Raw genomic sequence first — 56051 nt, 5'->3', positions numbered from 1 at the left:
AGCACCATGCGACCGGTGCGCTGGCTCGCGCTGCGGGCGCCGGCGCTCTACCGCGACCGCGAGTGGCTCGCGCCCAAGGGCCAGCTGAGCAGGCCCGACCTCGTGGCCTACCGCCGCACCCTGGTGGGCCCGCGCGACAACCGGGCGCTCGCGGCCTGCGAGGCCTTCACGGGCGACGTGCTGATCGTGGAGTCGGAGCACGACCAGATCGTGCCGCACCCGGTCATCGAGAACTACCTGGGTGCCTTCAAGCGCGTGCGCTCCGCGACCTACCGGGTCATTTCCGGTGCCGACCATGCGCTGTCGAAGCAGGCGCACCGCCAGGCCTATGGACAACTCCTCGTCTCCTGGATGACGGAAATGACGCTGGGCGCCCGGGCGACCGGCACCATGACGCGGCCCGTCTCCGCGAGTCCCGCATAGAAAGACAGGTTTCCCATGCAAACCCTCGCCCGCACTCTGACCGAAAGACAACGCTCGACGCTGCGGACCGGCCTCGTCGCGGGAACCCTCGCAAGCATTGCCTCCACCGCCGCGCTGATGCTGTGCGGCCGCCGCGAGGCCGGCAGCATGGTGGCGCCGACCAACGCCACCAGCCACTGGCTCTGGGGCGACCAGGCCTTCGATGTGCGCCGGTCCACGCTGAAGCACACCGCGCTGGGCTACGCCACGCACCATGCGAGCGCCATCTTCTGGGCGCTGATCTATGGCTGGCTGCATGCCAGCCGGCATCCCGCGCAGTCGGCTCCCGCGGCGCTCGCGAGCGCAGGCGCCGCCACCGCGCTGGCCTGCGCTGTCGACTACACGATCATCCCGCACCGGCTCAGGCCAGGCTTCGAGCACCATCTTTCGAAGCGCTCCCTGGCCGTTGTCTATGGTCTCTTTGCCGTAGGTCTGGCGGCCGGATGCCTGCTGGCCCAGCGCCGCACCGCGCACGAGTAGTGCGCCTTGCTACGCGCACTCAGGGAGCTTTCCTACGCCGCGGCGCCGGCAGCCCTTTCATCGTTCAGCTTCCTTCAACCAGACCGGAGCCCACGATGCCCAATTCCACCAAGCGCGCAGCACCCGATGCATGCAGCCTTCTCGATTCGGATCACCGCAACGTCAAGAAGATGTTCAAGGCGTACGAGGAACTGACCCACTCGCGCGCTGCCGACGTGCAGCAGAAGAAGCGCGAACTCGCCACCCAGATCTGTACCGAGCTGACGGTTCATGCCCAGATCGAGGAAGAGATCTTCTACCCAGCCATGCGCGAGGCGATCAGCGAAACCGATCTTCTCGACGAAGCCGAGGTCGAGCACGCCAGCGCCAAGGAATTGATCGCGCAGATCGAAGCCGCCAGCGAGGTGGACGACAAGTTCGATGCCAAGGTCATCGTGCTGGGCGAATACATCGACCACCACGTGAAGGAAGAGCGCAACGAGATCTTCGTCAAGGCACGCGCCGCCAGGGGGCTCGACCTGGTGGCCATGCGCGAGCAGCTCGCCGCGCGCAAGGAAGAGCTCATGGAAGAGCTCACCGCAGCCGCCTGACCGACCGCACCCAACCCGCGACGCACCCAACCCGCGACGTGCCCCGCCCAGCGCACCCGTGGAACCGGCTTTGCCGGTCCGCCGGGTGCGCCCCCCCAGTGGGGGAGGCGCCGCAGGCGCTTCGGGGGGCGTCCATCCCGGAGGTCCACATGACAAGCATCGTCTCCCGGCTCTTTCCCACGGCGACCAACATGATTCGCCTGGACCACACGCACGTGCTCTCCACCTTCCACCAGTACAAGGCCGGCGCGCCGGCACGGGTGAAGAAAGGGCTGGTCAACACCATCTGCACCGCGCTCGAGATCCATGCGCAGCTCGAGGAAGAAATCTTCTATCCCGAAGTGCGCAAGGTCTGCGAGGGCGACGAGCGCATCACCCAGGCGCTCGAGGAGCATTCCGAGATGCGCCGCCTCATCGGCCTGCTCCGCGCCATGGCGCCCGAAGCGCGCGACTACGACGAAACCCTGTCGGCGCTGATGCGCGACGTGATGCACCACGTGGCCGACGAAGAGACCATTCTTCTGCCGGCCGCCGAGAAGCTGCTGGCCGACAGACTCGGCGAGTTGGGTGCGCAGATGACCAAGCGCCGGCTGCAGCTTGCCGGACCGCGCACCGGCGAGATCGCGCTCGACATGGGCCGTGCGGCATCCGGCAACACGGCCGCCATTGCGATGGTCGGCCTGGCCGCGGCCGGGCTGCTGCTCGCGCGCCGTTCCGGCCACCTGCGCTGGCACCACGCGCATCACGCGCGCACCTGAGGCGGCAGGAGAAACCGCCCATGCCCGCCGCGCCCGAGTCTGCGCCCGCGGCGCGCTGAATCCCGCCAGCCTTGCCGGCGATGCACCCGACAACTTCATCGGGCCGATGGCTCGCGCCATCGCTTTCCCTTCATCCCACCGAACGGAGTATTCATGTCGCCTTCCAGAACGCCTCCTCCCGATTCCGGCAGCGCCGCCACCAGCGCGGCGGCGGCCGCCCGCAACACCGACAGCGGCGCCGCGCATCTGCCGGGCGGCCCGCCGCCCGATCCGCCCTCGCAGAAAGCCGCGCATGCGCAGGCGCTGGCGGCTGCAATGCCCTTCAATGCGAACAAGCCGCTGGAGCACGGCCACGACAACGCGCTTCGCCCGCAGGCGGGGCAGGCCGTGCAGCCGCTGTCGTCCGCGGCAACGGCCAGCACCTTGTCGGAAGAGATCAATTCGCAGAAGGCCGGCGGCATGGCCATGCCGGGCCTGAATGCCACCATCGAATCGCTGGACCGGGTGCGCGTCGATTCGGGCGGTCAGCGGCTCACCACCAACCAGGGCGTGCCCATCGCGGACAACCAGAATTCGCTGAAGGCCGGCCTGCGCGGCCCCGCGCTGCTCGAAGACTTCATCCTGCGCGAGAAGATCACCCATTTCGACCACGAACGCATTCCCGAGCGCATCGTGCATGCGCGCGGTTCGGGCGCCCACGGCTACTTCGAGTGCTACGAAGGCATCCCGCAGTTCACCAAGGCGGCGCCGCTGCGCGAAGGCGGGAAGATCACGCCGGTGTTCGTGCGCTTTTCCACCGTGGCCGGCGAGCGCGGCTCCAAGGACACCGCGCGCGACGTGCGCGGCTTCGCCGTCAAGTTCTACACGGACGAGGGCAACTGGGACCTGGTGGGCAACAACATGCCCGTGTTCTTCATCCAGGACGCCATGAAGTTTCCCGATCTGGTCCACGCCGTGAAGCCCGAGCCGCATCACCAGATGCCGCAGGCCGCCAGTGCGCACGACACCTTCTGGGACTTCGTCTCGCTCATGCCCGAGTCGACCCACATGCTGATGTGGCAGATGTCCGATCGCGCCATTCCGCGCAGCTACCGGATGATGCAGGGCTTTGGCGTGCACACCTTCCGGCTCGTGAACGAGGCCGGCGATTCGGTGTTCTGCAAGTTCCACTGGTCGCCCGTGCTCGGAACGCATTCACTGGTGTGGGACGAGGCCGTGAAGATCTCGGGCGCCGACCCCGACTTCCACCGCCGCGACCTGTGGGAGGCCATCGAGGCCGGCGAGTTTCCGGAATGGGAGCTCGGCCTGCAGATCTTCACCGAGGAAGAGGCCGAGGCCTTCAGCTTCGACGTGCTCGACGCCACCAAGATCGTGCCCGAGGAGCTGGTGCCGCTCACGCCCGTGGGGCGCCTGGTGCTCGACCGCAATCCCGACAATTTCTTTGCCGAGACCGAGCAGGTGGCCTTCTGCGCCGCGCACGTGGTGCCGGGCATCGACTTCACCAACGACCCGCTGCTGGCCGGGCGCATCCACTCGTACGTCGACACGCAGATCACGCGCCTGGGCGGGCCGAACTTCCATGAGCTGCCGATCAACGCGCCGATGGCGCCGGTGCACAACAACCAGCGCGACGGCATGCACCGCCAGGCCATCCACCGCGGCCGCGCGGCCTACGAGCCCAATTCGCTGGGCGGCGGCTGTCCGTTCCAGGCCGGGGCTTCGGCCGGCTTCATGACTTTTCCGCAGCGCGTGGAGCAGGACAAGGTGCGCGGCAAGCCCGAGAAATTTGCCGACCACTACACCCAGGCCACGCTCTTCTTCGAAAGCCAGACGCCCACCGAGCAGGCCCACATCGCAGCGGCGTTCCGCTTCGAGCTTTCCAAGTGCACCGTGCCTGCCGTGCGCGAGCGCATGGTGGCGAGTCTCGTCAATGCGTCGCCGCTGCTCGCGCAGCAGGTGGCCGACGGGCTGGGTATCCCGGTGCCGCCTGCGCTGCCCCGGGCGCTCGCGCAGCCTGCAAAGCCGGAGGTCATGCATTCGCATGCACTGTCGCTGACGGCGCGGCCCGGCGACGGTTCCGTGCGCACGCGCAAGGTGGCGCTGCTGGTGGCGGACGGCGTGCAGGGCGAGCAGATCGCGGCCATCCAGGCGGCGCTGCTGGCCGAAGGCGCCGTCGGCCGCCTGGTGGGACCGCGCATCGGACCGTTCCGCACGGCCGAAGGCGAGACGATGGAGGCCGACGCCTCCATGGAAAACGAACCCGGCTTCCTGTTCGATGCGCTCGTGCTGCCCGATGGCGCCGAAGGCGTGGAACTTCTCTCCGCCGATGCGCATACCGAGCAGTTCATCAAGGACCAGTACCAGCACGGCAAGACCATCCTCGCGCTCGGAGCCTCGGCAAGGCTGCTGGCCGAAGCGAGGATTCCCGAAACCCTGCCGTCGGGCGACGCCGACCCGGGCGTGCTGCGCGGCGTGGCGGAGAATTTCGAATCCACCATCGAGGCCTTCGTCGCGGCGCTCGCCAGGCACCGGCATCCGGCGCGGGAGATCGGGGCGCTGGTGGCGGACGCCGCCCCTGCCTAGAGGAAGTCCCGCAGCCGGTAGTACATCATCCCCAGCACCAGCGCGGGCGTGCGCAGCAAGGTGCCGCCGGGAAAGGCGTGATGCCCGATGCGCGCGAAGAGGTCGAAGCGTTCCGCCTGGCCCGCGATGGCCTCGGCCGCCAGCCTGCCCGCCATGCCCGTGAGCGCCAGGCCGTGGCCGGAGAAGCCCTGCAGGTAGTAGATGTTGGCTCCTATGCGCCCGAAGTCGGGCGCCTGGTTCATCGTGATGTCGACGAAGCCGCCCCACGCGTGGTCGATGCGCAGGTCCGCAAGCTGCGGAAACACCGCGAGCATGCTCTTGCGGATCTTCTCGATGAGGTTGCGCGGCGTCCGCGCGCTGTAGCTGTCGCCCGAACCGAACAGCAGCCGGTGGTCGGCGCTCAGCCGGAAGTAGTCGAGCACGAAGTTCGTGTCCGACGCGGCCGGCCTGCCGTGCATGAGCGCATCGGCGCGCGCCGGCTCCATCGGCTCGGTCGCGATCATGTAGGTGCCCACGGGCATGATGCGCGACGAGACCTCGGGCGCCACGTCGTCCCCGTACTCGGCCAGGTAGACGTTGCCCGCCAGCAGCACGAAGCTGCAGCGCACCTCGCCCTGCGCGGTCTTGACGACGGGCCGCGCGCCGCGCTCGATCAGCTGCGCCGCCGAGTTCTCGTGCAACTGCGCGCCGGCGGTGCGCGCCGCGGACGCCAGGCCCAGCGAATACTTCAGCGGGTGCAGATGGCCCGAGCGCGCATCGAAGGTGCCGCCGTCGAAGCGCTTGCTGTCCACCCATTGCGCAACCTCGCCGGGCCCGAGCCACTGGAGCGGATAGCCGTGGACCCGGCCGACGTGGTCCATCCATTCGCGCAGTGCGCGCGACTTCGCAGGCTTGACCGACAGGTTCAGGTAGCCGGCCTGCCAGTCGCAGTCGATCGCATGGCTCGCGATGCGCTCCTGCAGCAGGTCCAGGCCCTCGACAGAGATGTCCCAGGCGCGGCGCGCGTCTTCGGGCGATAACTGCTTTTCGATGGTCTCTTCGCCGTCGGCGCCGAAACCCACGATCACCTGTCCGCCGTTGCGGCCCGAGGCGCCCCAGCCCACGCGCTGCGCCTCGAGCAGCACCACCGCGTAGCCGCGCGAGGCGAGTTCGAGCGCTGCCGACAGCCCCGCAAGCCCGCCGCCCACCACGCACACATCGGCGGTGGCGATGCCTTCGAGCGGATGCGCGGGTTCGAAGCGCGCCGCCCGCTGCACGCTGGCTTCGTAGTAGGAGTTCTCGACGACGCCGAGTTCTTTGCGCAGCAGCAATCAGGCCACCCGGAAGTTGAGGAACTGCCAGGGGTCGTCCTCGTCCTTCTCCTCGTCGAAGAGCGGGCTGCGTTCCTTCAGCGGCGTCCAGTCGCCATACACGCCCGCCACTTCTCCGAGATAGGGCATGGCGGCTTCCAGCATCACGCGGTGATCGAGGTCGTCCGGTTCCACCAGGCCGGCATCGGGATGGCACAGCGCCCACGACATCCCGCCCAGGATGCCGGCCACCACCTGCAGGCTGGTGGCGCTGTTGGCAGGCGCCAGCTCGCGCGCCTGCTCGATGGTGAGCCGCGAGCCGTACCAGTAGGCACCCTTGGGGTTTCCCATCAGCAGAACGCCGAGTTCGTCCATGCCTTCGGCGATCTCGTCGCGCACGATCCTCTGGCGGTGCTGCAGCTGCCAGTTCTTTCCTGCCATCTCGTGCAGCGAGAGCACGGCATCGTCCGAGGGGTGGTAGGCGTAGTGCACCGTGGGGCGGTACACCACCTGGCCGTCCTTGCGCAGCGTCAGGTGGTCGGCGATGGAAATCGATTCGGCATGCGTCACCAGGAAGCCGTGGTACGGGCCCTCCAGCGGCGTCCAGCTGCGCACCCGCGTGCCGATGCCGGGACGCTTCAGGTAGATGGCCGCATCGCTGCCGAAGCCGTGCCGCGCGGCATCGGCCGGCCAGTGCCGCTCGTGCGTTCCCCAGCCCAGCTCGGCGGGCTGCAGGCCCTCGTCGACGAAGCCCCGCACCGACCAGGTGTTGACGAATTCGCCGCGCTGCTTGCGCGCTTTCGCAACCTGCGTGTCGCGCTCGGCGATGTGCACCACCTTGATGCCCAGCTGCTGCGCGAGCGCCGCCCAGTCCTCGTAGCTCGCGGGCATGGCTTCGAGCTCGGCATGCGTGTCGGCCGCGATGTTCAGCAAGGCCTGCTTGAGCAGCGCCGAGACCAGTCCCGGGTTCGCGCCCTGCGTGATCACTGCCGTGGGCCCGCTGCGCTTGTCCAGGCGCCAGGCCAGCACCTCTTCGCGCAGGCTGTAGTTCGAGCGGCGCGAAGGGGGAAGGCCGGGATCGTCGTAGCGGCCACCCCAGGGTTCGTTGCAGGTGTCCAGATAGAGCGCGCCGCGTTCGCGGCAGAGCTTGACGAGCGCCAGGCTCGACACGTCGACCGAGAGGTTGATCAGGAAGTCGCCCTTGTCCACCAGCGGCTCCAGCACGGCGGCGAAGTTGCCCTCCTCGAGCCGAACGGGAATGACTTCGACGCCCAGTTCCCTCGCCAGGCCGCTGCGGTCCTCGCCCGGCTTCACGATCTTGACGTCGGCTGGCTTGAGTCCGAAATGGCGGAACAGCAAAGGCAGCAGCGCCTGCCCGATGGAGCCGAAGCCGATCATCGTGAGCTTGCCGTCCAGGCGAGCCAGCGGTTCATTCTTCTTCGTCATCCGTCACCTCTCTGAGTCGCGCCGGACGGGCCGGCCTCCGTCGGTTCCTCGCGAGAATGTGGCGCGCCTGCGCCGGCGGATGCGTCAGCTTGCCTTTGCCGATGGTGTAGGAGGACTCCATGAGCGGGGTTTTCGCCCGGGGCCGTGGTAGAAACCGGCCAGCCTGCGCACGTCGCGCATTGCATCGCACCGATGGCCGAAGACCTCTCCTTCAATCCACGACATTCCGTCCCGCCAACAGGCGTCGGCCTCCGCCTGGCGCGCGCGCCCTGGCTGCTGCTGCTCGGCCTGGCCCTGCTGTTCATGGGCGGCTGCGCGGGGCTGCCGGCCGGCGTGGAGCGCAAGCCTTCGGTGGCCATTGCCGACGGCGCCGACACCATGCTGGGCCGCCTGGTGGCGGCGGCCTCGCCGCCGGGGCAGGGGCTGAGCGGTTTCCGGCTGCTGCCGATGCCGCAGTATTCGCTGCATGCGCGCGTCGAGCTCGCGCGCCGCGCCCAGCGCTCGATCGATGTGCAGTACTACCTGGTGCAGAACGACGAAACCGGCCGCTACCTGCTGCGCACGCTGCGCGACGCGGCAGACCGCGGCGTGCGCGTGCGCCTGCTGGTGGACGATCTCTACACCGCGGGCGCCGATCCGCTGTTCGCGGGCTTCGCGGCGCATCCGAACGTGGAGGTGCGGTTCTTCAATCCGTTCCCGGCCGGCCGCGATTTTCTGGGCACGCGCTGGGCGGCGTCGCTGCTCGACTTCGACCGCGTGCACCGCCGCATGCACAACAAGCTCTTCGTGGTGGACAACACGATGGCGGTCATGGGCGGGCGCAACATCGCCAACGAATACTTCCTGCGCGATGGCGGCTCGAACTTCATCGACATCGACACGCTGGTGGCCGGCACGGTGGTGCCGCGGCTGTCGTCGCTGTTCGACATGTACTGGAACAGCCCGTACGTCTATCCGATCGAGTCGCTGGTCTCCAGCGGCGGGGCCACGCCGCAGCAGCTGCGCGAACGCTTCGAGCAATTGACCGCCGGGCCGGACACGCTGCATCCCGAGCCGCCGACTTCCACCGATCTGCTGGGCAACAACGCGCTCGGCAAGGACCTGGGCGAGGGTGCGCTGTCGCTCGTCTGGGCGCGCGCCGAAGCCTATGCCGACGCGCCCGCCAAGGCACTGGGCCCCACGGAGGCCCGCGGACTGCCGGCCGACGAGTCGACCGACAGCGTCCTCTACAACGTGCGGCGCTACCTGCGCGGCGCGCAACAGGAGATCCTGCAGACCACCCCCTACCTGATTCCGGGGCGCGGCGGCATGGAGACGATCCGCATCGTGCGGCAGCGGGGCGTGAGCTACACCATCGTGACCAATTCGCTGGCCGCCACGGACGAATCGCTGGTGCACATCGGCTATCGCCGCTACCGGCCCGAGATGCTCGGCCTGGGCGTGGAGCTCTACGAGCTGAGCCCCAAGCGCGTGGAGCAGACCCGGCGCTTCGGCATGTATGGTTCGGCCAGCGGCCGGCTGCACGGAAAGTCGGCGGTGGTCGATCGCAGCATGGTGTTCATCGGCTCGATGAATTTCGATCCGCGCTCGATGCTGCACAACACCGAGATCGGCATATTCATCTTCAGCCCGCAGATTGCCCAGCAGCTCACCAGCCTGATCGGCTTCATCCGGCTCGACGGCGCCTACCAGCTGCAACTGGGGCCGCGCGGCGGCATCGAATGGGTGAGCCCGGCCTCGGGCGACGGCGCCGACACCATCCTGCACGTGGAGCCGGAAACGGATTTCTGGTCGCGCTGGAAGCTCGAGCTGTTCGCGCCGCTGGTGCCCGAGAGCCTGCTGTAGCCAGGGCCGCGCGTCGGCGGCCCATGCGGGCGCTATTGCTGCAGGCGTCCGCTCAGGTAGGGCTCCGGATCGACGGCGGTGCCGTTCTTGCGGATTTCGAAGTGCAGCTTCACGCGGTCGGTTTCGCTCTTGCCCATTTCGGCGATCTTCTGGCCTTGCCGGACCACCGCGTTTTCCTTCACGAGGATGGTCTGCGCATGGGCGTAGGCGGTGAGAAAAGTCTCGTTGTGCTTGATGATGACCATGTTGCCGTAGCTACGCAGTTCGCCGCCCACGTACACCACGCGGCCATCGGCCGAAGCCACGATGGGATCGCCCAGGTTGCCGGCAATGTCGAGCCCCTTGTTGCGCACGCCGTCGAAGCGGGCAATGGTGGTGCCGGCGGCGGGCCGGATGAACATGGCCTGGGGCTGCTGCACGGGCGGCGGAATGGTCACGCCGGGTCGCGCGGGCGGCTGCGGCGTGGTGCAGGCGGCCAGGCCGGCAGCCACCAGGAGCGCGGCGCCGGTACGAAAGGCAAAGGTCTGAAGGTGCATGGCTCTTTTGGAACGAATTCGTTGCTGATGGTTCCCGCGGTCGGCGCGCCGGGCGAGCCACCTCGTCCATGCTAGCAAACTCCGCCGGGGCCGGGTCTACTTGAGCGGAATGGGCGTGCCGCGGTCGATCGGCACCGCCGTCACGCTGTTCTTCGGCGAACCTTCGATCAGCAGGTCGGAGTAGGTGAGATAGACCAGCGTGTTGCGCCTGGCGTCGACCATGCGCACCACGCGCAGCCGCTTGAACAGGATCGACAGCCGCTCGCTGTAGACCTCTTCCCGCTTGGGCAGCGGCTGCGTGATGCTGACCGGCCCGACCTGGCGGCAGGCAATGGAGGCTTCGGACTTGTCTTCCGCCACGCCGAAGGCGCCGGCCAGCCCGCCGGTCTTGGCGCGCGAGACATAGCAGGTCACGCCGTTCACCTTGGGGTCGTCGTAGGCCTCCACCACGATCTTGTGGTCGGGGCCGATGAGCTTGAAGGCGGTGTCCACGTCGCCCACCGTTTCCGCATGCGCGGCGAAGGCCAGCGCAAGGCCGAGTGCCATGCCGGATGCGAAGGCGCCGCGAAGGAGGAGGGGAGCGCGGGGGGCCTGGGTCATGGGGTGTTGTTTCAAACGATGCTGAGCTCGTGCACGCGGTCGAAGCTGCCGCGACGCCGGTCCTCGAAGAAGTGTTCCAGCGCCTCGCGCACGGTGCGAAAGGCGATCTCTTCCCAGGGAATCTCTTCCTCGGTGAAGAGCCGGGCCTCGATGGTCTCGTGGCCGGGGTCGAAGCGGTCGTCGAGCAGGCGGGCGCGGTAGAACAGGTGCACCTGGCCCACGCGCACCACGCTGATCACGGCGAACAGGCCCTGCATCTCGTAGTGGGCGCCGGCCTCTTCGTCGGTCTCGCGGGCCGCGCCTTGCGCGGCGGTTTCGCCCAGTTCCATGAAGCCCGCGGGCAGCGTCCACTTGCCCCAGCGCGGCTCGATGTTGCGCTTGCACAGCAGCACCTTGTCGCCGAGCACGGGAATGGTGCCCACCACGTTCAGCGGGTTCTCGTAGTGGATGGTGCTGCAGGCTGGGCAGACCGCGCGCTCCTTGGTGTCGCCGTCGTCGGGAACGCGGTAGACCACTGCGGTGCCGCAGTTCTTGCAGTGCTTGATGGGTACGCGCAGGATCATGGAGCGGGGAGCGGAGACGTCAGACGATCTTGACCGTCAACTTGGGCAGGCCCGCCACCTCGCCCACCAGCGTGTCGCCCGCCACCACCGCCGCCACGCCTTCGGGCGTGCCGCTGTAGATCAGGTCGCCGGGCTGCAGCTCCCACGCCGCCGACAGGTGCTCGATGGTTTCGGCCACGTTCCAGATCAGCTTGCTCACGGTGCTGCGCTGGCGGTCGGTGCCGTTGACCTGCAGCGAGATCTCTGCGTTCTCGGCGTCGCCGGCCTCGGCCACCGGCACGATCGGGCCGATGGGCGCGCTCTGCTCGAAGCCCTTGCCGATGTCCCAGGGGCGGCCCTGCTTCTTCATGTCGTTCTGCAGGTCGCGCCGCGTCATGTCCAGGCCCACGGCATAGCCGTAGATGTGCTTGTGCGCATCGGCCGCTGCAATGTTCTTGCCGCCGGTGCCGATCGCCACCACGAGCTCGATCTCGTGGTGCAGGTTCTTGGTGAGCGTGGGGTAGGCCATGGTGCCGGTCTGGCCCGCATCGACCACCACCAGCGCGTCGGCCGGCTTCATGAAGAAGAAGGGCGGCTCGCGGCCGGTGAAGCCCATTTCCTTGGCGTGGTCCTCGTAGTTGCGGCCCACGCAGTAGATGCGGTGCACCGGAAAACGGGCCGGCTGGCCGACCACGGGGATCGAAACGGTCGCGGGCGGGGCGAAAACAAACTCGGAAGCCATTGCGTCTGTCCTTTTTCAGCGGAACGGAGAAAAGCGGCAGTGTGCCAGAGGCCGGCCCGGGCTGCCGGTGCGGCGCTATGCTTGCGGGATGATGAAGCTGCACAACTACTTCCGATCCTCCTCGTCGTTCCGCGTGCGCATTGCGCTCCACCTGAAGGGCCTGGAGTTCGACTACGTCCCGGTGCACATCGCCCGCGGCGAGCACCGCACGGGGCCGTACTCGGCCATTTCGGCCGACATGCTGGTGCCGCTGCTCGAAGACGAGGGCGAGCGCTTTTCGCAGTCGATGGCCATCATCGAATACCTGGACGAAACCTATCCCGAGCCGGCGCTGCTGCCGCACGATCCCGTGGGCCGCGCCCACGTGCGCGCGTTGGCGCAGTCCATCGCCTGCGAGATCCATCCGCTCAACAACCTGCGCGTGCTCAAGTACCTGGTGAAGGAACTCAAGCTCGACGACGAGGCCAAGAACACCTGGTACCGCCACTGGGTGCGCGACGGCATGCTGGCCTTCGAGCGCCAGCTCGCCCAGCATCCCGGCGGCCGGTTCTGCTACGGCGACACGCCCACGCTGGCCGACTGCTGCCTGGTGCCGCAGATCTTCAACGGCCGCCGCTTCGACTGCGACTTCAGCGGGCTGCCGCGCACCATGGCCGCGTTCGAAGCCTGCATGGAACTCGACGCCTTCCAGCGCGCCCAGCCTTCGCAGTGCCCCGACGCGGAAGCCTGATCGGGCCCGCCGCCATGGACGACGCGCACTGGCTCGTGCCCGACTGGCCGGCGCCGCCCAACGTGCAGGCCGTGTGCACCACGCGCCAGGGCGGTGTTTCGCAGGGCTGCTACCAAAGCCTCAACCTCGGCGACCACGTGGGCGATCTGGCCGCCCACGTCGCCGAAAACCGCCATCGCCTGGCGCAGGCCATCGGCGGCGCGCGGCCGGTCTTCCTGCAGCAGGTGCACGGCACCGGCCTCGTGGCGCTCGGCGCCGAAGCCGGCAGGGCGGGCGATGGCACGCCGGCCGATGCCTGCACCGCCACGGCCACCGGCGTGGCCTGCACGATCATGGTGGCCGATTGCCTGCCCGTGCTCTTCACCGTCGAATCGGGCCAGAGGGTGGCGGCCGCGCACGCCGGCTGGCGCGGCCTGGCTGGCGGCGTGCTCGAGGCGGCGGCCCGGTGCTTCGAGCCCGCGCAGGGCGGCGGCAGGGTCATGGCCTGGCTCGGCCCCTGCATCGGCCCCAGGGCCTTCGAGGTCGGGTCCGAGGTCAAGGCTGCCTTCGAGGCGCATGCGCCCGAGGCTGCGCGCTGCTTCCAGCCCGCGCCGGCGCCCGGCAAGTGGCTGGCCGACCTTCCCGCGCTCGCGCGCCAGCGCCTCCGCGCAGCCGGCGTGGAGTCGGTGCATGGCAACGATGGCAGCGACGCCTGGTGCACCGTCGCCAACCCGTCACGGTTCTTTTCGCACCGGCGGGACGGCGTCAGCGGTCGTTTCGCCGCGCTGGTCTGGAAGGTCTGAATCCGTGCCTGCCGCCGCGGCCGCCTCGTGCGCGGCGCGGCGTGCTTCTTCCTGCGCCTTTTCCTCGCGCTGCCTGATCGCGCGGCGCCGCCCCGGGGTGCCCATCAGGTAAACCACCAGTGCGACAGGCGCCAATCCGTACAAAAGAAATGTGAAGATGGCACCCAATACGGTGCCGGTGGTGTTGGTGGCTTCGGCCACGGCCATCATCAGGGCGACGTAGAGCCAGCCAATCACGATCAGGTGGATGAACACAAGAAGTTTCAGTCGGTAAGTGAGCGGGGAGCGTTGTGGGCGCCTTGTGAAATGCAGGATACTCAAAATACGCAAGCCATCCGTACCGATTCAGGCGAGGACCAGGAGACATGATGAAGCAACAAGCCACGGGGGCCGATGCGTTCGCGCCCTTCCAGCAGGCTCTTTCAGAGGGATGGACCAAGGCGCTGGAATCGCTCCAGCAGTCCGCCGTACAGGGGGCCTCGGCCTTCAACGGCGGTGGCATGCCGCTGTGGCAATCGCCGCCGGCGGCGAAGCTGCCTGAATTGCCGAAAGTCTCCATCGCACCCGAGAAGCTGCAATCCATCCAGCAGCAGTACATGGCCGAAGCCACCGAGCTCTGGCGCCGCGGCCTGGAAGCCAGGCCCGAGGGCGACAAGCGCTTTGCGGGCGAAGCCTGGGGCAGCAACCCGCTCGCGGCCTTCTCCGCGGCCGTCTACCTGCTCAATGGCCGCACCCTGCTCAGCATGGCCGAGGCCATCGATGCCGACGAAAAGACCAAGGCGCGCATGCGCTTTGCGGTCGAGCAGTGGATGGCGGCGGCGTCGCCCAGCAATTCGCTCGCCTTCAACGCCGAGGCGCAGAAGAAGGCCATCGACACGCAGGGCGAGAGCATTGCCAAGGGCATCCAGAACCTGCTGCACGACATGAAGCAGGGCCACCTCAGCATGACCGACGAAAGCGCCTTCGAAGTGGGGCGCAACGTGGCCACCACCGAGGGCGCCGTGGTGTTCGAGAACGAGCTGTTCCAGCTGCTCGAATACAAGCCGCTCACGGCCAAGGTCTACGAACGGCCGTTCCTGCTGGTGCCACCGTGCATCAACAAGTTCTACATCCTCGACCTGCAGCCCGAAAACTCGCTGATCCGCTATGCCAACGAGCAGGGCCACCGCGTGTTCGTGGTGAGCTGGCGCAACCCCGACGAATCGCTGGCCAACGCCACCTGGGACGACTACATCGAGAACGCCGCCATCAAGGCGATCCACCTCGTGCAGGAGATCGACGGGAGCAAGCAGATCAACGCGCTGGGTTTCTGCGTGGGCGGCACCATCCTGAGCACCGCGCTGGCCGTGCTTGCGGCGCGCGGCGAAAAGCCGGCCGCCTCGGTCACGCTGCTCACCACATTTCTCGACTTCAGCGACACCGGCATCCTCGACATCTTCGTGGACGAGGCGATGGTGGCGTACCGCGAGATGCAGCTGGGCAAGGGCGGCCTGCTGCCGGGCATGGACCTGGCATCGACCTTCAGCTTCCTGCGCCCCAACGACCTGGTCTGGAACTACGTGGTCGGCAACTACCTGAAGGGCGAGACCCCGCCGCCCTTCGACCTGCTCTACTGGAACAGCGACGCCACCAACCTGCCGGGCCCGTTCTACACCTGGTACCTGCGCAACACCTACCACGAGAACAAGCTCGCCAAGCCCAATGCGCTCACGGTCTGTGGCGAGAAGATCGACCTGGGCAAGATCGACATCCCGGCCTACATCTACGGCTCGCGCGAAGACCACATCGTGCCGATCGGCGGCGCCTATGCGTCCACGCAGCTGCTGCCGGGCAAGAAGCGCTTCGTCATGGGCGCTTCGGGCCACATCGCGGGCGTGATCAATCCGCCCGCCAAGAAAAAGCGCAGCCACTGGATACGCGAAGACGGCAAGTTCCCCAAGACCCAGGCCGAATGGCTGGCCGGCGCGACCGAGCACCCCGGCAGCTGGTGGACCGACTGGGCCCAATGGCTCAAGGGCCATGCGGGCAAGCAGGTGCCGGCGCCCAAGGCCTATGGCAACGGCAAGGCCTACAAGGCCATCGAACCGGCGCCCGGACGCTACGTCAAGGCAAGAGCCTGACCCTTCACAACCACGACTTCAAATCACTTCATCACTTCAACGGAGAACCTCATGGAAGACATCGTCATCGTTTCGGCTGCACGCACGGCGGTCGGCAAGTTCGGCGGCTCGCTCGCCGGCATTGCAGCCACCGAGCTGGGCGCCCTCGTGATCAAGGAAGTGATTGCGCGCGCCAATCTCACGGCCGACCAGGTCGGCGAAGCCATCATGGGCCAGGTGCTGGCCGCCGGTGCGGGCCAGAACCCCGCGCGCCAGGCATGGCTCAAGAGCGGCGGCACCAAGGAAACGCCGGCGCTCACCATCAACGCCGTGTGCGGCTCGGGCCTGAAGGCCGTCATGCTCGCGGCGCAGGCCGTGGCCACGGGCGACAGCGAGATCGTCATTGCCGGCGGCCAGGAGAACATGAGCGCTGCCCCGCATGTGCTGCCCAATTCGCGCAACGGCCAGCGCATGGGCGACTGGAAGCTGGTCGACACCATGATCGTGGACGGCCTGTGGGACGTCTATAACCAGTACCACATGGGCATCACGGCCGAGAACGTGGCCAAGAAGTACGGCATCGACCGCTCCGCGCAGGACGAGCTCGCGCTCGGCAGCCAGACCAAGGCCGCGGCCGCGCAGGATGCCGGCAAGTTCAAGGACGAGATCGTGCCCGTGAGCATCGCGCAGAAGAAGGGCGATCCGATCGTCTTCGACAAGGACGAGTTCATCAACCGCAAGACCAGCGCCGAAGGCCTGGCGGGCCTGCGCCCTGCCTTCGACAAGGCCGGCGGCGTGACCGCGGGCAATGCCTCGGGCCTGAACGACGGTGCCGCCGCCGTGATGGTGATGACGGCCAAGAAGGCGGCCGCGCTCGGTCTCAAGCCGCTGGGCCGCATCGCGAGCTACGCCACGGCCGGCCTCGACCCGGCGATCATGGGCATGGGCCCGGTGCCCGCGTCGACCAAGGCGCTGCAGCGCGCCGGCTGGAAGGCCGCCGATCTCGACCTGCTCGAGATCAACGAAGCCTTCGCCGCGCAGGCTTGCGCCGTGAACAAGGAAATGGGCTGGGACGTGAACAAGGTCAACGTGAACGGCGGCGCCATTGCCATCGGCCACCCGATCGGCGCGTCGGGCTGCCGCATCCTGGTGACGCTGCTGCACGAGATGCAGCGCCAGAACGCGAAGAAGGGCATTGCGTCGCTGTGCATCGGCGGCGGCATGGGCGTGGCGCTGACGATCGAGCGATAGGCTCCCTTGGCCTTTCACGCGCATCTCTGTTCGGGGTGCGCGTGGAGTGTCCTGATCCGGGGCGCTGCTGTTCAGGGTGCGCTCCCGTCGATGGGGTGCCTTGCGCAGCGAAATCAAGGAGGAGGCCGCAGGCCGGGGGACATTCGCGCAGGGGAGTACTGGGCACCCACCCTGAACAAAAGACGACAGCTCGCTGCCAGCCCCGAGGAGGCGCGGCTCACTTTGTTCACCGCCCAAATTTTGAGCAAACTGATTATTCCCCTTGTAAAACAACGAGTTAGATCGGCTTTACAAGGAAGAGCATCAGTTATCCCCAAAGTTGTCCACGGAAAATGGGGATGGCATAGGCTTCTTCACAATTCGCCCGCAAGTCCTTGTTTTTGGGCACTCAATCGACGGCGGCCTGCTCCCCCGCGTAGTGCTGGCACAGCGTCTCGACCAGCGCCTGCGCGTAGATCGGCAGGGCCGCCCGGTCACGCACCAGCAGGTAGCGCTCCCGCACGCACCATGCATCGCTGAGATCGATCAGCGCGAGCTGCATGCTTTCCTGATTGCGTCGGGCCGCCGATTCCGGCACCACGCCGATGCCCACGCCGCTGCCGATCATCCGGCACATGGCATCGAAGCTGCCGAGCTGGATGCGCAGCTTCTGCCGCTTGCCGAGGTTGTCGGTGATCTGCGCCAGAAAGGTCTGCAAGGTGCTGCCTTGCTGCATGCCGATGGCGTCTTCGTCGAGCGTTTCCGCGAATGAAATCCTGCGGCGCTTCGCGAAGCGGTGCTTGTGCGAGGTGACGAGCACCAGCCGGTCGGTGCTGAAGTGGATCGCTTCCAGGCCCAGCGTGTCGACGCGGCCCGCGACGATGCCGATGTCGGCGCGGCCATCGAGCACGCCGCGCGGGATCTGAGCATTCGGTTTTTCCTGAAGGTCGACGTTGATGCGCGGGTTGCGCGCAAGAAAGCCTGGCAGGATCTCGGGCAGGAAATCGGTCACCGCCGTGGTGTTGGCGAACACGCGCAGGTGGCCGCGCAGCCCGCCGCCGTATTCGAGCAGGTCGGCGCGCAGTTGCTCGGTCTGGTGCAGCACGAGGCGCGCGTGGTGCAGGAAGGCTTCCCCCGGTGGCAGCAGGCGCACGCCGCGGGCTTCGCGCTGCAGCAGCTGCAGCCCGGCCTGGTTTTCGAGTGCCTTGATGCGCGCGCTGGCCGCCGCGAGCGACAGGTGCTGCCGCTCGGCCGCGCGCGTGAGATTGCCAAGCTCGGCCGTGGCAACGAAAAGGCGCAAGTCGGTCAGGTCGAAAAGCATGGCGCCATCGTAAGGCCCAAGCCTTCGGTATTTCAGAAGGCTGGGTTCCGAAATCGAAGATTGCGCGCGCTGCCACGGCAGAACACCATGCGGCCATGGAGACAAAGACAATGAAATTCCGCGCACTGGCGCTTCTTTCCCTTGCCGCGGCAGCGCTCTGCACTGCGGTTCCGGCTGCCGCGCAGCCATACCCCTCGCGCCCCGTCACGCTCGTCGTGCCGCAGGCCGCGGGCGGCACCAACGACATCGTCGGCCGCCTCGTGGGCCAGAAGATCGGCGAGCTGATGAACGCGAGCGTGGTGGTCGACAACCGGCCGGGCGCGGGCGGCAACATCGGCACGCAGCTGGTCGCCAAGGGGCCGAAGGACGGCTACACGCTGCTCATGACCATCAGCAGCAGCCAGGCCATCAACCCGGCGCTCTACAAGAACCCGGGCTTCGATCCGGTGAAGGATTTCAAGCCCGTGGGCCTGATCGGCGCGGTGCCCAACGTGCTGCTGGTCAACCCCTCGTTTCCCGCCAGGGACTTCAACGAATTCCTGAAGCTCGCGCGGCAGAAGGGCGCCAACTACCAGTACGCCTCGGCCGGCAACGGCACGCTCAACCACCTGCTGGGCGAAATGCTCAACAGCATGGCGGGCATCTCGCTGCAGCACGTGCCGTACAAGGGCGTGGCGCCTGCGCTCAACGACGTGCTCGGCGGGCAGCTGCCGATCGTGTTCGCGAGCCTGCCTTCGGCGCTCTCGCACATCAAGGCCGGCAAGCTGCGCGCGCTGGCCGTGAGCGGCGACAAGCGCTCGCCGGTGCTGCCCGATGTACCCACCATCGCCGAGGCCGTGCCGGGCTACAACGGCACGCTCTGGATCGGCCTGTTCGCGCCCGCGGGCGTGCCGGCCGAGGTGCTGGCCAAGCTGCAGGATGCGACGCGCAAGGCGCTGGCCGCGAAGGACCTGCGCGACAAGCTCGAACAGCAGGGCGTCGAGATCGCGGCGCCCGCCACGCCCGATCAATTTTCGAAACTGCTGCAGGACGACCTCGCCAAGTGGGCGCGCATCGTCAAGGCCTCCGGCGCAGCGGTCGATTGAAAGAACCGATGAGCAACTCCACCCAGGAACAATCCCCCGGCGCGATCGACGCCGGCACGCTCGCAAAGCTCCAGGCCTGGCAAGGCCGCAGCGAAACGCTGGCCGACGACGTCACCGCCGCTCCGGTGCGTGCGCTCTCCGCCACGCTCGACCGTGACGACGCGTTGCCCACTGCTGGCACGCGCCTGCCCGAACTCTGGCACTGGCTCTACTTCCTGCCGCACCATCGCCAGTCCGAGATCGGTGAGGACGGCCACGCGAAGCGCGGCGGCTTCCTGCCGCCCGTGCCGCTGCCGCGCCGCATGTGGGCGGGTGGGCGGCTGGCCTGGGAGCCAGGCAACCCGCTGCGGGTCGGCGACAGGGCCGAGCGCACCTCGACCATCGCCTCGGTCACCCACAAGGCCGGCCGCACGGGCGAGCTGATGTTCGTGCTGGTGCGCCATGAAGTGCGCAACGAGCGCGGCCTTGCGCTGACCGAGGAGCACGACATCGTCTACCGCGCCGCGGCCGCGCCCGGCGAAAAGGCGCCGTCGCCCACGCCGGCGCCGAAGGACGCCGCCTTCAGCCGCGAGATCGTGCCCGACGACGTGCTGCTGTTCCGCTATTCGGCGCTCACCTTCAACGGCCACCGCATCCACTACGACCGCCGCTACGTGACGCAGGTCGAGGGCTATCCGGGCCTGATCGTGCACGGCCCGCTGATCGCGACACTGCTCGTGGACCTGCTGCGCCGCAATGTGCCGGGCGCGCAGCTCGCACGCTTCGAGTTCCGCGCCGTGCGGCCGACCTTCGACATCGCGCCGTTCCGCATGCATGGCAAGCCGGCCGAAGGCAGCACGGACGGCAAGGCCTTCAGCCTCTGGGGCGAAGACGCCGACGGCTGGCTCACGATGCAGGCCACGGCCGTGCTCGCATGAAGAAAACGGAAAACACGTCCATGACAAGACCCCTCGACGGCATCACCGTGGTTTCGCTCGAGCATGCGATTGCCGCGCCTTTCTGCACCCGGCAGCTGGCCGATCTTGGCGCCCGCGTCATCAAGGTGGAGCGCCCCGGCGCCGGCGACTTCGCGCGCGCCTATGACGCCCGCGTGGGCGGCGAGGCCTCGCACTTCGTGTGGGTGAACCGCTCCAAGGAAAGCCTCACGCTCGACCTCAAGCAGCCCGCCGCGCTCGCGGTGCTGCAGGCGCTGGTGGCCGATGCCGACGTGCTGGTGCAGAACCTCGCGCCGGGCGCGGCCGCGCGCATGGGCCTGGGCGCCGAGGCGCTGCAGGCATTGCATCCGCGGCTCATCGTCTGCGACATCTCGGGCTATGGCGACGACGGCCCGTACCGCGACAAGAAGGCCTACGACCTGCTGATCCAGAGCGAGGCGGGTTTTCTCTCGGTCACGGGCACGCCGGACGATCCGTGCAAGTCGGGCAATTCCATCGCCGACATCGCGGCGGGCATGTACGCCTACACCGGCATCCTCGCGGCGCTGCTCCAGCGCGGCAAGACCGGCAAGGGCTCGCACATCGACGTGTCGATGCTCGAATCGCTCGCCGAGTGGATGGGCTACCCGATGTACTACGCCTACGACGGCGCGTCGCCGCCGCCTCGCAGCGCCGCCTCGCACGCCACCATCTATCCCTACGGTCCGTTTCCCGCGGGCGATGGCGGCACCGTGATGCTGGGCCTGCAGAACGAGCGCGAATGGCGCGTGTTCTGCGAGAAGGTGCTGCTGCAGGCGGCGCTCGCCACCGACGCGCGCTTCGACAGCAACGCGCGGCGCAACGAGAACCGCGACGCGCTGCGCGCGATCATCGTGGAGACCTTTGCCGCGCTCGGCACCGCGCAGGTGGTCGAGCGCCTCGATGCGGCGCAGATCGCCAACGCACGCATGAACGACATGGCCGGGCTGTGGGCGCATCCGCAGCTGCAGGCGCGCGAGCGCTGGCGGCAGGTGGGCTCGCCGGCCGGCGACATTCCGGCGCTGCTGCCGGCCGGCCGCCAGAGCGCCTTCGACTACCGCATGGATGCGATACCGGCCGTGGGCCAGCATACCGACGCCATCCTGCGCGGCCTCGGACGCAGCGAGGCGGAGATTGCGGCGCTGCGCGAGGCGGGGGCGGTGTGAGCGCGGCAGCGCTCGCGCTGGCGCGTGCCTTTCTCTTCGTGCCGGCCGACCGGCCCGAGCGCCATGCGCGCGCGCTGGTCACCGGTGCGGGCGCAGTGATCGTCGACCTGGAGGACGCGGTGGCGCCCGAGCGCAAGGCCGCGGCGCGTGAAGGCCTTGCGGCCTCGTTCGCCGCGCTGCCCGGCGCCGACCGGCAGCGCCTGCTGGTGCGCATCAATGCCGCAGGCACGCCGTGGCACGAGGACGACCGCGTGGCCGTGGCCGGGCTGGTCTTGCAAGGGCTGGCCGAGGGCGTGGTGCTGCCCAAGGCGGAGAAGGCCGGCGACCTGCGGCTGCTGGCCGAAGCCATCGGGCCTCGAGGCGTGCTCGTGCCGCTCGTCGAATCGGCGGCCGGCCTTGCGGCGGCCGATGAACTCGCGGCGGCGCCACAGGTGCTGCGGCTCGCCTTCGGCAACCTCGATTTCCAGGCTGACGTCGGGCTGGCCTGCGATGCGGACGAAGCCGAGCTGGTGCCGGTGCGCCTCGTGCTGCTGCTGGCCTCGCGCCGTGCCGGGCTGCCCGCGCCCATCGACGGCGTGACGGCCGACTGGCGCGATACGCAGCGCCTGGCGGCCGACACGGCACGCGCACGCCGCGGCGGCTTCGGCGCCAAGCTGTGCATCCACCCCGACCAGGTCGCGCCGGTGCAGGCCGCGCTGGGCCCGAGCGACGGCGAGCTCGCATGGGCGCGCCGCGTGATCGAGGCCGTGCGTTCGGCCGGCGGCGGCGTGGTCAGCCTCGACGGCCGCATGGTCGACGCGCCGGTCGTTCGCCTGGCCGAACGGCTGGTGGCGCTCGCTGCAGAACAAGACAGGCATCCCACAACCCAGGAGACAAGCAAGTGAATCTGAAGAAGAACTGGAAAGCACGCACCCTGCTGGCCGCATCGCTGGGCGCAGGTCTGCTGGCCGCGCAAACGCCGGCCGCCGCGCAGGCGCCCTGGCCGGAGAAAACCATCACCATGGTCGTGCCGTACTCGGCCGGCGGCCCCACCGACGTGGTCGCGCGCATGCTCGCGATTCCCATGGGCAAGTCGCTCGGGCAGACCGTGATCGTCGAGAACACCGTGGGTGCGGGCGGCACCATCGCGCCTGCGCGCGTGGCCAAGGCGGCGCCCAACGGCTACACCATCCTGATCCACCACATGGGCATGGCCACCGCGCCCGCGCTCTACAGGAAGCTCAACTACGACCCGCTGAAGGACTTCGAATACGTGGGCCAGGTGATGGACGTGCCCATGACCCTGCTCTCGCGCAAGGACTTCCCGGCCAGCAACTTCCAGGAGCTGCTGGCCTACGTGAAGACGAACAAGGACAAGGTGACCCTCGCCAACGCCGGCATCGGCGCGGTGTCGCAGCTGTGCGGCATGCTCTTCGCGCACCAGATCGGGGTGCAGCTCACCACCGTGCCCTACAAGGGCGCCGGCCCGGCGCTCAACGACCTGATGGGCGGGCAGGTCGACCTGCTGTGCGACCAGACCACGCAGACCGCGCCGGTCATCAAGGACGGCAACCGCGTCAAGGTGTTCGGCGTGACCACGCCGAAGCGGCTGTCCAGCATGCCGAACATTCCCACGCTCGACGAGCAGGGCCTGAAGGGTTTCGACGTGAAGGTGTGGCACGGCATCTACGCACCCAGGGGCACGCCGCCGGCCGTGATGGAAAAGCTCAACACGGCGCTGCGCGCCGCACTGCAGGACGACATGGTCAAGCACCGTTTCGCCGAACTGAGCACCGAGGCGGTCCCCATGGACAAGGTGACGCCCGAAGCGCTGCGCACCCACCTGGCGGCCGAGACCGAGAAATGGGGGAAGGTGATCCGGGCGGCGGGGGTGCAGGCGGATTAGGGTCCCGTTCAGCCAGGCGTTCCTGGTTGCGCCAGCAGCGTCTCGTGGAACAGCAGGAGCAGCTGCCGCGCAAAGACGTCCATGTTCGACACGCGGTCCGAGTCGGCGGTTTCGATCGTCCTGCTCGCCGCGGCCTCTCCGGCGATGGCCACGCACACATGCCCCGGCGCGTCGCCATACGGGCTGCCGGAAGGACCGGCCGCGCCGCTCTCGGCGATGCCCCAGGTGGCGCGGTGGCTGCCCCGGATCCTGCCTGCAATGAAGCTGGCATAGGGTTCGGTTTCCGCGCGCATGCCGGCCATGTCTTCGGCCGTCAGCCCCAGCAGCGCTTTTCCGGCCCGGCGCGAATAGACGACCGCGCCGCCGAGGAAAAAGGCCGATGCGCCCGGGATGGCGAGCAGCGCGGCCGACACGAGACCGCCGGCCGAGGATTCGGCCACGGCCACGGTCTGGCGCCGCTCGCGAAGGATGGCGCCGACACGGTCGGCGAGGATGGAAAGCGGCTCGAGGCCGGCCGTGTCAGACATGGGGACGTTGCCTGGCGTTTTCGAAATTCATACTTTCGAACTCCTTGGAAGCAAAAGGGGTGAGCAGGACGGCGGCGGACTTATGCAATATGGTTGCACATGCGGCCGCACCGTGACAGCTGGTTGCAAGCTCGGCTCAGTGTTTTCCTCAGAGTTCGACGGCTTGAAACTCGCTAGAGTGAAGGCGGCCGTTCAGGCTTTTCGCACACATCAAGGAAAATTTCATGAGCAAGAAAGTTGCATATGTCACCGGGGGCATGGGTGGCATCGGAACAGCCATCTGCCAGCGCCTTTACAAGGACGGCTTCACTGTCGTCGCAGGCTGCGGCCCCACGCGCGACCATGCCAAATGGCTGGCCGAGCAGAAGGCCCTGGGCTTCGAGTTCCACGCCTCGGTCGGCAATGTCGGCGACTGGCAATCCACCGTCGAGGCCTTTTCTGCCGCCAAGGCAGCGCATGGCCCCATCGACGTGCTGGTCAACAACGCCGGCATCACGCGGGACCGCATGTTCCTGAAAATGACGCCCGAGGACTGGAGCGCGGTCATCGAGACCAACCTCAACAGCATGTTCAACGTCACCAAGCAGGTGGTGGGCGACATGGTCGAGAAGGGCTGGGGCCGCATCATCAACATCAGCTCGGTCAACGGCGCCAAGGGCCAGGCGGGGCAGACCAACTACTCGGCGGCCAAGGCCGGCATGCACGGCTTCACGATGGCGCTGGCACAGGAACTGGCAAACAAGGGCGTCACGGTCAACACCGTGAGCCCGGGCTACATCGGCACCGACATGGTCAAGGCCATCCGCCAGGAAGTGCTCGACAAGATCGTGGCCACCATCCCGGTCAAGCGCCTGGGCGAGCCGAGCGAAATTGCCTCCATCATCTCGTGGCTCGCCACGGACGAGGGCGGCTACAGCACGGGCGCCGACTTCTCGGTCAACGGCGGCCTGCACATGCACTGATCACGCTGACGGAAAGCTGATCGAAAAGACCCGCCTCGGCGGGTTTTTTCATTGGTGCGCATCGGCAAGATGGCCGATTGATGATGCCCGTGTGAAACCAGAGGGGCGTATCGTTCCTGCAAAATGGAGCAATGCCCCACAGCGTTTCCCTCATCAACACGATCGCCGCCGGCCTGGGGCTGGCGCTCGTGCTGGGTTTTCTGGCGCTGCGGCTGCGGCTGCCGGCGCTGGTGGGCTACCTGCTCGCGGGCGTGATCATCGGTCCCTTCACGCCGGGCTTCGTGGCCGATGCGGGCATTGCCGCGCAACTGGCCGAGATCGGCGTGATGCTGCTGATGTTCGGCGTGGGCCTGCATTTTTCGCTCGACGACCTGCTGGCCGTGCGCAAGATCGCGCTGCCGGGCGCGCTCGCGCAGATCGCGGTGGCCACGCTGCTGGGCGGTGCGCTGGCGCTCTGGTGGGGCTGGTCATGGGGCGAGGCGCTGGTCTTCGGGCTGGCGCTGTCGGTGGCAAGCACGGTCGTGCTGCTGCGGGCGCTCGAGAGCCTGGGGATTCTCGATTCGTTCACCGGGCGTATCGCGGTCGGCTGGCTGGTGGTCGAGGACCTGGCCATGGTGCTGGTCCTGGTGCTGATGCCGCCGCTCGCGGGGGCGTTGGGCGGCCACGCGGGCGATTCGGCCAACTCCGATCCGCTGTGGCAGACGCTCGGCGTCACGCTGCTGCAGGTGGGCGGGTTCGTGGCGCTGATGCTGGTGGTGGGGCGGCGCGCGTTTCCTTGGATTCTGTGGCAGGTCACGCGCACCGGCTCGCGCGAGCTGTTCACGCTGTGCGTGATCGCGGCCGCGGTCAGCATCGCCTTTGCGTCGGCGGCGCTGTTCGGCGTGTCGTTCGCGCTGGGCGCTTTCTTTGCGGGCATGGTGATGCGCGAATCCGAATTCAGCCACCGCGCGGCGCAGGAGTCGCTGCCGCTGCGCGATGCCTTCGCGGTGCTGTTCTTCGTGTCGGTGGGCATGCTCTTCGATCCCTCGGTGCTCATCGAGCGGCCGCTGCAGGTGCTGGCGGTGGTGGGCGTGATCGTGCTGGGCAAGTCGCTGGCCGCCTGCGCGCTGGTGCTGGCGTTCCGCTATCCGCTGGGCACGGCGCTCACCGTGAGCGCGAGCCTCGCGCAGATCGGGGAGTTCTCGTTCATTCTTGCGGGGCTCGGCGTCTCGCTCGGCCTGCTGCCGGTGGAAGGCCAGAGCCTGATCCTGGCCGGTGCGCTGATTTCCATTGCCACCAATCCGCTGTGGTTCAGCATGGTCGCCCCCATCGAGAAATGGCTGCACGGCCGCTTCCCGGCGGCGCGCGGCATCGAGTCGCACGACCATCCGCTGGCCGAACTGCCGACGACCACCGAAGCCCGGTACCTGTCCAGGCAGGTGGTGCTGGTGGGCTATGGCCGCGTCGGGCGCCGCATCGCATCGGAGCTGGAGGCGCACGACATTCCCTTCGTGGTGGCGGAGCAGAACCGCGAACTGGTGGAGAAGCTGCGCGAAGCCGGCGTTGCGGCCGTCTGGGGCGACGCGGCCGATCCGGCCGTGCTGATCCAGGCGCACATCGCGCGTGCCCGCGTGCTGGTGGTGGCCATACCGGACGCCATGAACGTGCGCCAGATGATGGAAACCGCCCGCACGCTCAATCCGGCCATTGAAACCGTGATCCGCAGCCACAACGAAGAGGAGGCCGGGCTGCTGACGCGCGAAATGGCCGCTACGGTCTTCCTGGGCGAACAGGAACTCGCGCAGGCCATGGCGCGCGACGTGGTGCGGCGCGCAGCGGCTGCTGCCTGAGCCGCCAATCGGCAGGGGAATTCAGAGGTCTTCGATGACCAGTGTGCGATAGCGCTGCGCGATCGAATAGGGTACGGTGCGCACCACCTCCATCAGGTGGTTGGCCGCTTCTTCGTTCTTCGTCCTGACCAGCAGGCCCGTGTGGCCTTCGCGCGCCAGCTTGGTGTAGGCGCGCACGGTGGCCGCGTCGGTTCCGGCCGAAGGCAGCGGCTCGTCGGCTTCCCTCACGGTGGGTGTGATCTCCTCCAGGATCGTTGCTGCGGGAAGCAGGTAGATCTCGTCGCCGCTCACGCCGTTCTCGATCAGTTTGTGGCCGATGCGGTTGGCGTCCTCCGCGCTTGGAAACATCACCATCGAATAGCCTGTGGGGTAGAAGGCGCCGCCGATGCTCGAGCGCATGCGGGGCTCTAGGACGAAACTCTTCATGATGCTGCCTCCTGGTGATGCAGTTCTTTGCCCACAACACTAGGCCTGCTGCCGACGCAGCGCTGTAGGCCTGCTCCCCGTATTCCAGCAGGTTTGGCACGGCAATCTCGGCGCCAGCCGGCCGGGCTCTTGTACACTCCCATCTTCATGTCGTGCCATCTCTTCCCCGCCACCGTCTGCGAAGCCTCCATGGCCCGCATGATGCCGCCTGCCTTCGCGCGGGCGGATGGGGCATTGGTTGCACGAATGATTACCACCATTACCACCGCGGCCACCTGAGCACGCGCAGGTGGCCGTTTCGGCAGCCACCTGGTGTATCGCTCTTCTTCTCCGAATGAATGAAACCCAGCTCTGGCAGCTGGGTTTCTTGTTTTCGTCCGGAGAATTCCATGTACCGCGATCCAGTCCAGTCCCTCGAACCCCTGCCCAGCCGCCCCGCGGCCATTCGCGCGCTGCGCGTGGGCATGATCGGTATCGGCACCGTCGGCTCGGGCACCTTCCGGGTGCTGGCGCGCAACCAGGCCGAGATCGCGGGACGGGCGGGCCGGCCCATCGAGCTGGTGATGGTGGCCGCGCGCAACCTGGTGCGCGCCGCCGCCATCGTGGGCGCGGATGCTCCATTGACGGACGACCCGCTGTGCGTGGCTACCCACCCCGACGTGGACGTGGTGGTGGAAGTGGCCGGCGGCACCGGCCCGGCGCGCGAATGGGTGCTGGCCGCCATCGCGCACGGCAAGCATGTGGTCACGGCCAACAAGGCCTTGCTCGCGGTGCATGGCGCCGAGATCTTTGCCGCGGCCCGGCGGCATGGCGTGGCCGTGGCGTACGAGGGCGCGGTGGCGGTGAGCATTCCCATCGTCAAGGCGCTGCGCGAAGGCCTCACGGCCAATCGCATCGAATGGGTGGCGGGCATCATCAACGGCACCACCAACTTCATCCTGAGCAAGATGCGTGACGAAGGCCTGGACTTCGCGGCTGCCCTTGCACAGGCCCAGGCGCTCGGCTATGCCGAGGCCGATCCGGCCTTCGACATCGAGGGCATCGACGCCGCGCACAAGCTCACGCTGCTGGCCGCCAATGCCTTCGGCACGTCCGTGCGGCTTGCCGATGTGCAGGTGCAAGGCATCGCGGCCTTGCAGCGGGTGGACGTGGCCTGCGCCGAGCAACTGGGCTACCGCATCAAGCTGCTGGGCGTGGCGCGGCGCCGGGAGGAAGGCGTGGAACTGCGCGTGCAGCCCGCGCTGGTGCCCGCATCGCACCTGATGGCGCATGTGAGCGGATCGATGAATGCCGTCATGGTCAAGGGCGATGCGGCCGGCGTGACGATGTACTACGGCGCGGGCGCCGGCTCCGAAGAGACCGCATCGGCGGTGATTGCCGACCTGGTCGATGTGGCGCGGCTCGACGGCACCCATGCCGCGCAGCGCGTGCCGCACCTCGGGTTCCATGCGCACGCCATGAGCGAACTCCCGGTGCTGCCCCGCGCGGCCGCGTGCTGTGCGCACTACCTGCGCATACCCGTGCATGCCGCCGGCCAGATCGAGGCGGTGTCGGGCTGGCTGGCCGGGCAGCAGGTGTCGGTGCGGCAGGTGGCACTGGCGGCTGCGCAGCCCGGCATGGGCGCGCAGGTGCTGGTGCTGACGCAGCCGGTGCGGCAGGGTGCGATGGACCTGGCGCTGCAGGCGTTGCAGGCGCATCCCTCGGTCGCAGGCAAAGTGACGGCGCTGCGCGTGGAGGAACTGGCTTGAGACAGAATGCGGCACGGCGGACGTTGGTACCGCCTACAAAACGGGAGCCGCAACAATGGATTTCGCCTGGCATGGTGGCCTTCGAGGGCACGGCGGGGGCTGGGTATGAGACCCTGGCCGTGGATCGTCGCGCTGGCGCTGGCCTCACCCGCGTTCGCACAGCCCGCGGAGCCGGGGGAGGGTGCACCCTCCGCTTCTTCATCTTGCGAAGCGGAGGAAGCTGCACTGGAGCGCGACATGGACCTGGCCCGCTCCAGGGGCCAGATGCTGCGCCGCCGGCAGCTCGCCGAGAACCTGGATGCGTTGCGGGCGCGCTGCCGGGCGAGCGAACCGCCGCAAAGCCGCGCGGCGCGCATCGACAGGCTGGAGCGCGACATCCGGGCGCTGCGGGCTGAACTCGAGCATGCCGAGACGCAACTGCGCGAGCTGAAGAACGAACGGCCCTGACGGTCCGCCGCCGTCAGAGCCTGGGCAGCTGCATGCGCAGTCGCCGCGCCGCTTCTTCCTCACGCGCATCGTCCACCTCGCGCAGCACGTTGCCCAGATCGACGGGGCCGGTGTCGCGCGCATGCGTGCCGCCCAGCACCGATTCGACGCGCAGCAGGCCGCGCTCGTACAGGTGCCAGATCTCGTCGCCGTAGTGCGTGCCCAGGAGATCCGGCGCGAACTGGCCGAAAAAGTTACGCAGGTTCTCCACGTCGCGCAGCAGCATGCGCTTTGCGTGGTTGTTGCCCGCCGCATCGACCGCTTGAGGCAGGTCGATCACCACCGGGCCGTCGGCCGCCAGCAGCACGTTGAATTCCGACAGGTCGCCGTGCACCACGCCCGCGCACAGCATGCGCACCACTTCCTTCAGCAGGCTGGCATGGTGCTGCAAGGCTTCGTCGCGCGTGAACGCCACGTCGTTGAGCCGCGGCGCCGCATCGCCGTTGGCGTCGGTCACCAGCTCCATCAGCAGCACGCCTTCGAGGAAGTTGTAGGGAACGGGCACGCGCACGCCGGCCGCCGCCAGACGATAGAGCGCATCGACTTCGGCGCTTTGCCAGATGGCCTCGGTCACCTGGCGGCCGAAGCGCGTGCCCTTGGCCATGGCCCGCGTCTCGCGCGAGTTGCGCACCCGGCGGTTCTCGGTGTAGTCGACGGCCTGGCGGAAGCTGCGCTTGTCGGCTTCCTTGTAGACCTTGGCGCAGCGCGTCTCCTCGCCGCAGCGCACCACGTAGACCATGGCTTCCTTGCCGCTCATCAGCTGGCGTACCACCGTGTCGATCAGGCCTTCGTCGACCAGCGACTGCAGTCGTGGTGGTGCTTTCATTGGTACCGCTCCATCGGATCCAGCGGGCGGGTCGAGAGGAAGGCCCTCAGGCTTTCCGGGCCGATCTGGTAGACCGCATCATGCCTGTGCGGCGCAAAGCCCAGCCGGTGGTTGATGGGAGAGCATCGGCGCGCTGACCTCACGCCGCGCCGCCGGTGCGGCCGCAACAGGCCGCCCCAGGCCTCGAGATAGGGCGCAAAGGCGGCATGGTCGGGCGAGCCTTCGCGGCGAAAGCTCGGCGTGAGGCTGCCAATGAATTCGCCATCGCAGCTCGCGAGGACCCGATGGAAGGCCTGCAGCGGCAGGTGCTCCCGCAGCGCGCGCCCGGCGTCGGCGTTGGGGGGGCGGCGCTCGCCGGGATGGTCCTCCTCGGTGCGAAGCTGCCAATAGCGATGGAACTTCTCCCAGCTTTCGGCAGAGGCCTCATGGGGATCGAAAACGGAAATCGAAAATGGCCGCGGATGCGCGGCACGGGTTTCAAGCATGGTGAGCCTTGAGGATTCTGAAAACGAGCGGATCGCGGCCGGCACCTGCATGCCGACGGCGGCGTTTGAATCTCGGGCGGTTTGTCTTTTGCGGCCAGGAAGCGCCGCAAGGGTCGAGTTGGCTGTGTCAGCAACTCTTCGAAGAACCGACAAACCGTCCGGAAGCGGGGCAATGAATAGCTGTGTCTTCCATCGCATACCTCCGATCCGGGTTGTTTGTCGAGGCGTCGAATGTAGCGGCCTTGCCGCGCGCTGTGAAGTGCCGTGTGGCGTGTGCGCCCCTGCGCCGGCCGGCCGCTAGCAGCTTTCGCCCATCGCTTCAAAGAGCGGCCGGCTGTTTCCACGTCGCGATTGCCGGGATTCCCTTTTCCAGGGGCTGGTACTCGGATGCCGTCGCAGAATCGATTTCACGGACCACCCCAAAAAAGCAAGAACGGTCCGAAGCCTCCCTCCATCCATTCATTGAATCGAAGGAAATCCGAATGACCGTCTCCAGCTCCAAGCACCTCTGCGCCATCGCGGTGGCCCTCGCGGCCGTCGCCGGTGCCGCCCATGCCGAAACCTATGGCGGCGTCCATCCCCCCACCTCCGCCGAGAGCCGCGCCGACGTGGCTGCCGGGGCCGTGGTGGCCGCGCACACGGGCGATCCCTATGCCACGGGCGCCGATGCAGGCCCGATCTATCCGCCGGTTGCGATGAACAGCCGCGATGCCGTGCGTGCCGAAGCGGTGGCCGCTGCGCGCGCGCCCGACCCGTACGCCGAAGCTGCCTCGTCGGGCGCTGCGCCGATCGCCGCCGGTGCGGTGGATCGCGCGGCGGTGCGGGCCGAAGCCTATGCTGCCGCACGCGGCAACGCGCTGCCGCTGTAATTGCAAGCAACCCGTCCGCAAGGACGGGGGTCCGAGAAAGGAGGCCGGGCCTGCGAAAGCGGGCCCGGTTTTTTTGCGCCGATGTAAGGTTGCGGGCTCAGCAGAGATTGAAAATGAACAAGAGCAAGCTCGCAGCCTTCCTCCTCGCCTGCGCATCGGCGATGGCCGCCTCCGCCCAGGAGTGGCCGACGAAGCCGGTGCGCGTGATCGTTCCCGCGCCCGCCGGCAGTTCGCTCGACCTGATCGCGCGCACGCTGGCCGACCGGCTGCGTCCCATGTGGAAGCAGCCCATCGTCATCGAGACCAAGGCCGGCGCGGGCGGCCTGATCGGCATGGACGCCGTGGCCAAGGCGCCGGGCGACGGCCACACGCTGGGCATCGGCTTCAACGGGCCGATCGCCTTCGGCCCCTACATGTACGGCCGCATGCCGTATGCGCCTGCGCGCGACCTGCTGCCGATCGTGCTCACCACCTCGCAGCCCAACGTGCTGGCGGTGCAGGCCGGCAATCCGGCCAGCACGCTGCCGGAGTTCGTGGCGTGGGCCAGGAAGCAGGGCCACCAGTTCAGCTATGCGTCGGTGGGCGCGGGGAGTTCATCGCATCTGACGATGGAGCTGTTTTGCGGCGTGGCCGGCATCGAGGCGGTGCACGTGCCCTATGCCGGGTCGCCGCCCGCGGGCCTCTCGGTGGCGGCGGGCGACACGCAGGCGCTGTTCACCGTGGCGCCAGCACTGCTGCCGCTCATCCAGGGCAAGCGCATCAAGCTGCTCGCAGTCACGAGCGCGAAGCGCTCCGAACTCATGAAGGACCTGCCCACGGTGGCGGAGTCGGGCTATCCGGGCTTCGAAGCGCTGGCCTGGAACGGCCTGTTCACCGCGAGCGGCACGCCGCCTGATGTCGTTCGCCGCATCAACGCCGATGTGAACACGGTGCTGCAGGAGCCCGCCGTGCGCGAACTGCTGGCCAACCAGGGCCTGGTGGCGGGCGGCGGGTCTGCCGAAGAATTCAGCGCGTTCATCGACAGCGAGGGCCGCAAGTGGGGCGCGATCATCGCCAAGCGCGGCATCCGGCTCGCTCAGTGAGATTCTTCGAATGATCTGAAATTCGGATCAATTGATCCGAATTTTCGATTTTACGGATGACGGCGGCCTGCCTACAGTCCGCCTTGATGAATGCCAATGCACCGCCTCCACTGCTGATCGGCTGCGCAGCCGGATTCTCCGGCGACCGCACCGATGCGGCCGGGCCGGTGGTCGACACGCTGATCGCGCGGCTCGCCGGCGGCCCCGCGGGCCAGCGCGCTTTCCTGATCTTCGAGACGCTGGCCGAGCGCACGCTCGCGCTCGCCCAGCTGCGACGCCGCGACAACCCTGACGCAGGTTACGAGCCGCTGCTCGACGCCATGCTGCGGCCCGTGCTGGCGCGCTGCCTCACGCACGGCATCCGCATCGTGAGCAACTTCGGCGCGGCCAATCCGCGCGCCGCAGCCCGCCATATCGCCCGCATGGCGCGCGAACTCGGCGCCGATGCGCCGCGCATCGCGGTGGTGGAGGGCGACGACCTCTCCGGCCCCGCGCACCGTACGCTGCTGCATGAAACGCTGGGCGCGCAGATGGAGGGCCTGCGCATCGTCAGCGCCAATGCCTACATCGGCGCCGAGCCGATCGCCGCCGCGCTCGATGCCGGCGCGCAGATCGTGGTGTGCGGCCGGGTGGCCGATCCTTCTCTCGCGGTCGGCCCCGCCATGTCGCACTTCGGCTGGCGCGCCGACGACTGGCACCGGCTGGGCCGCGCCACCATGGCGGGCCACCTGCTCGAATGCGGCGCGCAGGTGTGCGGCGGCTACTTCGCAGACCCGGGCTACAAGGATGTGCCAGGGCTCGACGCGGTGGGCTTCCCGATTGCCGAGATCGACGCCGACGGCCACTGCACCATCGGCAAGGCCGATGGCACCGGCGGGCTCGTGAGCGAAGCCACGGTGAAGGAGCAGTTGCTCTACGAAGTGCACGACCCGAGCGCCTACCTCACGCCCGACGTGGTGGCCGACATCGCCGAAGCCGAGGTGCGCGCGCTGCCCGGCAGGGACCGCGTCGAACTCTCCGGCGTGCGCGGCCACGCGCGGCCGAGCCACTACAAGGTCAACGTCTGCCATGAAGGCGGCTGGCTCGCCGAGGGCGAAATCTCCTACGCGGGGCCGCGTGCCGAGGCGCGTGCGCGGCTCGCGGGCGAGGTGCTGCGCAAGCGGCTCGACGGGCTTGCGCTGCGCGTGGACCTGATCGGCGCGCTGAGCATCCTGGGCGACGATGCCGGCCGCATGCTCGCGGACACGCCCGACACCGGCCTGCGCGACGTGCGCCTGCGCGTGGCCGCCACGCATGCGCAGCGCGCGCAGGCCGAGCGCCTGGCGCGCGAAGTCGTGGCGCTCTACACCTGCGGACCCGCGGGCGGCGGCGGCGTGCGCACCGCGCTCACGCCACGGCTCAATACGCTGTCGTGCCTGCTGCCGCGGGAGGCGGTGCCGGTGCGCTTCGAACTGCTCGGCGCGGAGGCCCTGGCATGAACACATCGACCGACGACATGATCGAAGTGCCGCTCTACCGCGCGGCACACGGCCGCACCGGCGACAAAGGCGACCGCTCCAACATCAGCGTGATTGCCTGGCACGCGGACCTCTACCCCTTGCTGGCCGAGCAGCTCACGCCCGAACGCGTGTCGATGCAGTTCCGCCACCGCGCACCGGCACGGGTGCAGCGTTTCCTGCTGCCCCGGCTGCATGCGATGAACTTCGTGCTCGACGCGGTGCTCGACGGCGGCGTCAACGATGCGCTGAACCTCGACGCGCATGGCAAGGCGCTGTCTTTCCTGTTGCTCGACATGCCCATCCGCGTGCCGCGCGCGCTGGCGCCGCTGCTGACAGGGCCATAGCGGTCATCCTTTTTTCCTTACCCATCCCTCCGGAGACAAAACAATGAAACGACGTTCCCTGACCCTTTCGGCTGCCGCGCTGGCCCTGGTGCCGCTGCTGGGCCATGCGCAGCAACAAGCCTTTCCAGAAAATCCCATCACCTTCGTCGTGCCCTTTGCGGCCGGCACGGCCACCGACCAGATCGCGCGTGCGCTGGGCAACAGCATCACGGCCGAAACGAAGCAGCCGGTGGTGATCGACAACAAGGCCGGCGCGAGCGGCTTCATTGCCTCGCAGCAGGCGGCCAAGGCCGCGGCCGATGGCTACACCGTGCTGATCACCACCAACACCACGCATGCTGCCAACGAGCACCTGTTCAAGAAGCTGCCCTACGACCCGGTGAAGGACTATGCGCCCATCACCGCACTCGGCAAGGGCGGCCAGATCATGGTGGTGAATCCGTCGTTCCCCGCCAAGAGCGTGGCCGAGTTCGTGGCGCTCGCCAAGAAGGAGCCGGGCAAGTACAGCTTCGGCAGCGGAAGTTCGTCCAGCCGCATGGCGGGCGAGCTGCTGCAGCAGATGGCCGACATCAAGCTGCTGCACGTGCCCTACAAGAGCAACACGCTGGCCGTCACCGACCTGCTGGGCGGGCAGATCCACATGATGATCACCGACGCGGCCACCGGCCTGCCGCAGGTGAAGGGCGGCAAGCTGCGCGCGCTGGGCGTTTCGAGCGCGGCGCGTTCCCCGCTCGCACCCGACGTGCCCACCATTTCGGAGGCCGGCGTGAAGGGCTACGAGATGGGCTACTGGTTCGCGGCCTATGCGCCAGCGAAGACCCCGCCGGCCGTGGTCAAGCGGCTCAACGAGCTGCTGGTGAAGGCTGCGAAGAGCGAGTCCGCGAAGACGGCTTTCTACGAACCCACCGGCACCGAGGTGTTCACCACCTCGCCCGAAGAACTCGCGAAGTTCCAGACGGCCGAGTCGCAGAAGTGGGGCCGCATCGTGAAGGCCGCCGGCATCGAAGCCGAGTAGGGCGCGCGCCGGCCGCAGCGGGGATCGGCACCGCGCAGACACCACAACGAAGGAGACAAACCATGAAACGCTGGAGCCTGTTGGCTGCCGCGGTGGCTTCGGCCGCCCTTTTTCTGAGCGCATGCGGCGGAAGTGGTGGCGGAGGCGGTGGCTTCGTGCTGCCGCCGCCGGCCGCAACCGCGCCGCCGCCGGTGGCCGCCGAAGCACCGAAGTTCAAGCTCGCCATCTCGAAGACGGAGGACGTGGCCGGCACCTTCGGCAGCATCGGCTCCTACGAGAAGATCACCGGCACCTTCACCGGCGAGGTCGACCCGAAGGACGCGCACAACGCCATCATCCAAGACCTGTCGCTCGCGCCGCTCAATGCCAACGGCAAGGTCGAGTACAGCGCCGACTTCGTGCTCTTCAAGCCCAAGGACATGGGCAAGGCCAACGGCGTGCTGCGCTACGACGCGCCGAACCGCGGCAACATCGTCAACCTCGATCCGTACTTCGCCTCGCGCGGCTATGTGTTCCTCACGGCCGCCTGGCAGGGCGATGTACCGGCCGCGGCGGGCAAGCTCACGCTCCAGGTGCCCGTGGCCCGCAATGCGGACGGCAGCACCATCACCGGCACCTACCGCGCCGAACTGCTGCCCACCGCGGCCACCAACGATTCGCTGCCGCTGCCCGGCGGCCCGTTCAATGCGGCCATGCAGGCCTATGCGACGGCGAGCCTGGACAACACCCGGCCCGGCTACGTGCTCACGCGGCGCGTCAACGAAGCCGATGCGCGCCAGCTCATTCCCGCGAGCGACTGGAAATTTGCCAAGTGCAGCGCCGCCGCGCCGTTCCCCGGCACGCCCGACGAGACGAACGTGTGCCTTCGGGACAAATGGGACCCGGCCTACATGTACGAGCTGGTCTACGTCGCGAAGGACCCGAAGGTCATGGGCCTGGGCCTCGCGGCGGTGCGCGACATGATCGCCTTCTTCCATCGCGAAACGAGCGACGCCGCGGGCACCGCCAACCCGGTGGCGGCCGCCATCAGGAACACCATCGCCTCCGGCGTGTCGCAGTGCGGCAACTTCATGAAGACCTTCGTGCACCTGGGCTTCAACCAGGACCTCGCGGGACGCAAGGTGTTCGACGGCGTGTTCGCGCAGATCGCGGCGCGGCAGACCAACATCAACATGCGCTTCGCCATTCCGGGCGGCGGCGGGGGCGTGCGCACCGACCACACGGCCTTCGGCCAGGCCGGCACGCGCGGCCTTTCGAAGGACTACGTGGACGACGTGGCGCAGCGCCGCGGCGGCATCCTGTCGCGCTGCGAGGCGAGCGGCACCTGTCCCAAGCTCTTCATCGGCTTCAGCGGCACGGAGTTCTATGTGCTGCAGGGCTCGCCGCTGCTGACCGATGCCTGGGGCACGGCGGACCTCGTGCAGCCGGACAACGCGCGCATCTATTACTACGCGAGCACGCACCACCTGCTGGGCCTTCCCTCGCTGTCGGGCGCGAGCGCGGGGGCGCTCTACGCCACCAACGCCAACGCCGGCGTGGTGCCGGTGGTGCGCGCGCTCCACCAGAACCTGGAGGACTGGGTCGTCAAGGGCACGACGCCGCCCGACAGCCAGGTGCCCAAGCTGGCCGACGCCACGCTGGTGCGCCCGCAGCAGCTGAAGTTTCCGGCCATTCCGGGCGCGAACTACACGGGCCTGGTCAACACCTATTCGCTGCTCGACTGGGGACCGAACTACCGGCCGCAGGACGAGAGCGGCATTGCCACGCAGGTGCCGCCGGCCTACCTGGGCCGCGACTATGCCGTCCTCGTGCCGCAGGTGGACGCCGACGGCAACGACATCGCGGGCATCCGCAGCCTCGACGTGGCAGTGCCGGTGGGCACCAACACCGGCTGGAACTACACCAGCAAGCCGGGCACCATCGACCTCGCGGGGCTGTTCGGCGCGTACTTTCCCTTTGCGAAGACGGCGGCCGAACGTTCGGGCAGCGGCGATCCGCGGCCGTCGCTGCAGGAGCGCTACACCGACCAGGCCGGCTACGTCGGGGCCCTGACCGCCGCCGCCGACGATCTGGTCGCCAGGCGCTTCCTGCTGCGCGCCGATGCGGATGCGGCCATTGCCAATGCGGCGGCGAATCCGGTGCTGCCCTAGCGAGCGTTCCTGCCGGCAGGCGCGGCGTGCACCGCAAAGCCCGTCTCGCCCGGCGCGATGTCGTCGCGCAGGGTGAGCGCGGGAATCTCGTAGTCGCCGGCGTTCTGCGGGCGGAACGGGATCGGCTCGGTGGTCGCCAGCGTATCGAGCCGGCGGCCCAGGTCGTCGGTGATGCGCGCATAGGCCGCGGCATCCACCTTGCCGGTGCGGTACACCACGAAGGGCGGCAGCACCTCGAAGCCGGGGTAGTAGAGGATGCCGTGGTGGATGGGAAACAGCAGGTCGTCCATCGGGCCGTTGATGCCGCGCGCACTGTAGTGCGAGGCCCAGCCGCCGGTCGTGACCACCAGCATGGCGCGCTTGCCGGCCATCACGCCCTGGCCGAAGCGGTCGCCCCAGTGCGTGTCGGAATGCTCGCCCACGCCGTACGCAAAGCCGTAGGCGTAGACACGGTCGACCCAGCCCTTGAGGATGGCCGGCATCGTGTACCACCACAGCGGAAACTGGAAGATCACGGTGTCGGCCCAGAGCAGCTTGGCCTGCTCGGCGGCGACTTCCTCGCGCTGGTTGCCGGCCTCGAAGGCGCGCAGCGAATCGGTGACGGGATCGAAGGGCGCGCCGGGCGCGAGGTGCGTGAAGTCGTCGGCGGCCAGCGTCGCCTTCCATTGCATGGCGTACAGGTCGGACACCTGCACCTCGTGCCCGGCCTTGGCGAGGCGTTCGAGCATGAACTGTTTGAGCGAGCCGTTGAGCGAGCGGGCTTCGGGGTGGGCGTGGACAAGAAGGATTTTCATGGCTGCATGGTTCGTCGGATGAAGATGCAGGCAGGTTAGGAGTTGCCGAGCTATATTGGAAATGAATAATCAGGATTCCAGGAATAGCGATGGACAATTTCAAGCGGCTCGACCTCAACCTGCTGCTCACGCTCGACGTGCTGCTGGCCGAACGCAGCGTGACCCGCGCCGCCGAGCGCCTGAACCTGTCGCAGCCTTCGGTGAGCGTGCAGCTCGCCCGGCTGCGCGAGGTGTTCAACGATCCGCTGCTGGTGCCCGCGCAGCGCGGCATGCGGCCCACCGCGCGCGCCGACGAACTGCGCGAGCCGCTGCGCGAAGCGCTGGAGTCTCTGGGCCGTGCGGTGGCGCCCACAAAACCCTTCGACCCCGCCGGGGCGACCACCACCTGGCGCGTCGCCGCGGCCGACTATGCCGAATCGGCGATCCTGCTGCCGGCGCTCGCCGGGCTTCGCGCGGCCGCGCCCCACACGCGGCTGGCCGTGGTGGAGGCGGTGCCCTCGCGCATGGCGCGGCAGCTGGAGCAGGGGGAGATCGACCTGTTCTTCCACACCAGCGTGGGCGCGCCGCCCGGTCTGCACCGGCGGGTGCTGTTCAACGAGCGCTACGTGCTCGCAGGGCGCACAGGCCATCCACGCCTGAAGCGCCGGCCCACGCTTGCGCAGTTCTGCGCGCTGGAGCATATGGTGGTGTCACCGGGCGGCGGCGGTTTCGTCGGCCCCACCGACGAGGCACTGGCGGAAAAAGGCTTGGCGCGGCGCGTGGTGCTGTCGGTGCCGCACTTCCTTTTCATGATGTCCGTGCTGGCCGGCACCGACATGGTCGCGATGCTGCCCGAGCGGCTGGCGCGCGGCGCGCCGGGGCTGCGCGTGGTGGAGGCACCGCTGGAAGTGCCGGGCTACGAGATGGCGATGCTGTGGCACGAGCGGCGGCATCGGGATGCTGGGCATCGCTGGCTGCGGGAGCGGATCGCCGCAAGCCTGTAGGCGCTTGCGGATGCTCGGCGGTCCGGATGGCTACTTGCCCCGGACCTCGAAGGCGCTCTTCATTGCGAGCACCGCCGAGAAGGCATTGGGCCATCCGGCGTAGCAGGAAAGATGCGCGTCGATCTTCGACGCAGCAGTTTCAAGCAGCTCGTTGTCGGTGGCTCCGCCGAGGTGATAGGAGATCCGCGGAAGCTGGCCCCCGGTCACGTTCTTGAAGTAGCCCGCATCACGCGAGACATTCGATGCGGCCACCATCTTGAGTTTCTCCATGGGGAGAGGCGAGGGCGCCGGCTCGAGATGCGAGATGGATCTTTCCGGAACCGGTCCGACGAGCCCGGGCCGGGCGAGATGCCAGCGCCGACTGTGCCGCCCCTGCTTCGCGGACACATGGGCAAGGTGCTTCTTGACTGTGTTGACACTGATCCCGAGTCGCTCGGCGATTTGCTTGTTGGACATGTCCCGGTGCATCAGCGACAGCACCTCGTCCTCGCGTGCGGTCAGCTTGACTGCGGGCGAAGTTGCACTGCATGCCGGCCGTCCGCCGGCTGCCATCAATCGCAGCACGGCCAGATACAGCGCCTGCAATACCGGAGCCGGAAAGCCCAAGGTGCCTGCCAGTACGGCATCCAGCGATTGAGCGAGTTGCTCCGCGTTCGCCGTCCACTCGACGCAGCCGCGGGCCTGGATCCGGATCGCTGCATCCAGGCCCTGGGTCGAAGGCCGCTCCCAGCCGAGCAGCCAGTCGGTGGCGGGAAAGTGGCGGCGCAGATCGTCCAATCTGCCGACAGCCTCTGGCGAAATCAACGCGATGTCCAGGAGCAGCAGACGAGGCGCGTGCTGCCGGCAGCAGGTTTCCAGGTCGGAGAGACTGTTTATCTCCGCGTGCTCGACCTGGTACATCCGCCCGGACCGATGCCTCGAGGCCAACAAGCCGAGTCCGTGCAGCGCCGATGCGCGGCTTGGGCAGGTGGCAATCAGAACCGGAACACCAGCTTCGAATGCGGTGCCCGGCGCGGGAGATGCGATCTGCGGACAAGCGGGTTGAAAACAGTTCGACCTGCTCAACGCGGGGAGCGCGAACGGCGACAGCGCGCGAGAGTCTTGCGCCGATGGCTGCGGATCTGCGTTCCACGCAGAGCCCAGCCTCGCAGACGGGCGTGGGACTTGCTCCATGTTTTCCTCAGGAGGACCTGTTGAATGCAGCTTCGAATTAATGATAAATGGCTACAAGCTTGTCCGGAATGGTTCCTGGCGCTGCAAGGTATCGAGATGTAGGGCGGGTCAAAGCGCGATGGCCGGCGCCGCGCGTCATCCTTTGGGTGACAACTTTCGACCTATGGACAGTGCGCGGGCCTGCGGTTCAGCATCGTTTCCCCTTTGCCGATACGTGAACCTGGTCAATTGCCAGCGAACGCAGTTCATCTCGAGTTGCGCTGTTCTCTGTCGGCCGTATTTTTCCTGACAAGAAGGAGCGAATATGCCGCTGACTTTGACACCTGGTTCGACCGTTACTCTGGACGAAACCACCGGTTTGCAGAACCCTGCCGCTACTCCCACACCTGCGGGGGACGCCGACGACAATGACATCCTCGCAACTTCGCTGCCGACCGCCTTCACCACCCGCCTGACCGCCGTGGGTGCGGGAGCCCCAACCAAGGCCGCCTTGAGTGGCTACAACGGGAGCAACAGCGGCACCAACGCAATCACGCTCAGCGGGACCGGCGCTTTCACCGGTATGGCATTCACGGACGCGAACGGCGCTCCGCTCAATGGCTTGGACAGCGGCCTCAATACCGCCGACGGCGAAGACATCTTCCTGTACACCGACACGACCAACAACAACGTCGTCTACGGGAAGACCGCCGCCGGTGTCGTCGTGTTCGCGGCCTACCTGGAGGAAACGGGAAGCCCGGTGACGGGCGCCAAGATCTGGATGGTCCAGTATGAAGCGATGGCGAACCCCGATGCCGCCAACCCCGACGATGCAGTCAACCTGTTGAACAAGGTCTTCGTCAGTGTCAGCCAGGATACGGAGTTCAACCTCTCAGACGCGCCATCTGGCCAGAACCTGTTCCTGATGTTCACGACGGCCAATCCGACGATCGTCAACGGCCGGATTTCCGACGTGACGATCATCGCGACGGGAAAGGACCCGGCGAATGAATCGACCGGAGTCAGCATCAACACCGGTGACACGATCAACACCAGCAAGGCCGGCGGGCCGACCACGTTCGGCACCAACAGCCAGATGATCACCGAGCAGGAGGGCATCCGCTTCACGTTCGTGACCGGCGCCAGGGCGGACGTCACCATTCCGAACCTGGACCAGAACGAGGCCGATCTGGAGTCGAACATCGACTTCACCGGTATGTTCGGCGCGAGGACTGCCGATTTCGACGTTGTGCAGTTGCAAAGCGGAAAGACTGCCCAGGTCAAGGTCACCGCATACAGCACGGCGGTTGAGTCCGGCAACAGCTTCATCGACGGCTATGCGGGCGATACGATGGTTTCGATCACGAGCGTGCGCGTGCTCGACTCCGTCACCGGAACGGCTCTCGAGACCTTCTCGAACGGCGCCGAGGGCGGACTGAGTTCGGCCATCGCCATCAGCATCACCGATGGCGTTGCGACGATCACCGGCGTCAAGGCCGGCTACTCGATCGAATACACGACGTCGGCGGACCACAACCGCGTACTCGTCGAAAACGGGGCGGCCCTCAATGCCTCGGGCAACACCCACGCGGACTTCGACATCGGGGGGTTCAGGCTGCTCCAGGTTTCCAGCGCAACGGCAGAGGTCGGCTCGCAGATGAATTTCGAGGACGATGGCCCGTCCATCGCGCTGGCGACGCCAACCGACACCGCGGTGGTCAACACGCAGGACGCGGACACCATCGGAGCCAACACCGACTCCGCCACCACGAATTTCGCGACCGCCTTCGGCACGACGTCGAGCAGCTATGGCGCTGATGGGGCGGGCACCACCAACCCGGTCTTTGCGCTGGGCGTGAAAACGCAAGGTGGCGACTCGGGGCTCAAGAGCGATGGGGCGACCATCTACCTGTACCTGGTGAGCGGCAAGGTCATTGGTTCGACATCCGGCACGGAAGCCGGAATTCTTGCCACCAACACCATTTTCGACCTGGCCGTGAGCGCAAGCGGCTCGGTGACGCTGCAGCAGTTCGCCGAAATCGACCACGCACTTCCAGGGGCGTCGTCGAACTACGCGGACCAGGAGGCCACGATGGCCGACGACCTGGTCACGCTCAGCAATACGGTGACGATCACCGACCAGGACGGCGATACCGCGAGCGACTTCAAGCTGCTCGATATCGGCGCCAACATCAAGTTCGACGACGACGGCCCGTCCGTCGTGCTGGCCGCGCCCATCGACACGGCAGTGCTCAACACGCAGGACGCCGACACCATCGGCGCCGCCACCGACTCCGCCACAGAGGACTTCTCGACCGCCTTCGGCGTGACGTCGAGCAGCTATGGCGCCGACGGGGCGGGCACCACCGTCTCCAGCTTCGCGCTTGGCGTGGCCACGCAGGGCGGCGACTCCGGGCTCAAGAGCGACGGCGCCACCATCTACCTGTACGTGGTGGCCGGCACGGTCATCGGTTCGACGGCCGCTACTGAAGCCGACATCACGGCCGGCAACACCATCTTCGACGTCACAGTCAGTGGCACCGGTTCGGTGACGCTGCAGCAGTTTGCCGAGATCGACCATGCGCTGCCGGGCGTGGGGTCCAACTACGCGGACCAGGAGGCCACGCTGGCCGACACGCTGATCACCCTCACCAGTACCGTGACGGTCACCGACGGCGATGGCGACACCGCAACCGATTCCGAGGTGCTCAACATCGGCGCCAACATCCGCTTCGACGACGACGGCCCGACGGTGACCGCGATCTCCGACCTCACCGGCGCGAACGACGGTCTGCCCATTGCGGGAACCTACAACTTCTCCGTGGGTGCGGATGACGTGGACAACGCGTCGACCGACGGCATTGTGCTCAACAGCCTGACCGGCACGACCGGCGGCGGGCGGCCCATCACCGATGCGGCCGTCTCGCACTTTGCCGAGGACGCCACCATGGTCACCTACAACTTCAGCTTCAACTACTACCCCGGGCCCACGTCGACCACGACGCAGGCGGCAACCGGTACGGTCATCTTCAACAAGACGGACGGTACTTTCGCCTTTGATCTGGACCAGGTCTTCGGTGGACAAACGACGTTCTCCACGAGTGCGCCACTGGCCTCCTTCAACTACGACACGGAAGGCAACAACTCGCCGGAGATCGTGGTCCAGCAGTACAGCAGCGACTTCTTCGGCGTGCTGTCCGCCAGGGCGGCCACGCCTCCGAGCGACACCAGCGACCTGGTGTCGGGCAACGATCACGTGTTCACGGCGGGCGAGACCTTCAACAGCGTAAGCGCGGGTTTTGTCAATGTCGCGACCAACACCCTCGGCGTGAACTCCGACACCGTCCAGGCCGGCGAGCTGCTGAATTTCGACTACTACAGGTCGAATCCGGTGAGTGATCCCAACCTGACGAGTCCGCCGCAACGGCCCGGCGCGGCCATTGTCGGCACGGACAGGGCCTATGCCGATGCGATCAACATCACGATCGATCAGATCACGGATGGCGAAGACGTGGCTGTCCTGCTGAAGTTGGTCGGCAAGACGAACAGCGCCGACACGACGACCACGCTCCTGATTGCCAACTCTGCGTCGGACTATCAATCGGCCGGAGGAGGCATGAAGATCGTCAGCATCGGGACGGACGACTACGACAGTGCCAACTACCAGATCGCGGGCGTGCAGGTCCTGAGCAGCACCGAAGACCTCACCGGCACGGGCATCAGCCTGAGTACCCATGACACGGTGAACCTGACGGCAGCCGGAATGAACTATGCCGATACGGCGGACAACGACGTGTTCAAGATCATCAAGATCGACGTGATCACATCGACGACCATCAATTCGGATGTGGACCTGAACTTTGCAGGCCAGCTGATCGACGGCGATGCCGACTACGCGAACTTCGACTTCGATGTCCACCTGGAGATCGATGGCATCGCCAACCTGATCGGCACCACCCAGCAAACGGAGGCCATTGCGTAGCGAGCTCTTCGGCAAGGGCAGCGGCAATGCTGCCCCTTGCCACTTGGCCTGTGGCCAGGCGTGTCAATTGTCGAATCTGCGAGGTGGCATGAAACCTCAGGAAAAGCCCGGCGAACTGCGCCAGGCGGTGACAGCGCTCAACGCCTACTTCGTGCGGGCGGCCTGGTTCAGCGTGTGCTCGGGCCTTCTCTTGCTGGCTCCGAGCGCGTACATGCTCGAGGTGTATGGGAGGGTCGTGAACAGCCGCAGCACGCTCACGCTGGCCATGCTGACCCTGCTGGTGCTGGCCGCCTACTGCCTGATGGAAGTGCTCGACTGGGCGCGCGCCGAAGTGATGTACCGGGCCGGGCAGAAGCTCGATCAGAAGCTGCGCAACCGCGTGTTCGCCGCCATCTTCGAAGCCGGTCTCAAGCGCTTGCCGGGCGGGACCGTGCAGCCGCTCAACGACCTTCGCACCTTGCGGGAGTTCCTGTATTCACCGCCGCTGCTGGCGCTGATGGAAGCGCCGGTGGCGCTGGTCTTCATGGGGCTCATGTTCGCCATCAGCCCCGTGCTGGGCTGGTCGGCCGTGGTGGGCTCGCTGCTGCAGGTGTTCGTCGGTTGGCTCAACGACCGGAACACGCGGCCGCCGCTGGTGTCGGCCAATCGATGCGCGATCGAAGCGCAGCAGTATGCGGATGCGGCGCTGCGAAACTCGCAGGTGATCGAGTCGATGGGCATGCTGCGGGACGTCCATCGCCGCTGGATGGGCAAGCGGCGCGATTTTCTGCAACGAGAGGCCTTGGCCTCGGACCACGCCGGCGCCTACCAGGCCGTCAGCAAGTTCATGCAAGTCGCCATGGGTTCGCTGTTGCTCGGCCTGGGTGCCTGGCTGCTGCTGAAGAACCAGCTCAACGGCGACGCCGGAATGATGGTGGTCGGCTCCATCCTTGGCGGCCGGGCCTTGGCGCCGCTGGTGCTGCTGGTCGCGCAATGGCGCATGGTGGTCCACGCGGGGGATGCATGGCAGCGGCTGGGCAGCCTGTTGAGCGCCATCGCGCCGCGGCCGCAGACGATGCCCTTGCCGCCGCCCAAAGGCGCGCTGCAAGTCGAAAGCCTTGTTGCAGGCGCTCCAGGCGGAGGCTCGGCCATCCTGAAGAACGTGGCCTTCAGCCTGTTGCCCGGCGAGGTGCTTGCCGTCGTGGGGCCCTCTGCCGCGGGAAAGACGACCCTGGCGCGTCTCATCGTCGGGCTTTGGCCGGCGGCAAGCGGCAAGGTGCGGCTGGACGGCGCGGACGTGTTCGCGTGGGACAAGGCCGAGCTCGGTCCGCACATCGGCTATCTGCCCCAGGACGTGGAGTTGCTTGAAGGCACCCTGGCCGAAAACATTGCACGCTTTGGAGAGGTGCGGCCTTCGAAGGTCAAGGAGGCCGCGCTGGCCGTCGACCTGCACGCCTGCATCACGAGCCTTCCGCTGGGTTACGACAGCCCCGTCGGGCCTGAAGGCACGGTGCTGTCGGGCGGGCAGCGGCAGCGGGTTGCATTGGCGCGCGCTCTCTACGGCGAGCCCGCGCTGGTGGTGCTCGACGAACCGAATTCGAGCCTCGACGATGCCGGCGACGCCGCATTGACGGCCGCCATTCTGAAACTCAAGGCGCGCGGCACCACGTTCGTCGTCATGACGCACCGCACCAGCGTGCTGGCGGTGGCCGACAAGATGCTGGTGCTGTGCGATGGCGCGATGCAGGGGTTCGGCGCACGCGACGACGTATTGGCCGCGCTGCGGCAAGCCGGCGAGCAGGCGATGGACCGCTTGCGCAAGGCGGCAAACGCCGCGAGCGTGGCGCCAGAGGCGAGGCCACAGCCATGAACAAGCCATCGTTCTTCAGCCGCAGCGAACTGGCGCGCGCGCTTTGGGGGTTCCGAAGAGAGTTCCTGCTGGTCGGCTCGCTGAGCTTCCTGGCCAACCTGCTCATGCTCGGTCCGACGCTCTACATGCTGCAGATATTCGATCGCGTGCTGTCCAGCCAAAGCGAGATGACCTTGCTCGCGCTGTCCTTGATCACGCTGCTCCTCTTCGTGGCGCTGGCCTTGTCGGAATGGCTGCGCTCGCGCCTCCTGGTGCGGGCCAGCCTGCGTTTCGACCGGCAACTGAGCACCCGGGTGTTCAACGGAAGCTTCCAGGCCTATCTCGGCCAGTCGGCTTCCAGCAAGTCCAGGCCCTTCGCAGACCTCAGCCAGATCCGCCAGTTCCTCACCGGCCCGGGCGTCTTTGCGCTCTTCGATGCGCCCTGGACGCCGATCTACATCACGGTGATCTTCTTTCTTCATCCCTGGCTCGGGGTCCTCGCGCTGGGGTTCGCGCTGGTCCAGGCGGCACTGGCCTGGTTTGGACAGAGGCAGACCGCCGCGCCGTCGGAAGAGGTCCTCAAAGCCGCGGGCGAGACGATGGGCGACCTGCAGAGCAAGCTTCGAAACGTCGAGGTGCTCGAATCGATGGGCATGGTCGCCAATCTGCAAAGGCGCTGGAATCGCCAGCATGCGGCCTCCATGGACAAGGGCGCCTTGGCGCAGGGCGCCATCAACCGCGTTGCCGGCTGGAGCAAATTCATACGCTACAGCCAACAATCGCTCGCGTTGGGGGCAGGCGCGCTGCTGGTGATCGATGGCCAGTTGTCGCCCGGCGCCATGATTGCGGCGAACGTGCTGATGATCCGCGCACTGGCGCCGATCGACCAGCTGGTCGGCACCTGGCGTGGCTTTGTCTCTTGCCGCAGCGCCTTCCAGCGCCTCGAAAGACTGCTGGACGAATTTCCGCAGCAGGACCGTGTCCCTTCCCGGGCCGGGCCGACCGGCACCATCAGCTTGCAAGCTGTCTCTGCAGGGGCCGCGGGGCGAGCGACACCGATCCTCAAGAATATTTCGTTTGCGGTTCCCGCAGGAACCGTGGTGGCGGTGCTGGGCCCTTCGGGCTCGGGCAAGTCGACGCTGGCAAAGGTGATGGTGGGCATCTGGAGCGCATCTTCCGGCTCGGTGCTGCTCGACGGGGTGCCGATCGGTGGCTGGAATCGTCAGGAGCTGGGGCCGCATATCGGCTATCTGCCGCAGGACGTGGAGTTGTTCGGCGGGACCATTGCCGAAAACATCGCGCGGCTCGGCGAGACCGACTCGTACAAGGTGATCGAGGCCGCAAGCAGCGCCGGCATGCACGAGACGATCCTGCGTTTCCCCAAAGGCTACGACACCCCCATCGGCGACGCAGGCAGCCTGCTTTCCGGCGGGCAGAGGCAGCGCATCGGACTGGCGCGTGCGATCTATGGCGACCCGTCGCTCATTGTCCTGGACGAGCCGAATGCCAACCTCGACGACGCCGGGGAGGCCGCGCTGGTGTGCGCCATACGGCAGTTGAAGGCCAAGGGAAAAACGGTGTTCCTGGTGACGCACCGCCAAGGCGCGGTTTCCGTGGCCGACCGCCTCATGGTTCTGAGCGATGGCGTACTGGCCGCGGACGGGCCGCGTGATGCCGTGCTCGCGTCTTTCCGTCGCCCGCAGCCTGCGGTGCGAACGGCGGCCCTGGTGGTGCAGTCGGCTTGAGCCGGCGCCTTCCTCCAGTCATCGATTCATCTCCGGGAGCTTCAAATGGCCAGACCGAATCTTCTCAGGGACGTCACTTCCAACCCCGTGCCGGTCGAGGACAACGATCCGTCGCAGGACGATGCAAATGGCCTCGGGAACGAGTTCGGCCGTGCAGGGCGCATCGGCGCGTGGGCGCTGGCTGCCGGATTCGGCGGCTTTGTGCTGTGGGCTGCATTTGCTCCGCTGGACGAGGGCGTGCCGAGCCAGGGGCAGGTGGCCATCGACACCAAGCGCAAGGCGGTCCAGCACCAGATCGGCGGCATCCTCAAGGAGGTGCGCGTGGGCGAGGGCGATCAGGTCCAGGAGGGCCAGTTGCTTTTCAAGCTCGACGATGCCGCGGCCAGGGCGAGCTTCGAGACCGTGCGGCAGCGGTATCTGGGTTTTCGTGCCATACAGAGCCGGCTGCTGGCGGAACAGGCCGGCCAGAACACCATCGACTTTCATCCGGACCTGCAGGCGGCCGCTTCGGACCCTCTGATCCGGCAGCAGATGTTCAACCAGGAGCAACTGCTCAGGTCGCGCCGCGCCGCCTTGCGCGCCGACCTGCAATCGATTGAAGAGAACATCCAGGGCCAGCAGGAGTTGTCTCAAGCCTATTCAAGCATGTTGGGCAGCCGCCGAACCCAGTTGTCGCTTCTCAACGAAGAACTGGGCCAGACGCGCAAGATGGTCGGCGAAGGGTTTGCCCCGCGCAATCGCCAGCTGGAGATGGAACGCCAGGTTGCCGAATCGAACACCTTCATTGCCGAACTCATCGGCAACATGGGCCGGGCCCGGCGGTCGATCGCGGAGCTTCGCCAGCGTGCCATTGCGAGGCAGCAGGAGTACCACAAGGAGGTGGAAACCCAGCAGGCCGAAGTCAGCCGCGAAGTGCTTGGAGATTTCGAGAAGTTCGTCGCCTTGCGCGACGAACTGGGCCGCACCGAGATCCGCTCGCCCGCTTCGGGGCAGGTGGTGGCGCTGGTGGCGCAGACCGTTGGCGGCGTGATCGCGCCGGGACAAAAACTGATGGACGTGGTTCCTGCCAACGAGCCCTTGCTGCTCGAGACCAGGGTGCCGCCTCACTTGATCGACCGCGTCCGCGCCGGCATACCGGTGGATGTGCGCTTCTCGAGCTTTGCCCATTCTCCGCAGCTCGTGGTGCAGGGCAAGCTGGTGTCGGTCTCCGGCGACTTGCTGGTCGACCCGCAGACCAACGCGAGCTATTTCCTGGCGCGGGTGGCCGTGACGCAGGAAGGGCTGAGGAAGCTCGGCAAACGTTCGCTGCAGCCGGGCATGCCCGTCGAGGTGGTCTTCAAGACGGGGGAGCGCTCGCTGCTCGTCTACCTTCTGCATCCGCTCACCAAGCGCATCGCTGCCTCGATGACGGAAGAATGAAGGTGAAGAAGAACCTGCTGGCATTCGCTGCGGCCGCCGGCCTTTTCTGCGGGCCGGCATGGTCGCTCGACTTGTCGCAGGCCTATGGGGAAGCACTGGAACAAGACTCGACGATCCGGGCGGTGCGGGCTGCCACGGACGCCCGGCGCGAGCGCTTGCCGCAGGCCCGGGCGCAACTGCTTCCCAACTTGTCGGCGAGCGTCTCGCGCTATCGGAACTGGCTGGAAAGAACTTCGCCGGATGCCTCCGGGCAACTCGTCACGGCCGACCTGCGCTACACCAGCCGCAGCGAGGCGCTGACCTTGAGGCAACCCATCTTCCGCATGTACCAGATGGCCGACTACCGCCAGGCGCAGGCGCAGGTCGACGACGCCGAGGCAACGCTTGAACGCGAAACGCAGAACGTCGGCGTTCGGGTGAGCGGCGCCTATTTCGAGGCGCTCCTGGCCGAGGAACATCTTGCGCTGGTGCTGGCGCAGAAGACCGCCTACACGACCCAGTTCGACGCCGCGCAGAAGCGGCTTGGCGCAGGGTTCGGCACGCGCACCGACATCGACGAAGCACGTGCGGCGCTGGACCTCAACCTGGCGCAGGAACTCGAGGCGCGCCAGAACCTGGACTTCACACGCAGGCAGATCCAGAGCCTGGTCAATCGTCCGATCGACAGGCTGGCGCCGCTGGACTCGTCCAGGATGCGGCTCGTCCGGCCGTCGCCCGATAGGCTGGAAGACTGGGTCGAACGGGCCGAAATCAACAGCCCGGAACTCCAGTCGCTCGTCGCGCAGGTGGAAGCGGCCAAATACGAGTTGGAGAAGGCACAAGCCGGCCACTACCCGACCTTGGACGCCATCGTCCAGTGGTCCCGCAACGACAGCGACACGATCAACAACATCAAGACCCGCTACAGCAACAAGTCCATCGGCTTGCAGCTCAGCATTCCTCTTTATTCGGGCGGCCATGTGAGTTCTGCCGTGAGGCAGGCCATCGCAGGGCAGCTGCGTGCAGAAGAGGCCCTCGAGGCCTTGCGCCGCGACCTCGCGGTGCGGCTGCATCGCGAGTTCCGCGGCGTGACGGAAGGCGTCCTCCGCGTCAGGGCCCTCGAACAGGCAGTGCGTTCCTCAGAGCAGGTCGTCATCTCGAACCGCCGCTCGTTCGAGGCTGGCAGCCGCACCTTGCCCGACGTGCTGACCGCGGAGCAGTAGAAGGTCTCCGCCCAGCGTGACCTGGCGCAGGCCCGCTTCGTCTACCTGATGTCGCGGATACGGCTGCAGGCGCTGGCGGGCGGTCCCAAGACGGAGGTCATCGACGAGATCAACGGATGGCTCGTGCGCTGACCCAGCCCCCCCGGTCAGATCACGGGCACGCTGGTCTCCTTCAGCACACGCAGCACGAAGTGCGACTTGCTGTGGCGGATGCCCGGGATCTTGTAGAGCTTTTCGCGCAGCAGCCGTTCGTAGTCGCGCGTGTCGCGCACCGCGATGCGGATGTAGTAGTCGTAGTCGCCCGACACCAGGTAGGCCTCCTGGATCTCCGGAATGGTCGCGAGCACGCGGCCGAAGTCGTAGAGCGTTTCGTCGGTGTGGCTTTCGAGCGTGACCTGGACGATGACCGAATCGTGGTAGCCGAGCTTGGCCGGGTCGACGTCGATGGTGTAGCGCTTGATCACGCCATGGGCTTCGAGCTTCTTGATGCGCGTCCAGCAGCTGGTGGGCGACAGGCCGACCTCGTTGCCGATCTCCTGCAGGGTCTTGCGCGAGTCGAGCAGCAGCACCCGCAGGATCGCCATGTCGATCTTGTCGAAAGATCCTTCTTCATTGGAGGCTGTTTTTCGAAGAGTTTTCATGAATTGGGTCGAAATAGCCAAAAGAAAGAAGCAAATTCTGCATCAGAACCGGAAGAATCGACGGCATGCGACTGCTCGACCTTCCCCTTCCGTCCTCCCTGGCCCTCCACCCCGGAGCCCACGAGGCTCCCAGCCCCGCCGTGCGTGTGCGCAACGGCGCCGAGGCCCTGCTCGACACGCTGGTCGCGTGCGGCGTCGACACCATCTTCGGCTACCCGGGCGGCGCCGCGCTGCCGCTGTACGACGCGCTGCACGGCGAACCGCGGCTGCGCCATGTGCTGGTGCGCCATGAGCAGGCCGCGGTGCATGCGGCCGAGGGCTATGCGCGCAGCACGGGGCGCGTGGGCGTGGTGCTGGTCACCTCGGGGCCGGGCGTGGGCAACACCATCACGGGGCTGCTCGACGCCATGAGCGATTCGGTGCCGGTGCTCTGCATCAGCGGGCAGGTCGCGACCGCGGTGATCGGCACGCAGGCCTTCCAGGAGAGCGATGCGCTGGGCATGTCGCGCCCCGTCACCAAGTGGAACCAGCAGGTGCGCACAGCGGACGACGTGCCGGCGCTGGTGCGCCGCGCGCTCGAGATCGCCGCCTCGGGCCGGCCGGGGCCGGTGCTGCTCGACGTGCCGAAGGATGTTCAGCTCATGCGCCTTGCGCACGGCGCCGCGCCGAAGCCGCTGCGCGCGTTGCGCACGGGCAGGGCGGCGCTGCCGCCGAAGGCCATGCTGCAGCGCGCGGCCGACCTGCTCTCTACCGCGCGCCGGCCCGTGCTCTACGGCGGCGGCGGGCTGATCAATTCGGGGCCGGCCGCCTGCGAGGCCTTCGCGCAGCTGGTGCGGCGCCTGCAGGCGCCTTGCACGCTCACGTTGATGGGCCTCGGCGCCTTCCCCGCGTCCGACCCGAAATTCATCGGCATGCTGGGCATGCACGGCATGCTCGAAGCCAACCTTGCCATGCACGAGGCCGACCTGGTGGTGTGCGTCGGTGCCCGCTTCGACGACCGCGTGACGGGCAAGCTCGACGAGTTCTGCCCGCATGCGCGCAAGATCCATATCGACATCGACCCCGGCAGCATCAACAAGGTGGTGAAGGTCGACGTGCCCATGGTGGGCGACTGCGCGGCGATCCTCGACGCAGTGCTCGCGCTGCTGCCGGCCGGAGGCCTTGCGCCCGGGCGGCTCGCGCCGTGGTGGGAGCGCATCGAGCATTGGCGCGCCCAGGAGTGCCTGCGCTTCGCGCCGCGCGCCGACGAGATCCTGCCGCAGCAGCTGATGTCGTCGCTGCAGCGCGCCATCGCGGGCCGCGACGCGATCGTCTCCACCGACGTGGGCCAGCACCAGATGTGGGCCGCGCAGTACCTGCGCTTCGACAGCCCGCGCCGCTGGCTCACGTCAGGCGGCGCCGGCACCATGGGCTACGGTCTGCCCGCGGCCATCGGCGCGCAGATCGGCCACCCCGGCGCGCTCACTGTCTGCGTGAGCGGCGATGCCTCGGTGCTCATGAACATCCAGGAGCTTTCAACCGCCGTGCAGCACCGCGCGCCGGTCAAGCTGGTGCTGTGCAACAACGGCTACATGGGCATGGTGCGGCAGTGGCAGGAGCTCAACCACGGCAACCGGCTGAGCCACAGCTGGAACGAGGCGCTGCCCGATTTCGTGGCGCTCGCCAAGGCTTTCGGCTGGGGGGCGCACCGTGTGTCGGAGCCTGCCGAACTCGAAGCCGCACTGGCCGAGTGCCTGGCGAGCGACGGGCCGTTCTTTCTCGACGTGCAGGTCGCGGCGCAGGAGAACTGCTTTCCGATGATGCCGTCGGGGCACGGGCACCACCGCGTGATGCTGGCGAAGAACCGGTGGTACGACGAAGCGTGAGGAGAGCGGGCCCGACAGAGGCCCGCCCCTCGCTCAGGACTTGATGAACGCCAGCAGGTCGGCGTTGAACTTGTCCTTGTGCGTGTCGGTCAGGCCGTGCGGTGCACCGGGGTAGACGATGAGCTTGCTGTTCTTCACCAGCTTGGCCGAGGCCAGGCCCGAAGCGCCGATCGGCACGATCTGGTCGTCGTCGCCGTGGATGATCAGCGTCGGCACGTCGAACTTCTTCAGGTCTTCGGTGAAGTCGGTTTCCGAGAAGGCCTTGATCGAGTCATAGGTGTTCTTGTGGCCGCCGAGCATGCCCTGCGCCCACCACGAGTCGATCAGTCCCTGCGAGACCTTGGCGCCCGGCCGGTTGAAGCCGAAGAAGGGACCCGAGGGCAAGTCCTTGTAGAACTGCGAGCGGTTGGCGAGCTGCGCTGCGCGCAGGCCGTCGAACACTTCCATCGGCAGGCCGCCGGGGTTGGCGGCGGTCTTCAGCATCTGCGGCGGCACGGCCGAGATCAGCGCGGCCTTGGCCACGCGCTTGGTGCCGTGGCGGCCGATGTAGCGCGCCACTTCGCCGCCGCCCGTCGAGAAGCCGACCAGGATGGCGTTCTTCAGGTCCAGCGTTTCGATCACCGTCGCCAGGTCGTCGGCGTAGGTGTCCATGTCGTTGCCGTTCCAGGGCTGGCTCGAGCGGCCGTGGCCGCGGCGGTCGTGCGCCACGGCGCGGTAGCCCAGTGATGCCAGGAACAGCATCTGCGATTCCCAGCTGTCGGAATTGAGCGGCCAGCCGTGGCTGAACACGACGGGCTGGCCGGAGCCCCAGTCCTTGTAGTAGAGCTGGGTGCCGTCCTTGGTGACGATGGTGTTGCTCATGGTCTGCTTTCCTTTCGAAGAGGCGTGAACCGCGCCGGCCTTCGGCGCGGCAGTGGAAGCGGCGGATGCCGCCTTGGAGAAGCCGGTCGCCACGAGGGCTCCGGCTGCAATGGAGGCGCCGCCGGCCAGCAGGCTGCGGCGGGTTGGTGTGGCGGTGAGATTCTTGCTGTTTGCGGACATGGTGCGTTCCTTCTTTGGCGTCGTGGTAATTGATGGTTAAAACTATCGCTCGTATGAATATCGCATACGATATAAATGAGAAAAAAAGGCAGGAAGGCGGATGTGGCAGGCCATCACGCGTTCCTGTCGAGGTTGGAACGCAGCGTTCGCAATTGCGTGCGCAGCTTGACGATGTCCTTTGGCGGCAGCTCCATGGCCTGCGCGAGGCATGAAGGAAGGGCCTTGGCCTTGCCGCGAAGTGCCCGGCCTTCGGCTGTGAGCGACACGATCACCTGCCGTTCGTCCGTTGCCGACCGCACGCGCCGGATGAGGCCGCGCGCCTCGAGCCGCTTGAGGAGGGGAGTGAGGGTGGTGGTTTCGAGCGACAGCCGCGCGCAGATCTCGGACACGTTGATGCCGTCCTGCTCCCACAGCACCAGCATGACGAGGTATTGCAGGTAGGTGAGGTCCAGGTCGCGCAGCAGCCCGCGGTACACCTTGTTGAGGCTCAGCATCGTCGAATAGAGCGCGAAGCAGAGCTGTTCATCCAGCGCCAGCGCGTCACCTTGGGGGGCGTCGGCGGATGGGCTGAAGGGTTGCTTGGCGGGCATGGGCCGGATGATACATCGCATGCGATCTAATTGCAAGCGATGGAGTGGCAAATGCCCGATGAGCAGACTCTTGCGTTTGTACACCTGGCCGCGTGCCAGGTGAGAAGGGGGCGGCCTTTCTGCCGCCCCCTTGGCCTGGAATGGAGCCCGCTACGCGATCGCTTCTGGCTGGTTGGTCGTGCCGATCAGGTTGGCGATGCCATCGATCTCCAGGTGGACATCGAAGTCGAAGTTCGCGTAGTCGGCATCGCCGTCGATCAGCTGGCCTGCAAAGTTCAGGTCCACATCCGAATTGATGGTCGTCGATGTGATCACGTCGATCTTGATGATCTTGAACACGTCGTTGTCCGCCGTATCGGCATAGTTCATTCCGGCTGCCGTCAGGTTCACCGTGTCATGGGTACTCAGGCTGATGCCCGTGCCGGTGAGGTCTTCGGTGCTGCTCAGGACCTGCACGCCCGCGATCTGGTAGATGGCGCTGTCGTAGTCGTCCTCGCCGATGCTGACGATCTTCGTGCCCCCTCCGGCCGATTGATAGTCCGCCGCAGAGTTGGCGATCAGCAGCCGGGTCGTGGTAGTGTTGGTCGACGCATCGAACAACTTCAACAGGATGGCTACGTCTTCGCCGTCCGTGATCTGATCGATCGTGATGTTGATCGCATCGGCATAGGCCTTGTCCGTACCGACAATGGCCGCGCCGGGCTGTTGCGGCGGACTCGTCGAAGCGGGGTTGCTCACGGGATTCGACCTGTAGAAGTCGAAGTTCAGCAGCTCGCCAGCCTGGACGGTGTCGGAGTTCACGCCGAGGGTGTCGGTTGCGACATTGACGAAGGCCGTACTCTCGCTGGTGAAGATTTCGCCCGTCGTGAACGCGTGATCGTTGCCCGACATCAGATCGCCGGAGTCGCTCGGAGGCCTGGCGGAACTGGCGGACAGCACGCCGAAGAAGTCGCTGCTGTACTGCTGGACCACGATTTCGGGCGAGTTGTTGCCTTCCGTGTCGTAGTTGAAGGAGGCCAGCGGCGAGCTCGTGGAGAACGTCGTTTGTCCACCGATGAGCTGATTCAGATCAAAGGCGAAAGTACCGTCCGTCTTGTTGAAGACGACCGTGCCGGTTGCCGCCTGCGTCGTGGTCGACGTGGGCCCGGGGTAGTAGTTGAAGCTGAAGTTGTAGGTGACCGTGGTGGCGTCCTCGGCAAAGTGCGAGACGGCCGCATCGGTGATGGGCCGCCCGCCGCCGGTCGTGCCGGTCAGGCTGTTGAGCACGATGCCGTCGGTCGACGCGTTGTCCACGTCGTCGGCGCCCACGGAGAAGTTGTAGGTTCCCGCAATGGGCAGACCGTCGTTCGCGCCGGTGAGGTCGGAGATCGCGGTCACCGTCGGGCCGTCGTCGTCGAAGCGGATGTTGGCGCCGATGTTGAGCACCTCGGAATCGGT

The 56051-nt window shown here is 67.2% G+C and carries 49 protein-coding genes and 1 pseudogene (1 of these 50 running past the window's edge); 32 read left to right on the top strand and 18 right to left on the bottom strand.

Annotated elements, in window-relative coordinates; genetic code table 11:
* From EJO66_RS07665 to EJO66_RS07645, 5 genes are all read left to right on the top strand, one after another.
* Window positions 1-423, top strand: partial view of an alpha/beta hydrolase family protein gene (locus tag EJO66_RS07665; RefSeq protein ID WP_012747137.1) — the 3' portion only. Its footprint begins 357 nt before the window's first position; 423 of the gene's 780 nt are visible here — the last part of the coding sequence; its start codon lies off the left edge, out of view; the stop codon is at window positions 421-423.
* A 15-nt stretch (window positions 424-438) separates the two neighbouring features.
* Window positions 439-942, top strand: coding sequence for a hypothetical protein (locus EJO66_RS07660; protein WP_125964882.1), 504 nt, complete (start codon window positions 439-441; stop codon window positions 940-942).
* 95 nt (window positions 943-1037) lie between these two features.
* Complete coding sequence (locus EJO66_RS07655; RefSeq protein WP_125964881.1) at window positions 1038-1532, top strand: hemerythrin domain-containing protein; 495 nt, start codon at window positions 1038-1040, stop codon at window positions 1530-1532.
* Window positions 1533-1681: 149 nt separating this feature from the next.
* Entirely contained in the window at window positions 1682-2290 is a 609-nt protein-coding gene (locus tag EJO66_RS07650) for a hemerythrin domain-containing protein (RefSeq protein ID WP_125964880.1), read from the top strand.
* A gap of 153 nt (window positions 2291-2443) precedes the next feature.
* Complete coding sequence (locus EJO66_RS07645) at window positions 2444-4873, top strand: catalase (protein WP_125964879.1); 2430 nt, start codon at window positions 2444-2446, stop codon at window positions 4871-4873.
* On the opposite strand, the gene EJO66_RS07640 is transcribed toward EJO66_RS07645, so the two are convergent.
* Together EJO66_RS07640 and EJO66_RS07635 are read right to left on the bottom strand one after the other, a co-directional pair.
* Window positions 4870-6183 carry an NAD(P)/FAD-dependent oxidoreductase gene (locus EJO66_RS07640; RefSeq protein WP_125964878.1) on the bottom strand — a complete coding sequence of 438 codons (1314 nt, stop codon included), beginning with the start codon at window positions 6181-6183 and terminating at the stop codon, window positions 4870-4872. The genes EJO66_RS07645 and EJO66_RS07640 overlap by 4 nt on opposite strands.
* Window positions 6184-7608 carry a homospermidine synthase gene (locus EJO66_RS07635; RefSeq protein ID WP_125964877.1) on the bottom strand — a complete coding sequence of 475 codons (1425 nt, stop codon included), beginning with the start codon at window positions 7606-7608 and terminating at the stop codon, window positions 6184-6186.
* A 192-nt stretch (window positions 7609-7800) separates the two neighbouring features.
* On the opposite strand from EJO66_RS07635, the gene EJO66_RS07630 reads away from it, so the two are divergent.
* Window positions 7801-9453, top strand: coding sequence for a phospholipase D family protein (locus tag EJO66_RS07630; RefSeq protein ID WP_125964876.1), 1653 nt, complete (start codon window positions 7801-7803; stop codon window positions 9451-9453).
* Between the two features lie 32 nt (window positions 9454-9485).
* Here EJO66_RS07630 and EJO66_RS07625 read toward each other — a convergent pair whose 3' ends face one another.
* The 4 genes from EJO66_RS07625 to EJO66_RS07610 all read right to left on the bottom strand — a co-directional run bounded on the left by EJO66_RS07625 (window position 9486) and on the right by EJO66_RS07610 (window position 11873).
* The gene (locus EJO66_RS07625; protein ID WP_125964875.1) at window positions 9486-9989 is read right to left on the bottom strand and encodes a murein hydrolase activator EnvC family protein; all 504 of its coding nucleotides are present in this window, start codon (window positions 9987-9989) and stop codon (window positions 9486-9488) included.
* 96 nt (window positions 9990-10085) lie between these two features.
* Window positions 10086-10589 (bottom strand): CreA family protein, encoded by a 504-nt coding sequence (locus EJO66_RS07620; RefSeq protein ID WP_124959478.1) that lies wholly within the window; start codon window positions 10587-10589, stop codon window positions 10086-10088.
* Window positions 10590-10600: 11 nt separating this feature from the next.
* The gene (locus EJO66_RS07615) at window positions 10601-11152 is read right to left on the bottom strand and encodes an NUDIX hydrolase (protein ID WP_055804497.1); all 552 of its coding nucleotides are present in this window, start codon (window positions 11150-11152) and stop codon (window positions 10601-10603) included.
* Window positions 11153-11171: 19 nt separating this feature from the next.
* The gene (locus tag EJO66_RS07610; protein WP_125964874.1) at window positions 11172-11873 is read right to left on the bottom strand and encodes a fumarylacetoacetate hydrolase family protein; all 702 of its coding nucleotides are present in this window, start codon (window positions 11871-11873) and stop codon (window positions 11172-11174) included.
* A 91-nt stretch (window positions 11874-11964) separates the two neighbouring features.
* On the opposite strand from EJO66_RS07610, the gene maiA reads away from it, so the two are divergent.
* Window positions 11965-12603: a maleylacetoacetate isomerase gene (gene maiA, locus EJO66_RS07605; RefSeq protein ID WP_125965136.1), complete on the top strand. Its 639-nt coding sequence runs from the start codon at window positions 11965-11967 to the stop codon at window positions 12601-12603.
* 14 nt (window positions 12604-12617) lie between these two features.
* The gene (gene pgeF / locus EJO66_RS07600; protein WP_125965135.1) at window positions 12618-13385 is read left to right on the top strand and encodes a peptidoglycan editing factor PgeF; all 768 of its coding nucleotides are present in this window, start codon (window positions 12618-12620) and stop codon (window positions 13383-13385) included.
* On the opposite strand, the gene EJO66_RS07595 is transcribed toward pgeF, so the two are convergent.
* Window positions 13317-13640 carry a hypothetical protein gene (locus EJO66_RS07595; protein WP_125964873.1) on the bottom strand — a complete coding sequence of 108 codons (324 nt, stop codon included), beginning with the start codon at window positions 13638-13640 and terminating at the stop codon, window positions 13317-13319. The genes pgeF and EJO66_RS07595 overlap by 69 nt on opposite strands.
* 113 nt (window positions 13641-13753) lie before the next feature.
* Between EJO66_RS07595 and phaC the strand changes: the two genes are divergently transcribed.
* A complete protein-coding gene (gene phaC, locus EJO66_RS07590; protein WP_125964872.1) occupies window positions 13754-15505 on the top strand; it encodes a class I poly(R)-hydroxyalkanoic acid synthase in 1752 nt (583 codons plus the stop codon).
* Between the two features lie 51 nt (window positions 15506-15556).
* Window positions 15557-16735, top strand: a complete 1179-nt coding sequence (locus EJO66_RS07585) for an acetyl-CoA C-acetyltransferase (protein ID WP_124959488.1) — start codon at window positions 15557-15559, stop codon at window positions 16733-16735.
* Between the two features lie 388 nt (window positions 16736-17123).
* On the opposite strand, the gene EJO66_RS07580 is transcribed toward EJO66_RS07585, so the two are convergent.
* Window positions 17124-18035 (bottom strand): LysR family transcriptional regulator, encoded by a 912-nt coding sequence (locus EJO66_RS07580; RefSeq protein WP_125964871.1) that lies wholly within the window; start codon window positions 18033-18035, stop codon window positions 17124-17126.
* Window positions 18036-18145: 110 nt separating this feature from the next.
* Between EJO66_RS07580 and EJO66_RS07575 the strand changes: the two genes are divergently transcribed.
* From EJO66_RS07575 to EJO66_RS07555, 5 genes are read left to right on the top strand one after another with little or no spacing between them, the layout of a single operon-like run.
* Window positions 18146-19120 carry a tripartite tricarboxylate transporter substrate binding protein gene (locus tag EJO66_RS07575; RefSeq protein ID WP_125964870.1) on the top strand — a complete coding sequence of 325 codons (975 nt, stop codon included), beginning with the start codon at window positions 18146-18148 and terminating at the stop codon, window positions 19118-19120.
* An 8-nt stretch (window positions 19121-19128) separates the two neighbouring features.
* A complete protein-coding gene (locus tag EJO66_RS07570) occupies window positions 19129-20037 on the top strand; it encodes an HTD2 family dehydratase (RefSeq protein ID WP_125964869.1) in 909 nt (302 codons plus the stop codon).
* Between the two features lie 20 nt (window positions 20038-20057).
* Window positions 20058-21239, top strand: a complete 1182-nt coding sequence (locus EJO66_RS07565; RefSeq protein WP_124959492.1) for a CaiB/BaiF CoA transferase family protein — start codon at window positions 20058-20060, stop codon at window positions 21237-21239.
* Window positions 21236-22123: an HpcH/HpaI aldolase/citrate lyase family protein gene (locus EJO66_RS07560; protein WP_125964868.1), complete on the top strand. Its 888-nt coding sequence runs from the start codon at window positions 21236-21238 to the stop codon at window positions 22121-22123. The genes EJO66_RS07565 and EJO66_RS07560 overlap by 4 nt, the downstream gene beginning before the upstream one ends.
* Window positions 22120-23124, top strand: a complete 1005-nt coding sequence (locus EJO66_RS07555) for a tripartite tricarboxylate transporter substrate binding protein BugD (protein WP_124959494.1) — start codon at window positions 22120-22122, stop codon at window positions 23122-23124. Before EJO66_RS07560 ends, EJO66_RS07555 begins: the two co-directional genes overlap by 4 nt.
* An 8-nt stretch (window positions 23125-23132) precedes the next feature.
* On the opposite strand, the gene EJO66_RS07550 is transcribed toward EJO66_RS07555, so the two are convergent.
* Window positions 23133-23651 (bottom strand): CinA family protein, encoded by a 519-nt coding sequence (locus EJO66_RS07550; RefSeq protein WP_124959495.1) that lies wholly within the window; start codon window positions 23649-23651, stop codon window positions 23133-23135.
* Between the two features lie 224 nt (window positions 23652-23875).
* Here EJO66_RS07550 and phbB point away from each other — a divergent pair, with 224 nt between their 5' ends.
* Both phbB and EJO66_RS07540 read left to right on the top strand, forming a co-directional pair.
* Entirely contained in the window at window positions 23876-24613 is a 738-nt protein-coding gene (phbB, locus tag EJO66_RS07545) for an acetoacetyl-CoA reductase (RefSeq protein WP_124959496.1), read from the top strand.
* 131 nt (window positions 24614-24744) lie between these two features.
* Entirely contained in the window at window positions 24745-26442 is a 1698-nt protein-coding gene (locus EJO66_RS07540) for a cation:proton antiporter domain-containing protein (RefSeq protein ID WP_124959497.1), read from the top strand.
* A gap of 21 nt (window positions 26443-26463) precedes the next feature.
* Here the strand turns inward: EJO66_RS07540 and EJO66_RS07535 are convergent, their stop codons facing one another.
* The gene (locus tag EJO66_RS07535) at window positions 26464-26868 is read right to left on the bottom strand and encodes a hypothetical protein (protein ID WP_047784726.1); all 405 of its coding nucleotides are present in this window, start codon (window positions 26866-26868) and stop codon (window positions 26464-26466) included.
* Between the two features lie 389 nt (window positions 26869-27257).
* On the opposite strand from EJO66_RS07535, the gene EJO66_RS07530 reads away from it, so the two are divergent.
* Both EJO66_RS07530 and EJO66_RS32910 read left to right on the top strand, forming a co-directional pair.
* Window positions 27258-28616 carry a homoserine dehydrogenase gene (locus EJO66_RS07530; protein ID WP_125964867.1) on the top strand — a complete coding sequence of 453 codons (1359 nt, stop codon included), beginning with the start codon at window positions 27258-27260 and terminating at the stop codon, window positions 28614-28616.
* A gap of 237 nt (window positions 28617-28853) precedes the next feature.
* A complete protein-coding gene (locus EJO66_RS32910; protein ID WP_240648531.1) occupies window positions 28854-29063 on the top strand; it encodes a hypothetical protein in 210 nt (69 codons plus the stop codon).
* 13 nt (window positions 29064-29076) lie between these two features.
* Here the strand turns inward: EJO66_RS32910 and EJO66_RS07520 are convergent, their stop codons facing one another.
* Together EJO66_RS07520 and EJO66_RS07515 are read right to left on the bottom strand one after the other, a co-directional pair.
* Window positions 29077-29928 (bottom strand): PA4780 family RIO1-like protein kinase, encoded by an 852-nt coding sequence (locus EJO66_RS07520; protein WP_124959499.1) that lies wholly within the window; start codon window positions 29926-29928, stop codon window positions 29077-29079.
* On the bottom strand, window positions 29925-30413 hold the full coding sequence (locus EJO66_RS07515; RefSeq protein ID WP_125964866.1) for a hypothetical protein: 489 nt from the start codon (window positions 30411-30413) through the stop codon (window positions 29925-29927). Before EJO66_RS07515 ends, EJO66_RS07520 begins: the two co-directional genes overlap by 4 nt.
* Window positions 30414-30895: 482 nt before the next feature.
* On the opposite strand from EJO66_RS07515, the gene EJO66_RS07510 reads away from it, so the two are divergent.
* The 6 genes from EJO66_RS07510 to EJO66_RS07485 all read left to right on the top strand — a co-directional run bounded on the left by EJO66_RS07510 (window position 30896) and on the right by EJO66_RS07485 (window position 37372).
* Window positions 30896-31282 (top strand): helicase SNF2, encoded by a 387-nt coding sequence (locus EJO66_RS07510; protein ID WP_125964865.1) that lies wholly within the window; start codon window positions 30896-30898, stop codon window positions 31280-31282.
* A 113-nt stretch (window positions 31283-31395) separates the two neighbouring features.
* Window positions 31396-32364 (top strand): Bug family tripartite tricarboxylate transporter substrate binding protein, encoded by a 969-nt coding sequence (locus EJO66_RS07505; RefSeq protein ID WP_124959501.1) that lies wholly within the window; start codon window positions 31396-31398, stop codon window positions 32362-32364.
* 86 nt (window positions 32365-32450) lie between these two features.
* Entirely contained in the window at window positions 32451-33842 is a 1392-nt protein-coding gene (locus EJO66_RS07500; protein WP_125964864.1) for an acyclic terpene utilization AtuA family protein, read from the top strand.
* Entirely contained in the window at window positions 33839-34207 is a 369-nt protein-coding gene (locus EJO66_RS07495; protein ID WP_125964863.1) for an AtuA-related protein, read from the top strand. Before EJO66_RS07500 ends, EJO66_RS07495 begins: the two co-directional genes overlap by 4 nt.
* 43 nt (window positions 34208-34250) lie before the next feature.
* On the top strand, window positions 34251-35222 hold the full coding sequence (locus EJO66_RS07490; RefSeq protein ID WP_125964862.1) for a Bug family tripartite tricarboxylate transporter substrate binding protein: 972 nt from the start codon (window positions 34251-34253) through the stop codon (window positions 35220-35222).
* A gap of 62 nt (window positions 35223-35284) precedes the next feature.
* Window positions 35285-37372 carry an alpha/beta hydrolase domain-containing protein gene (locus EJO66_RS07485; RefSeq protein ID WP_125964861.1) on the top strand — a complete coding sequence of 696 codons (2088 nt, stop codon included), beginning with the start codon at window positions 35285-35287 and terminating at the stop codon, window positions 37370-37372.
* Here EJO66_RS07485 and EJO66_RS07480 read toward each other — a convergent pair.
* Window positions 37369-38166, bottom strand: a complete 798-nt coding sequence (locus tag EJO66_RS07480) for an NAD(P)H-dependent oxidoreductase (protein ID WP_125964860.1) — start codon at window positions 38164-38166, stop codon at window positions 37369-37371. The genes EJO66_RS07485 and EJO66_RS07480 overlap by 4 nt on opposite strands.
* Window positions 38167-38255: 89 nt before the next feature.
* Here EJO66_RS07480 and EJO66_RS07475 point away from each other — a divergent pair, with 89 nt between their 5' ends.
* Entirely contained in the window at window positions 38256-39149 is an 894-nt protein-coding gene (locus EJO66_RS07475) for a LysR family transcriptional regulator (protein WP_124959506.1), read from the top strand.
* A gap of 30 nt (window positions 39150-39179) precedes the next feature.
* Here EJO66_RS07475 and EJO66_RS07470 read toward each other — a convergent pair whose 3' ends face one another.
* Entirely contained in the window at window positions 39180-40049 is an 870-nt protein-coding gene (locus EJO66_RS07470) for a response regulator transcription factor (protein ID WP_164547785.1), read from the bottom strand.
* 577 nt (window positions 40050-40626) lie between these two features.
* On the opposite strand from EJO66_RS07470, the gene EJO66_RS07465 reads away from it, so the two are divergent.
* The 5 genes from EJO66_RS07465 to EJO66_RS07445 all read left to right on the top strand — a co-directional run bounded on the left by EJO66_RS07465 (window position 40627) and on the right by EJO66_RS07445 (window position 50477).
* Window positions 40627-44283 (top strand): beta strand repeat-containing protein, encoded by a 3657-nt coding sequence (locus EJO66_RS07465; RefSeq protein ID WP_125964858.1) that lies wholly within the window; start codon window positions 40627-40629, stop codon window positions 44281-44283.
* An 88-nt stretch (window positions 44284-44371) separates the two neighbouring features.
* Window positions 44372-46132, top strand: a complete 1761-nt coding sequence (locus EJO66_RS07460; protein WP_125964857.1) for a type I secretion system permease/ATPase — start codon at window positions 44372-44374, stop codon at window positions 46130-46132.
* A complete protein-coding gene (locus tag EJO66_RS07455) occupies window positions 46129-47856 on the top strand; it encodes a type I secretion system permease/ATPase (protein WP_125964856.1) in 1728 nt (575 codons plus the stop codon). Before EJO66_RS07460 ends, EJO66_RS07455 begins: the two co-directional genes overlap by 4 nt.
* A 45-nt stretch (window positions 47857-47901) precedes the next feature.
* Complete coding sequence (locus tag EJO66_RS07450) at window positions 47902-49275, top strand: HlyD family type I secretion periplasmic adaptor subunit (protein ID WP_125964855.1); 1374 nt, start codon at window positions 47902-47904, stop codon at window positions 49273-49275.
* A gap of 2 nt (window positions 49276-49277) precedes the next feature.
* The gene (locus EJO66_RS07445) at window positions 49278-50477 is read left to right on the top strand and encodes a TolC family outer membrane protein (protein ID WP_240648530.1); all 1200 of its coding nucleotides are present in this window, start codon (window positions 49278-49280) and stop codon (window positions 50475-50477) included.
* A 146-nt stretch (window positions 50478-50623) separates the two neighbouring features.
* On the opposite strand, the gene EJO66_RS07440 is transcribed toward EJO66_RS07445, so the two are convergent.
* Entirely contained in the window at window positions 50624-51118 is a 495-nt protein-coding gene (locus EJO66_RS07440; protein WP_206168836.1) for an Lrp/AsnC family transcriptional regulator, read from the bottom strand.
* Between the two features lie 65 nt (window positions 51119-51183).
* Here EJO66_RS07440 and ilvB point away from each other — a divergent pair, with 65 nt between their 5' ends.
* A complete protein-coding gene (ilvB, locus tag EJO66_RS07435) occupies window positions 51184-52983 on the top strand; it encodes a biosynthetic-type acetolactate synthase large subunit (protein ID WP_125964854.1) in 1800 nt (599 codons plus the stop codon).
* A gap of 33 nt (window positions 52984-53016) precedes the next feature.
* On the opposite strand, the gene EJO66_RS07430 is transcribed toward ilvB, so the two are convergent.
* The 3 genes and pseudogenes from EJO66_RS07430 to EJO66_RS07420 form a co-directional block, all read right to left on the bottom strand.
* On the bottom strand, window positions 53017-54024 hold the full coding sequence (locus tag EJO66_RS07430) for an alpha/beta fold hydrolase (protein WP_164547784.1): 1008 nt from the start codon (window positions 54022-54024) through the stop codon (window positions 53017-53019).
* 113 nt (window positions 54025-54137) lie between these two features.
* Complete coding sequence (locus tag EJO66_RS07425) at window positions 54138-54614, bottom strand: MarR family winged helix-turn-helix transcriptional regulator (RefSeq protein ID WP_124962289.1); 477 nt, start codon at window positions 54612-54614, stop codon at window positions 54138-54140.
* A 150-nt stretch (window positions 54615-54764) separates the two neighbouring features.
* A pseudogene (locus tag EJO66_RS07420) lies at window positions 54765-56051 on the bottom strand (hypothetical protein); the annotation flags it as partial.

It is taken from the genome of Variovorax beijingensis (genome assembly GCF_003951285.1).
Classification (GTDB): domain Bacteria; phylum Pseudomonadota; class Gammaproteobacteria; order Burkholderiales; family Burkholderiaceae_C; genus Variovorax; species Variovorax beijingensis.
This window is presented reverse-complemented; position numbering and strand designations above follow the sequence as displayed.

What these genes read in the sequence shown, in the direction of transcription:
- EJO66_RS07635 (WP_125964877.1), bottom strand. Translation starts at nt 7,608, where the DNA reads ATGACGAAGAAGAATGAACCGCTGGCTCGCCTGGACGGCAAGCTCACG.
- EJO66_RS07430 (WP_164547784.1), bottom strand. Translation starts at nt 54,024, where the DNA reads ATGTCCGCAAACAGCAAGAATCTCACCGCCACACCAACCCGCCGCAGC.
- EJO66_RS07540 (WP_124959497.1), top strand. Translation starts at nt 24,745, where the DNA reads ATGCCCCACAGCGTTTCCCTCATCAACACGATCGCCGCCGGCCTGGGG.
- EJO66_RS07455 (WP_125964856.1), top strand. Translation starts at nt 46,129, where the DNA reads ATGAACAAGCCATCGTTCTTCAGCCGCAGCGAACTGGCGCGCGCGCTT.
- EJO66_RS07480 (WP_125964860.1), bottom strand. Translation starts at nt 38,166, where the DNA reads ATGAAAATCCTTCTTGTCCACGCCCACCCCGAAGCCCGCTCGCTCAAC.
- EJO66_RS07645 (WP_125964879.1), top strand. Translation starts at nt 2,444, where the DNA reads ATGTCGCCTTCCAGAACGCCTCCTCCCGATTCCGGCAGCGCCGCCACC.
- EJO66_RS07660 (WP_125964882.1), top strand. Translation starts at nt 439, where the DNA reads ATGCAAACCCTCGCCCGCACTCTGACCGAAAGACAACGCTCGACGCTG.
- EJO66_RS07505 (WP_124959501.1), top strand. Translation starts at nt 31,396, where the DNA reads ATGAACAAGAGCAAGCTCGCAGCCTTCCTCCTCGCCTGCGCATCGGCG.
- EJO66_RS07630 (WP_125964876.1), top strand. Translation starts at nt 7,801, where the DNA reads ATGGCCGAAGACCTCTCCTTCAATCCACGACATTCCGTCCCGCCAACA.
- EJO66_RS07475 (WP_124959506.1), top strand. Translation starts at nt 38,256, where the DNA reads ATGGACAATTTCAAGCGGCTCGACCTCAACCTGCTGCTCACGCTCGAC.
- EJO66_RS07510 (WP_125964865.1), top strand. Translation starts at nt 30,896, where the DNA reads ATGACCGTCTCCAGCTCCAAGCACCTCTGCGCCATCGCGGTGGCCCTC.
- EJO66_RS07585 (WP_124959488.1), top strand. Translation starts at nt 15,557, where the DNA reads ATGGAAGACATCGTCATCGTTTCGGCTGCACGCACGGCGGTCGGCAAG.
- EJO66_RS07515 (WP_125964866.1), bottom strand. Translation starts at nt 30,413, where the DNA reads ATGCTTGAAACCCGTGCCGCGCATCCGCGGCCATTTTCGATTTCCGTT.
- EJO66_RS07450 (WP_125964855.1), top strand. Translation starts at nt 47,902, where the DNA reads ATGGCCAGACCGAATCTTCTCAGGGACGTCACTTCCAACCCCGTGCCG.
- EJO66_RS32910 (WP_240648531.1), top strand. Translation starts at nt 28,854, where the DNA reads ATGGACCTGGCCCGCTCCAGGGGCCAGATGCTGCGCCGCCGGCAGCTC.
- EJO66_RS07620 (WP_124959478.1), bottom strand. Translation starts at nt 10,589, where the DNA reads ATGACCCAGGCCCCCCGCGCTCCCCTCCTCCTTCGCGGCGCCTTCGCA.
- EJO66_RS07425 (WP_124962289.1), bottom strand. Translation starts at nt 54,614, where the DNA reads ATGCCCGCCAAGCAACCCTTCAGCCCATCCGCCGACGCCCCCCAAGGT.
- EJO66_RS07625 (WP_125964875.1), bottom strand. Translation starts at nt 9,989, where the DNA reads ATGCACCTTCAGACCTTTGCCTTTCGTACCGGCGCCGCGCTCCTGGTG.
- EJO66_RS07520 (WP_124959499.1), bottom strand. Translation starts at nt 29,928, where the DNA reads ATGAAAGCACCACCACGACTGCAGTCGCTGGTCGACGAAGGCCTGATC.
- EJO66_RS07535 (WP_047784726.1), bottom strand. Translation starts at nt 26,868, where the DNA reads ATGAAGAGTTTCGTCCTAGAGCCCCGCATGCGCTCGAGCATCGGCGGC.
- ilvB (WP_125964854.1), top strand. Translation starts at nt 51,184, where the DNA reads ATGCGACTGCTCGACCTTCCCCTTCCGTCCTCCCTGGCCCTCCACCCC.
- EJO66_RS07575 (WP_125964870.1), top strand. Translation starts at nt 18,146, where the DNA reads ATGAAATTCCGCGCACTGGCGCTTCTTTCCCTTGCCGCGGCAGCGCTC.
- EJO66_RS07495 (WP_125964863.1), top strand. Translation starts at nt 33,839, where the DNA reads ATGAACACATCGACCGACGACATGATCGAAGTGCCGCTCTACCGCGCG.
- EJO66_RS07500 (WP_125964864.1), top strand. Translation starts at nt 32,451, where the DNA reads ATGAATGCCAATGCACCGCCTCCACTGCTGATCGGCTGCGCAGCCGGA.
- EJO66_RS07440 (WP_206168836.1), bottom strand. Translation starts at nt 51,118, where the DNA reads ATGAAAACTCTTCGAAAAACAGCCTCCAATGAAGAAGGATCTTTCGAC.
- EJO66_RS07460 (WP_125964857.1), top strand. Translation starts at nt 44,372, where the DNA reads ATGAAACCTCAGGAAAAGCCCGGCGAACTGCGCCAGGCGGTGACAGCG.
- EJO66_RS07655 (WP_125964881.1), top strand. Translation starts at nt 1,038, where the DNA reads ATGCCCAATTCCACCAAGCGCGCAGCACCCGATGCATGCAGCCTTCTC.
- EJO66_RS07650 (WP_125964880.1), top strand. Translation starts at nt 1,682, where the DNA reads ATGACAAGCATCGTCTCCCGGCTCTTTCCCACGGCGACCAACATGATT.
- EJO66_RS07465 (WP_125964858.1), top strand. Translation starts at nt 40,627, where the DNA reads ATGCCGCTGACTTTGACACCTGGTTCGACCGTTACTCTGGACGAAACC.
- EJO66_RS07615 (WP_055804497.1), bottom strand. Translation starts at nt 11,152, where the DNA reads ATGATCCTGCGCGTACCCATCAAGCACTGCAAGAACTGCGGCACCGCA.
- EJO66_RS07610 (WP_125964874.1), bottom strand. Translation starts at nt 11,873, where the DNA reads ATGGCTTCCGAGTTTGTTTTCGCCCCGCCCGCGACCGTTTCGATCCCC.
- EJO66_RS07570 (WP_125964869.1), top strand. Translation starts at nt 19,129, where the DNA reads ATGAGCAACTCCACCCAGGAACAATCCCCCGGCGCGATCGACGCCGGC.
- maiA (WP_125965136.1), top strand. Translation starts at nt 11,965, where the DNA reads ATGAAGCTGCACAACTACTTCCGATCCTCCTCGTCGTTCCGCGTGCGC.
- EJO66_RS07490 (WP_125964862.1), top strand. Translation starts at nt 34,251, where the DNA reads ATGAAACGACGTTCCCTGACCCTTTCGGCTGCCGCGCTGGCCCTGGTG.
- pgeF (WP_125965135.1), top strand. Translation starts at nt 12,618, where the DNA reads ATGGACGACGCGCACTGGCTCGTGCCCGACTGGCCGGCGCCGCCCAAC.
- phaC (WP_125964872.1), top strand. Translation starts at nt 13,754, where the DNA reads ATGAAGCAACAAGCCACGGGGGCCGATGCGTTCGCGCCCTTCCAGCAG.
- EJO66_RS07580 (WP_125964871.1), bottom strand. Translation starts at nt 18,035, where the DNA reads ATGCTTTTCGACCTGACCGACTTGCGCCTTTTCGTTGCCACGGCCGAG.
- phbB (WP_124959496.1), top strand. Translation starts at nt 23,876, where the DNA reads ATGAGCAAGAAAGTTGCATATGTCACCGGGGGCATGGGTGGCATCGGA.
- EJO66_RS07485 (WP_125964861.1), top strand. Translation starts at nt 35,285, where the DNA reads ATGAAACGCTGGAGCCTGTTGGCTGCCGCGGTGGCTTCGGCCGCCCTT.
- EJO66_RS07550 (WP_124959495.1), bottom strand. Translation starts at nt 23,651, where the DNA reads ATGTCTGACACGGCCGGCCTCGAGCCGCTTTCCATCCTCGCCGACCGT.
- EJO66_RS07565 (WP_124959492.1), top strand. Translation starts at nt 20,058, where the DNA reads ATGACAAGACCCCTCGACGGCATCACCGTGGTTTCGCTCGAGCATGCG.
- EJO66_RS07530 (WP_125964867.1), top strand. Translation starts at nt 27,258, where the DNA reads ATGTACCGCGATCCAGTCCAGTCCCTCGAACCCCTGCCCAGCCGCCCC.
- EJO66_RS07470 (WP_164547785.1), bottom strand. Translation starts at nt 40,049, where the DNA reads ATGTACCAGGTCGAGCACGCGGAGATAAACAGTCTCTCCGACCTGGAA.